Raw genomic sequence first — 48,548 nt, 5'->3', positions numbered from 1 at the left:
GCGAGTGGGATGCAGATAAGGGAGAATGGGTGGAACAGGAACTCATTGACCCTGCGTTTGAAAGTGGCGATCGCGTTCTTGCCTTTGTCAACAGTATGGGCGGCACTCCCCTTTCTGAGTTGTACATTGTCTATCGAAAATTAGCAGAAATCTGCGAAAAGAAAAAACTTCAAATTGTTCGTAATTTAATTGGCCCTTACATCACCTCTTTGGATATGCAAGGATGTTCCATCACTCTACTGAAGTTAGATGATGAGATGATTCAACTTTGGGATGCACCCGTGAAGACACCAGCTTTAAGGTGGGGAATATAAAAGAGTTTAGAGTTGTAGAGACGCAACAAATCGCGTCTGAGTTTAGAGTTTTGAATATGGTCAGTAAAGAACAAATCCTGCAATGGTTACAAGCCGTAGCAGTAGTTGTAGAACAAAATAAGGATTATCTAACCGAACTGGACGCGGCAATTGGAGATGCTGACCACGGCATCAATATGAACCGGGGTTTTCAAAAAGTGGCGACTCAGCTACCCAGTGTGGCAGATAAGGATATTGGCAACATCCTCAAAACTGTCAGCATGACGCTCATTTCCAGTGTTGGGGGTGCCAGCGGGCCGTTGTATGGCACGATGTTCCTACGAGCTAGTACGGCAGTCGCAGGCAAGTCAGAACTGACCGATGAGGAGATGGTGACGCTTTTCCAAGCGTTTGTGGAAGGTATTGTGCAACGGGGTAAGGCGAATTTGGGTGATAAGACCATGCTGGATTCTCTATCACCTGCTGCGGATACTTTTGAGCAAGCTGTCGTGGCTGGTGCAAGCACCCCAGAAGCTTTACAACAAGCCGTAGCTGCGGCTGAGGAAGGGATGAAACAGACGATTCCCTTGGTAGCGAAGAAAGGCAGGGCGAGTTATTTAGGCGATCGCAGTGTCGGTCATCAAGATCCGGGTGCCACCTCTACTTATCTGATTCTCAAGACGCTGTGGGAAACTGTCAATAGCCAGTCGTGATTTGTTAATCGTCATTTGTCATTCATTATTAATCGCCGCCAGTTTCTTAAAACCGTTGCGCTTTCCGCAATCGCAACTGAGTTCCCGCAGATTGCGATCGCAAATCCATTTTTAAAAACCGCCTTAAAACCACCCCGCCTCAAAGTCGGCGATACGGTGGGATTAATTAATCCCGCTAGTCCCATTGACGCGAAAGACATTGCACAGGTACAGCAAACCCTGGCAAGTTTGGGGTTAAAGGTTAAATTAGGGAAGCATCTTCTCGACCGTTACGGTTATTTGGCAGGAAGCGATCGCGATCGCGCATCTGATGTAAACGCTATGTTTGCCGATGCTTCTGTAAAAGCGATTGTTGCTGTGCGTGGCGGTTGGGGTTGCAATCGGATTTTGCCACTCTTGAATTATCCCCTCATCCAAGCTTCTCCCAAAATCCTCATTGGTTACAGCGATATTACTTCGCTGCTGTTAGCAATTTATGCCAAAAGTGGCGTTGTCACTTTTCATGGCCCCGTGGGCACATCCACTTGGAATCCGTTTACAGTAGATTATGTTAAACGCATTCTATTTAATGGGGAAGCTGTCACAATGCAAAATCCCCCGAATGCTAGCTTTAAAGCAGAGATAATTACGCCTGGAAAGGCTAGGGGAAAATTAGTCGGGGGCAATTTATCAGTGCTGGTGGCAATGGTGGGGTCATCTTATCTGCCAGATTGGAGACAAAGTATCTTATTTGTAGAAGAAATTGGGGAGGAAGCTTATCGGATAGACCGGATGCTGACTCAGCTAAAACTCGCCGGTATTCTAGAGCAAATTTCTGGGTTTATTTTTGGGCAATGTACCGATTGTCAACCCAAAGATAATCAACCTTCCCTAACTTTATCGCAAGTCTTGAGAGAACACATTCAACCTTTAGGAATTCCAGCTTGGTATGGTTCGCAGATTGGTCATATTAAAGATAAATTTACTTTGCCAGTTGGCGTGCCAGTAGAAATTGATGCCAATCAGAATACAATTCGGATGTTAGAGTCATCTGTTCAATGAGTCGGGTTAGGTTTCGCTTATCCGGCTTGCATCTTAAATAGGCTATAGCAATCCTAATTCATTCATAAAATATTGGAACTCTCTTCTTCCTCTTTCTGCGCGCTTTTTGCATCTTCGCGGTTCCTAAAAAAAATACAACTGCAAGACGACTGCTATAATCGCTCTATTCCACCTGAATGGGGTTGAATTTATAAATTTAACCTATCGTTTTACTTAGAGTAATTTTGTTGATACAAGATGTCGGTTAAAACTGAGTAAAAGCTTTAACATTAAATTCATTGAAACGAAAAACGGGTAATAAGACTTTTAACCCCTTAGCGGGATGCGGATTTAAAAATTATTAGTAATAATAGACAATCAAGCCCACAATAACACTTTTACTTAGTAGGTAAATTATGGCAAGTGCAGATGACCGCAAGAAGCGAATTATGGAACATTTATCCCGGAGTTCGGGGGATTTTATCAAGCCATCTCCTAGAAACTCAGAGGAACGCAAGCAGCGAATTTCCGATCATGTTCGCCGAACCAAAGGTTAAAGCAATCTGAAAGCGATGCCACAGGAGATCGCTTTACTGACCGCGCATTATCTTAGTGCGATTTTTGTATCGTTTTTGGTACTGTAAATGGTTTAAGAAATTTCTTTTTGACTATTTACAGTATCAAAGACAATATAATTATTTGACTAATCCTTTATATAATAATTAAATAAATTCATCTAATATTAGAGCAATCTGTAATGGTTTCCTCATCTCCTAAAACGACGCTTCCCGTTTTATCCGAAGTAATTGATGGATTGCCTAACATTTCCGGATGGGAAAAAGAAGTTAGTGCTGTCGTAAACCAGGATAACCCTGTATTTTTACCTACTACGAATATTCGGTTAGAAGATGTAACGGCTGGATTTGCGATCGCGCTCCATATGCACCAGCCTACCATCCCCGCTGGGACGAATGGCGAACTCCAGAGCAACCTGCAATATATGTTTGAGCATCCCTACGAAGGAGACAACCATAATGCAGGGCCATTTGCCTATTGTTATAGCCGTATGGCAGATTTTATTCCCGAATTGGTTGCGAATGGTTGCAATCCCCGCGTCATGCTAGATTTCTCCGGGAATCTATTCTGGGGACTGCGACAAATGGGACGAGGAGACATCTTAGAAAATCTCAAGCGCATCACCTGTAACCCCACTTACCAGCCTTATGTAGAATGGCTGGGGACAATGTGGAGTCATGCGGTTGTTCCTTCTACCCCGATTCCCGATATCAAATTACATATTCAAGCATGGCAACATCATTTTGCAGCCATTTTTGGATGGGATGCACTGGCGCGAGTGAAAGGATTTTCTCCTCCAGAAATGCACCTCCCCAACCACCCAGATACGCTGTATGAATTTGTAAAAGCCCTGAAAGAATGTGGATACCGTTGGTTAATGGTTCAAGAGCATTCTGTTGAAACCCTAACGGGTCAATCTTTGCCCTATAAGCATTTGCCTCACCGCTTGGTGGCGCGAAATTCTAATGGCGAAACGATTAGTATTACGGCACTGATTAAGACTCAAGGTTCCGATACAAAATTAGTGGCGCAAATGCAGCCTTACTACGAAGCTAAAACCCTATCTCGGCAGCAGTTAGGAAATGTTTCGGTACCGCCCATTGTTACCCAGATTGGAGATGGTGAAAATGGCGGCGTGATGATGAATGAATTTCCTAGCGCCTTCAACCAAGCCTGGTATCAAATGGCAAATGAAGGCGGAGGAAAAACAGGCGTTGTCGGAATGACAGGTACAGAATACTTGGAACTCATAGAAGCCGCAGGTTGCACGCCTGAAGATTATCCAACTTGTCAAGCAATTGGTCAACACCAAATTTGGGAGCGAGTACCCGCCGAAAATTGTACCCCCGAAGCAGTTGCTAATGCGATTGCAGAATTAAAGCAGATTAATCCAAACTTTCACATGGATGGCGCTTCTTGGACAAATCATCTGAGTTGGGTGAAGGGATATGAAAATGTCTTGACTCCGATGAATAAACTCAGTGCTTTATTTCACGATAAAATCGACCGATTGCTCCAAGGAGAAGCCGAATCAAGTCAGAGTTCTTCTGGGGAATCTGTTACCCAACAATCCAGCTATCGGGAGGCACTGATGAATAATCTTTTGCTTCAAACAAGCTGTTTTCGTTACTGGGGACAAGGAGCTTGGACTGACTATGCTCGTGAAATATATCGACGCGGTGAAACACTTCTTCAGAATACTTTCTAAGGCGAGTCAAAGGCGAGATTTTGTGCTGGCTGGTGCCAAGGTTGAGAGATACCTCAACTTACGCTGCCAGATTTAGAAGGTCAGTAAAAGTAAGTTAGTTGTACTTGCCCAATCACTTAAACCCTCATCTTTCAACTAATCTGAGTGAAAGAGTAGTGGGGAAAAATCGATGGAGAAGCCCAACGCACCCGTTGTAGAGACAAACAGAAGTTCTCTTGTCCGACATCATCCCCAACTTGCATTTCTCTATGCTGTACCTATTGGGGCACTGGGAGGACTAATTGGTTTAGGAGGTGCGGAGTTTCGATTACCTGTGTTGGCTGGTGTGCTGGGCTATTCAGTCCGTCAGGCTGTCCCGCTGAATTTGGTTGTTAGCTTAATTACAATTGCTGCATCCCTAGCAATTCGAGGTAAAACACTCTCGTTCGATTCAGCGATCCCTTTATTGCCTGTGGTGCTGTCCTTGATTGCTGGAGCGATCATCACGGCTTTTTTGGGCGTAGCTTTGGCAGGACGGCTGTCAAATAAACAGCTTGAGCGAACTATCTTAGTGCTGCTAGTCGGAGTTGGAATTGCTCTAATTGTTGAGAGCTTTTTACCTCAGCAGATAGCCGCCCTCTTACCTACTGCCTTGACTTGGCGTATTTTAGCCGGAATTCTGTTTGGTTTGGCGATTGGGCTGGTTAGCAGCCTATTAGGGGTAGCTGGGGGTGAAATTATCATCCCCACACTCGTTTTTGCCTTCGGTGTAGATATGAAGACGGCAGGAACAGCAAGTTTGCTCATCAGTTTTCCAACTGTGTTAGTCGGGTTGATTCAATACGCCAGCCGGGGAGCATTCCGCGATCGCTCTCCGCTGAAAAATACGATTACTCCCATGAGTATCGGGTCAGTCATTGGAGCAATTATCGGAGGAATGCTGGCTGGAATCGTTCCAGCGTCAGCTCTAAAGCTTACTCTAGGAGTGATCTTAAATATTTCAGCGTTTCGAGTGTTTCACAAATCTAGATAAAGTACCACTCCTCTAGAGAGCTTAAACCGTATTTTTCATTAGTAGAGACGCGATTAATCGCGTTTCTACAGGGGAGGCGGACTAGAAGCGCATAAGCTGCGCGATCGCCCTCGACAAAAGCCCTTGCCATAAGCCAGAGTTGTAACACTATTCAGCAGCCGTCAGAAATTAACGAATTGAGCAATAATCAATCTGCTGGGCGCTCAATGAATGAGACAGGAAAGCAAGATGAAACGATTTTTAACCGTGGTAGTTTCTCTAACTGGGCTGGTTTCCTACGCAGCCGTGGCGGGGGTGCCAGAGGCGGCTAAGGCTCAGGACGCGGCTTGCTTCATGGTAGCACCGGGGGGCAGAACGATAGACTTGGGGAGTCTCTGCGGCACCGATGAGGCGAACAAACGAGTCTTTCAAGCCAGAATCAAACGCCGCGCCGGTGGCACACCCGTCATTGATGTCATGTTTAATGGCGGGCAGACTTTTGAGATGATTGTAGACACCGGGGCTAGCGGCACGATGATTACCCGCCGGATGGCATCAGCATTGCGAGTGGTGCCGGTGAAGACTGTTAAAGCTGATACGGCGAGTGCGGTGGGAGTCGAGTTTCCCGTCGGCTATGTGCAATCGATTGCTGTGGATGGTGCTGTCGCTAACAAAGTGCTAGTTGCGATCGCTGGTCCCGAACAAGATATGGGATTGTTAGGACACGACTTCTTTGGTAATTACGATGTCACGATTAAACGCGATGTCGTCGAGTTCCACCGTCGCTAATATTGTACGGTGAGGCTGAATTTCAAGCGATCGCTCTTTCGGCACGGTGATAGTAGCGACATATTCCTCCTTCCCTAGCAGGGAAGGGGGTTAGGTTTTGTATTTGAGTCAACTTACATCTTGCACCAAGAAATGTTGATATGAATCCCCTGTTGTTGGAGTAGAGGTTGCAATCGGAGGAGCAGGACTTACGCAAGTCCGCTATAGGTAGGGTCTAGCTAATCCAAAGAATAACCAGTACAGTAGCTCCATTGCTGGCAGCGCTCGACCGTCTCATGACCTTTAGCAAACTGGATTATTGTCAATACTTGCTCAGTAGTCAGACGAACTTCACGCTGAGTTACTTAGCCGAGCATTTGCAACAGTTCAGCCATGACACGATTAATCGCTACATGAGTGGGGAAAAACTTACGCCTCGACTGTTGTGGGAGAATGTTGAACCTCTAGTGGTCAGGGACAAGGATGGATATCTGCTGTTTGATGACACGGTGTTAGACAAACGCTTTAGCCGGTCGATTGAACTGGTCAGACGGCAGTATAGTGGCAACGAGCATCGAGTAATTCGAGGCATTGGGTTGATTAGTTGTGTTTATGTCAAGCCCAAGAGTGGGCAGTTTTGGGTGATTGACTATCGGTTGTACAACCCGGATGGAGATGGCAATAGCAAGCTAGAGCATGTGGCCCAGATGCTGCAAGGGGCAGTGTATGCCAAGCAGTTACCATTTAGCACGGTTTTGATGGACAGTTGGTACGCGGTCAAGAAATTGATGGCACTCATTGAGGGGTTAGGCAAGGTTTACTATTGCCCGTTGAAGGTCAATCGCTTAGTGGACGATAGCGGTGGCAGCCAACCCTACCAACGGATTGACCAAGTTCATTGGAGTGCCACTGAAGCCAAGCAAGGCTTGCTCATCAAAATTCGTAGATTCCCGAAAGATAAGAAGGTGAAACTGTTGCGCGTCATGGTCTCTACCGACAAGACGGAGTATGTCGCCACCAACGACTTGACTCAAGATTCCACAGACGACACGCAACAGGTGTGTGCCGTGCGCTCTTCAGATTGAGCAGTTTCACCGAGAAGTGAAGCAAACAACGGGCATTGAGGCTTGTCAGTGTCGCAAGCAACGGATTCAAAGGAACCATATTGCTTGTGCCTTGCTGGTTTGGACACGGTTACGGCAGATTGCTCATGCAACAGGAACAACGATTTACCAACTCAAGACACGCTTATTATCCAACTATTTGATTGAGCAATTGAAGTCACCCACCCTGCCCATGCAATTGAATTGTTCCACTCCTCATATCTAGTGCCTTTGCGTAAGTCCTGAAGTATTGAAATTCAATATTCTCCCCTCGCCGTTTACGGAGAGGGTCTGGGGGTGAGGTTCCTATGTTGCAAGTGCGAACCGCTCTATATAGGCAGGAGATTTCTAAAGCCTGAAAATTTAGGCTTTAGTTCAGATTTTTCGGTATTTCCGGCGTTAAACCCCAAAAAAAACCGATTTTTAGGTGGCAGTGTAGAGGGGAATTAAGCAACAATAAATCCATCTATTGATAGATGAATCGCCCTATGAGAGAAGAACGTCTCGAAGCCTATCTCAATCTGATCCAAGTGCTACTCAGTTCCTCTAGTGGCGAGGAAATGGAGATTTTGCAGACGAATCAAGCGCTCATTGATGCCGGGTTAGTGCAGACAATGGAAGCCGTAGCCGCAATGCTGGCAGAACGGGGCGATGGAGAAGCAGCGGAGTGGTTGCGGAATGTTGCAGCGCCAATGGTTACAGAAATGGGTAACTCATCATCGACACCCACTGTCGTCAAGAGGATTCCCGAATCGCCTGTGCAATTCTTAACGGAGGTATTGCAAGCAACCGCAGATAGTAATGGCGATCGCAAAGTAGTGTATCCGCTGTTACAAGCAAATCTCGATCAACTGAATGAGAAACTGGCTGAGATACTGCACGATTGGGCAATGATAATTCTGCCGCAAGTTGAACCCCAAGAAGCAAAATTTATTGGGGCGACAATCGGCGGATTCAGCAACCTGATGGCGCAATTTCCCCTAGGAGACAAGGAGAAAAACTTAGAAATTGCCATCACCGGCTACGAGATCGTGGTTACAGTTTTTACCCGCGAAGCGAGTCCTGACGAGTGGGCGACGACGCAAAATAATCTCGGTAATGCCTACCGCAATCGGATACAGGACGATTTGGCTGACCAAGATAGATTGGCAGTCCGCGCCGATCGTCTAGAACGAGCGATCGCGTGTTACGAACAGGCATTGCAAATTTATACCCGCAAAGCCTTTCCCCAAGATTGGGCAATGACGCAAAATAATCTCGGAAATGCTTACCGCGACCGAATACGGGGCGATCGCGCTGATAATCTAGAACGAGCGATCGCGTGTTACAGGCAAGCATCGGAAATCTATACCCGCGAAGCAAGTCCAGACGAATGGGCGACCATCCAAAATAATTTGGCAGTTGCTTCGGAAAATTGCGAAGCATCTAATGTGCCAATTTAGACCGCAGGAAAAGGGTACACAAGAAAGTAGGAACGGGGAGTCTCCGCCCCTACTCTCCTCAGAATTTCTTCACCCAACGCCAAACTTTCACGAAGAAATTCTCTAGCCACAGCATCGCCTTATCCAGCCATTCGAGCAAATACTCTAAGGGGTGCTTGACGTATCCGGCTGGAGTCACCTCAGCCTCAATCCAGTCTGGCGAATGGGTGGCAAAGCTTGTCCGATTGCTTTGTGCGATCGCTGGCGATAGATTTGAAAGCGCCCTTTCGGCTTCCACTCTTGGCGTCTGGAAAGTAGGCGCTTTGGTAATTTTGCCGTCTTTTTTGCGAGATTTTTTGGTTGTAGAAGGAGTTGGTGTTGGACGCGCCGCCATTGGCTCAGGCGCAGCGGGTTTGCGGGGCGTCAAAATCGTTTGTTTGAAACTCAGGCGAAGCTTAATCGACCTCCAAACAGAATTCTCAGCAGGCATCTCCGGCTGGTTGGCTCCGGGGAGGGCAGTCCGGGTCTTCTTGCCCGGCAGATGAGCTGAGGGTCGTTCTTTGCCTGCCACCCTTGGTAATGGGCGCTTAGGGGCGGTTGGCGTTGCCTGCTTGCTGGTGGGTGCATCTGGCTTCCCGAATAAATCATTCATGGTCAGCCAGGGATCGGCAACGCCTGTTGCGGTTAGTTCTGGATGGTTGCGTTGAGCAGATGATAAGGAGGCAGAAGCGCCACCTGATAGCTGATGCGTTTGGCTGTAGGAATCAGAATCGATTTCTGGGGTAGATTCCCAAGGTAATTTTCCGTTGCGCCTGCCAAAAAAGTAGTCAATTGCTGCCTGAATCAGCGCTTGAATATTGTGTGCTTGGGGGTCTGTAACATCGGGAGACGCCGGTTGTCGCATCGGCTGGGTGAATACAGCTTGTATCCGTTGTAAAGGCGATCGCTCATTTGCCTCTATTTCCCCAGTATGGGGTGTCAGCTTTGCCAAAAAGTCTTTTTGCCGGACTTCGATTGCAACCATCGTCCGATCGAGGAAGATTAATGGCTGAAGCAGTAAGGAGGAGGAAGGATGAAGGGCTTTGTTTCCGAAGGGTGGAAGACTTCCGATTTCCTCTCTAGAGGCGCTCAATCGCGTTCCCATTTGCTCTTGTGTTGTTTCTTGCCACCGCACCAGCGTTGATTCTTGGAAGAGATTGGCAGCGATCGCAACCGGCCCTTTTTGCACCCAAGCGATGACTCCCCAGAACAGACGCACGGGTGGTAACAGATGGCGCTGATTGACAGGAGGGCGAAGTTGTGCTGCAATTCCTTTCGCCGACGCTTGCACTAACCGCCACTGACGCCAGTAGTTTGCCAATTCCCAACGAATTCGCTGTTGTAATTTTTGCTGTTGTTCAGGGGTAAGAATATCTAAAATTTGATTGTCGGCGGTGACGAGTACCACGGAACGGGTAGCGAGTTGTGTCGCAACTCCCCGAACGACAATTTGATTGCGTAATGCCGCTGCCAAAGATTTTCCGCTACTTGTTCCCGCCGCCGCTTTGGGCTGTAGCGTTTGCACGACAACAGTTTCCGGGAGATTGAGCGGGGGAAGGGTTAAATTTGGGGAGATTGAATGACTCGATCCGCCCGCAGCGCTACGATCGAAAAATTGGAATCCAAAATATGTCGTAGAGACACGATTAATCGCATCTGCAACTTGACTGAAAATTCCTGCTTTGTTACTAGAAGTAGCAACAGAATTTGCCGATGGATTTAAAGCGAATTCTGATTCTTCCTGACCCGCGATCGCTCGTAGCACTTCCTGAATTGGCGCGTCTGTCGGTGGCGGCGTTGGCGGCGAGTTAGGACGTTTTGTTCGGTCTTTTTTACCAGAATGTAATTGTGGGAATTTTTCTTGCGTCGCTTGTTGTAATTGACGCCCCGCTAATTGGGAAGTTTGAGCTAGCAGATACACCGGATAGAGGAGGATTTGCGCTCCCCAAACCGCTGCGACTTTCAGATTTCGCACAGCGCGATCGCTCTCATCCTTCAACTGGCGAGATTTTCGGGAGAGGAAATTAAATAATTTGCTTTTATACCGACCATTGGGAGGGGAGGACATTTTGCTAAATGCTAAATGTTAATTGCTAATTGCTAAAAATAGTAGATGCCCTGATTTTATCGAAAAGATGACCGATTCCAAGACACCTTTTGTAACGCCCTCATCCAGCCTCCTGAGCGAAGCGATTGAAAAACTCTCTGCGATGACTCAGGTTAACGTTCAGACTGGCTGGCGCTACTGTGCCGCAGACCTGACAGCAGATACCGTCCGCCAATCTGATTTCGGGAATGATTGGTTATCTGTGGAGTTGAATGCGAGGGGACATATTGCTTGGCAAGCAGGGCAAAAGGTGTTGTGGCTTAGTCAAAAATTGATGATTCCCCAAGATTTACAAGGTTATGCTTTATCGGGGTTGGCGTTGCGGCTGGTGCTAACTTGGTGGGCAGAAGACGCGCAAATTTTTGTCAATGGCGTCAAAGTGCAAGCAGGAGATTTATTTGATTGCTCAACGAGGGTACTGCTGAGTCCGTCTGTCACGCCGGGTGAGGAGATTACCGTTGCCTTGCGTCTGGTCAGTCCCGGACATGATGATGGGGCTTTAGTGCGATCGCTCTGCGTATACGAATTTACCACCGACGATCGGATTGAACCCGGTTTTGTCGCTGATGAGTTAGCTGTCTTACAGCAGTATTTAAAAACCTTTGAACCGGAAAAACTGGATATCTTGGCATCTGCTGTGGCTGAGATTGACTGGACAGCGCTGCCTAATGAACAAAAATTTGAGCGATCGCTTTCCGCCCTCCGTCAAAACCTGCTCGACACGCTAGGGTCAACAGAATCTAAAATCCAAAATCTCAAATCTCAAATCTGTTTGCTCGGTCATGCTCACTTAGACTTGGCTTGGCTATGGCCTGTCAGCGACACCTGGGAAGCGGCTCAACGCACTTTTAAATCGGTTCTGAAACTCCTACAAGAATTTCCCAACCTGACTTTCTGCCATTCTACACCCGCACTTTATGCTTGGATTGAGCAACATTGCCCGGATTTATTTGCCGCCATTCAACAACAAGTTGCGGCTGGACGCTGGGAAGTTGTCGGCGGAATGTGGGTGGAACCGGAACTAAATATTATTAATGGCGAATCGATTGTCCGCCAGTTGCTCTATGGTCAGCGTTACGTCTTAGAAAAATTTGGGCAATTGAGTACAGTTGCCTGGTTGCCAGATAGTTTTGGCTTTTGTGCCACGCTGCCCCAATTTCTGAAATCAGCTGGGATTGAATATTTTGTCACCCAAAAATTGCGCTGGAACGATACCACCAAGTTTCCCTATGAAGTATTTTGGTGGCGATCGCTTGATGGTTCCCAAATCTTCAGTCTCATGTCTGCTCCGATTGGTGAAGGCATTGACCCGATTAAAATGGCATCTTATGCCTGTGATTGGGAAACCCAAACCAGTTTAAAAGAAGCTCTCTGGCTTCCAGGTGTGGGCGATCATGGCGGTGGCCCTACCCGCGATATGTTGGAAGTGCAAGCGCGTTGGGAAAAATCCCCCTTCTTTCCTCGTTTAGAATTCACGACATCTGAGAGCTATTTACAGCAGATTAGCCGTGAGAATCCTAACTCAACACCGTTCCCAGTTTGGGACGATGAACTCTATCTAGAATTCCATCGGGGTTGCTACACTACCCATGCCGATCAAAAGCGCTTTCAACGTCGCAGTGAAGGCTTACTGTACCAAGCAGAACTTTTCGCTTCCTTGGCTAGTATCAGCATCGGTGCGGCTTATCCCAAGCAAAAGCTAGAATCTGCCTGGAAAAAGGTACTATTTAATCAATTTCACGATATTCTCCCCGGTTCCTCAATTCCCCAAGTCTTTGTAGATGCGAATCAGGTTTGGCAAGAGGTAGAACAGGTGGGTTCGGAAATAGTACAGCAAGCCTTAAGCGCGATCGCAACTTCTATTGCCCTTCCCCCACCGCCGCAACCAGACGCCCTCCCAGTTATCGTCTTCAACTCCCTGAACTGGCAACGCTCGGAAGTCGTTACCGTCCCCTTACCGGCATCTGCACATCACTGGCAAATTTACGACTTAGAAGGGAAACTACTACCATCCCAGCTTTCTGAAGGCACGACGCTGTTATTTCTTGCCGAAAATACCCCATCGGTGGGTTATCGCCTCTTCTGGCTATGTCCTCAAAACCTAGATCCTCAAGCCGAATTACCCTCAAAAAGGCAAGAACACGGGCAGCATAGCACTAGCTTTCCGGATTCTAATACACCTAATCGAGATAATATCAGATTTAGCGAAAAAAATTGCATTTTAGAAAATGACTTACTGCGGGTAATCGTTGATTCTCAAACAGGCAATTTAAGCAGTGTTTTTGACAAAATTAATCATCGAGAGATCCTCTCTCAAGTCGGAGGAAATCAACTCCAAGCCTTCCAAGATAGCGGTCAATATTGGGATGCTTGGAACATTGACCCCAACTATGCCCAACACCCCTTACCTCCCACCCAGCTAAAGTCAATTGAATGGGTAGAACAGGGGGCGGTGCAAACTCGTCTGCGCGTTGTGCGGCAGCTAGGCAAGTCGAAATTTTGCCAAGATTACATACTGCAAGCAGATTCGCCGCTACTGAAAATCGTCACGACTGTAGACTGGCAAGAACGCCACGTACTCGTAAAAGCCGCTTTCCCGCTTACCTTGACGGCGGATTCTGCTACTTACGAAATTCCTTGCGGCGCGATTGTGCGAAGCACACAAGACGCTAACGGGCGTCCTACTCAGCCTCAAACACCCGCAGAAACCGCCAAATGGGAAGTTCCTGCCTTGCACTGGGCAGATTTAGCTGACAATGACTATGGCGTTAGTTTGCTCAATGATTGTAAATACGGCTACGACGCCCAACCCTCACAATTACGCCTTACCCTATTACGAAGTTCGAGTTGGCCCGATCCAGAAGCAGACCGAGGTTGGCATCAATTCACCTATGCCCTCTATCCTCATCAAGGTAGCTGGCAGTCAGCGCATACTGTGCGCCGAGGCTATGAGCTAAATTTACCGCTCCAAGTGATGCTGCTGCCATCGGTAGGCGAACAGAATTCGTCCTTACCCCCCGTTGGTCAATTGTTAGACTTGCAAACTGAAAATCTGATTTTAATCGCGTTGAAGCAGTCAGAAGATAACTTGCAGCAGTGGATTTTGCGCTGTTATGAGTGTCACGGGGAAGAGGCACAGATGCAGTTGAATAGCGACTTGGATTTAGCGATCGCGCACCCGGTGGATCTGTTAGAACGCCCCATCGAGGCACCGGAAATGTTTGCTCCTGGAAAAATTGCTAGCATCCAGCCTTGGAAAATCGCTACTTTTGTAGTGAAACGAACAGACGGCTGAGAAAATAAGCGTATGAACAACCCAATACCACCAGTTCTCGATAAAATTTTGAGCCATGACAGTACACCCGATGCTGTCTTTTCTGCCTTAGTGCCAGCTTTGGGTGAAGTCTTGCAGTGCGATCGCGTTTTTCTCTACCTGCGCGATCCCCATACCTCCATCGGTAAAGTTCCTTACTGCTGGCGTCGCACTCAAGAATATCCCAACATTCTTGACGCTGACTGGAAGAAAGAACCAGAATCTTTGCCAAAAGAAGATCCGCTTTTTGCTGCGGCACTGCATACACAACCTTCTGTCTTTGTCGAAGATGTAGAGACAGCGAATCCGGAAGTCGTTAATAAAGCTTTCGAGCAAAAAGAATTTGGACATCGAGCATTAGTTCACGCTCACCTGTGCAAAGATAATTTGTTGTGGGGAATTCTGCAACCTTGTATCTTTGGTCAGCCTAGAGTATGGACGCCGGAAGACCGCTCTATTATGACCACAGTTACAGAGAAATTAACACCCCTTGCTGTTGCCTATATATTGGCAGCGAAGTCTTCCATACCTGCGAAGGGATAAATTCTCTAGCGACTAACACCGAAATGTAGAGACAAGGTTTATCGCGCCGCTACTAAATATTGCTTGTCTCCATAGCTGAATATAAATGAACCTGAATGTAGGGGTGTAGAATTATACGCCCCTACTCTTTACTTAGGTTCCTTACCTCGGTATATAATTGCCAAAATTGTTACACTTGCACAACTCATAAAACTAATTAAGTTTCCATACATCAAAACCAAATCGTTTCGATAATACCCATAGAGAACCCCATTAAGCTGAATAAAATTAAAACCGAGAAAAGTAATTAAAGACAAATTTTTAGAACTCTTAGTTTGAACAATCCTTAAGGCTTGTGGAATAAATAAGCTGGCGTTAAACACCATACCCAACCCAAAAAACAAGGTGACAATATCTTTCATAGTAGATACAAAGTAAAGGTGATAAAAAAATGCAAATTAAAAGTTTTTAAGATAATCTAGCAATACCAAATTACCAAACCGCTCCGTTACTCATTTTCTACTTGTTGTCTCTGCCATTGCTTCAAAACTTCAAAAGCATTAAAACCTCTATATTGCAAGTAATTTAATAGCTTGGCTTTGGTTTTTTGGTCGATACTTTGAAAATCATCAATTTTATACTTTCGCATGATCTTTGTTTTTAAACCATCCAGATCGTCTGTTTCCTCACTTCCCTCTGCTTCGATTTGTTCGTTCCAAACTTGCTCGAATACCTCGGAGGAAATCCCTTTTTCTATACATTTGCGCCTTACCATAGATTTCCCATATTTGCCTTGAGAGTAGGCAATCAAGTTGGCGACTAAGCGCGTGTCGGATTGATAGTCTCTCTCTTGCAAATAATTGATAGCCTCGGAGATTTCGTTTGGCTCAAACCCCTTTAATTGTCCTTTCTTTAAAAGTTCGTAAGCACTGTAATCTCGGCGGGAGATCAGGCGAAAAAAATAGTCACTGCAACTCATTTATCAAACAGTTATTATGTTTATTGATTTTAACACATACAAAAGTTTAATTGTTGTATGGCAGTCTAGAATAAGGTATGCTCAAAATATATTTTTAGGCGCAAATACCCAAGAAATAATTATTTAAAGAATGAAATAAATTGTTAAGATTTGCCTTAAAATAATCAATTCGAATCGCAAAAAGCCAGCTTTTATACTCAATTCGATTCAACTGGCTTCGAGAAAATTATTCCTTGGATAAATTGCTGCATTTGTTCATAATGCGTGCCTTTCCAATAAACACGATCGCATTCACGACAGCGGCTAAATTCATCAATAGATTGTTGGATATTGGGTGGCACTTGGTCAAGAATCGATTCCTTATCCACAGGTTCTAATAAACTATTGCAACGCAAACATCGTTGCAATGGTTTGACGAATTTAATTAGACCAAAGCGTCCCATTATCTCGCCCACCTGTCGCTCTGGATTAGTTTCTCTGACATAATATCCATGTGTTACCAAACTACGCATCAATAGACCCTTATCGCGAGTCAAGAGAATTCGTTCTTCAGATGCCGAAATTTGGGCTAACTCTAGATCGTCATAGTCATTTCGATACAGAGTATCAAAACCCAACATTCGTAAAGATGTTGCTAGTTTCCCTAAATGAATATCGAGAACGAAACGAGGAAATTTTAGCGGTTGAGGACGAACGAGAGAGACGCTAGATGTCTTTTCAGTCGCCGCAGAAATTGGATAAACATGGATGCGATCGCTATCAGTCACAATATAGGAAAAATCGACGGGTTTGCCGTTGACTTCGATATAATCCACTTCCGGATGAGGGACGCCAAAAGATTCGATCGTGTCCTTAATTGAGGCTCGTTCCTCAAAAACATGAGTAATGGTTACGCCCCTCTTTTTCCGTGGCAAGAAATCATTCAATTCTGCGTAAAAATTAAAATCTGCTTTAGCCATATTGAGAAATTAATACACCGTAGTTCAGAACCCCACCTCAACTCTCGTAAATAAAATTTATTCCTTGTCTTCCTCCACTTGCGAGGGAATAGAGGGGGTACGGGGAAGCCAAAATCTTGAAATTCTACTTCCCCATGAAAAAAAGTTTTTCTTTACCTTTCCCCTGCCTGCGGGGGGATAGTTGTAGGTCTTTGCAAATTTTCACAAGTGAGATGCTTGCGATCGCTGGTTGCCCTCTTGTGGCAACTCAATTTGTTGTAGTATATTTGTAGTATATCTAAACAAGTGGTCGAGTTCTTGAAGCCACTGGGGAATTCATCAAAGTAATCAGAGCGTTCCTAAACATCTGCGGGGATACGCTCCAGCTTTGTAATGCAAGGAGTCAAATTATGGATGCAACTCAACCAGCCATCTTGAATATTATTGTGCATCTGCGCTCTTGTAATGAGCCATTTCTCCTTCGTTATAACGGGCAACCCCCACGCTGGAGCGATGAATCTCTGCATCGGGAAGCTTACGAACAAAATCCAGAATTGTATGCGCTTTTAGCTCTCATCACTCATGTTACAACGGGGCAGCGCCTGCGGATTTTGTTTCAGTTGCTACAACGCTCTCGCGTGGGGATGTCGAAAGAAGTACGTCAAACAAGCGATCGCGTCATTAATTTCTTGTTGGCAATTTTGCACCCCGACCAAGTTTTGACCGTCTTTTTAGCACTGCGACGGGTACGAGCGAATCACAAACATACCGCGAGGGCGATTCTCCAGTACATCCTCAATCATCCCCAATTTGAGGATATGGCTTTGCGCCGTCGTCCTGCGGTTGTGGATGCGATTGAACACGCGCTGGGGAAGAATGTGGCGCGGGGTTCTGTGAAAAAGCTGTCGGATGCAACGGTTGATAAAAGCGATTTGCATCGCTATCTGTTGCGTTATGCCCATAATCCAGAATCAGTGAAAGCAATTCTACCTTTTCTGTATCATTCTCCTCTGGGAACAGGTTTAATGCCTGCGGAAGGCGAAGTTAAATATACTCTCGTTCATCAACAATATCGTCAATTTGAGGTACAAACAGAGCGTCCCAAGACAGTAACGGCAACCAATCGCGGTGATATTTCCGCAACCTTGGTGCATTTGTATCGGGGTGGAAAATCGCCGGAATTAATGTCAGCTTTGCAGCATTATGTCGAACAAGCTGTGGTAAACCTGCCGAAATTTTCAGGTCAAGTGGCATTGGTATTGGATGCGTCTGCTTCGACAAGAAGTTATGGCGATCGCGAATACTGTTCTCTAGCGCAGTCAGTCGCCCTGAAATTGGTACTCGAAAAATGCTGCGCGAACCTCAAAGTCCATACCCTTGGGGGAGTTGGCGAATTACCCATGCCAGAAGGTTACACCGACTTAGCAGGTGCTTTACTGGACGCTTTAGAAGACTCACCCGATTTAGTCGCCATTGTCTCTGATGGTTATGAAAATATGTATCCGGGAGACTTGGAAAGAGTCGTTGCCACCTTGCCGCAATTGGGTATTCATACCCCAATTGTCTTCTGTCATAGCAAGTTTACGGCGCTGGATGACTTGGAATTGAGACGACCTGCGCCTAATCTCCTCCAAAGAGAATTCTGGCATCAAGACGATTTTGAAGACTTACTAAATTCGCTATTTGCGATTGCGCTACCGCGCAGCCTTCGGATCGCGGGTGCAAAGCAAACCGAAGCTTCTTTGCAGGAATTCCTCCGCCAAAAACTCACATTCCAAGAAAAGGAGTTAGCCACATGGACTACCAGCCATTAGAGTTATTAATTCCCGACAAAGTCGATCTCTCTCCTTATCATTTTGGAATTCCTCAACAGTCTGGAGCCATGACTGTAGTCCCTATCTTCAGCCCAGATTGTCCGGGTCAATTTACCAGTCCCCTGTCTGGGTTGAAACTCAGTCGAGTTCACGGCTATGGAAATGTAGAACTTCATAACCCATCAACAGGTGTGGCAATCGTTCCCCTGCACATGGGTTATATCCAAGACCAAGCCCAAAATCATGCTTTGTGTCGGTCAGCATTTATTGCTGCGAGACAGAAACTCATGTTTAAAGATGCCTGCTGCGTGCAATCCGGTCAAGGCGGTTATTTGGAAGGTCGAGAACAATGGTTCTTCATTCTCCCCCTGCAATTGCGCTTTCAAGCATTGAAACTCCGGGGTCAGGAAGACTACAGCAAACTCTGGAAAGAAATTGAGCGTCTAAATCAGCGATTTGATTTACCGCAACGCGGTCACTTAGAGCAAATTCTCAGTAAAAAACGCACCTTTCTGACGCAATATCAAAGCCGATTTGAATTGCTTCCCCAGCAAACCGGGGCGTTGTTCTTGATTCGGAATCAGTTAGTTGGCGTGGAAATTGCTCCCACGGCGGCTTACTTCCGGGAAGTGTGGATGCCTCTGGTTTGCTTCTGCTATGGTGTGGCAGCAATGTATGCCCAAAAGCACGCAAAAGCAAGCGACAAACCCGTGCTACCTTTTGCAGCCAGCAATCTGCAAGAACTGCGCCAGCAGTTGCACAAAAGCCGTCAGGAAAAACAGTTGCAAGTCAGGAATTGGCTAAGTCAAACACCCGCAGAAAGATTTCAGCTCAAAGAAGAAGAACGCTTCTTGAGTCTGCGGCTGCATACCTGTAAAGGGAAAAACTTTGCGGGTCAGTTGGTCGAAGAGTCTGGACAACTCGTGTATGCTTCGTTGTTTGCTTTAGCAATTTAATCAAGTTAACGCTTGACAGGATAGAGAAGCACTGAGTTGTCAATTCGCTCAATTTGTACTACAATACATTACAGTTGGAACTGAGTTAGGCATTGGCGTTTACTTGATGATTCCAAGTCATGGTTAAGAAACGCTACCGCGCTAACCGCTTGTCCAACTGTTATTTTCCGCCCTATCTAAACTTTATACAGAAAATTTAACCCCCTTCCCGGACAGGGAAGGGGGTATTATTATGTCCTTTGCACCGCTCAAGACTCTTTGGGATTGGGTAGCCTGAGATATCCTTTCCGCCAAAGCCAGATCCCAGCACTGACTACTAAGGCGACAGTCACCACAGGCAACCAAATCGCCAGGATGGATAAAATAATCGCACCCCCTGCTTCCAGAGTGGAAACCACCCCATTACCGAATCCTCCGGTGAGTGCGGTTGAAGAAAAGCGAACCATACCCGTCAAGGCTTGCACGATACCCGCCGAACCTCCACCCGCAATCACGGCGATTGTCCACTGAACTAAAGGATCGTCGTGGGGAAAGATGGCAGCAGTCAAGAATGTGCCGACTGCGATCGCAGTTGGTGTAGAAACGATATCCAGCAAATTATCTATCCACGGAATGTAATAAGCGGCAATTTCAACACAAGTCGCTATAGCAAATGTCAGCAACGCTGGATAAGTTCCCATCCACTCAAAATTCGGTGCCAGTGGCAGATGTCCAAACAGTGCTGCCATGCTCATCACTAGCGGCGGGACAAAAATCCGAAAGCCACAAGCCGCACTCAAACCAATGCCAATTGCAATGCTTAATAATGTATCCATACTACTCAAATTCAATCATTCGATAGGGTTGCTCTCGCCAAATCTGCTTCAATCACCTTTGCCTCTTTCAAGTTGACCCCACTCAGGTTCGTTCCACTCAAATCTGCGCCTCTTAAGTCGGCAAGTTCTAAATTTGCTCCCCTTAAATCGGCTTCACTGAGGTTCGCTTCACTCAAGAAAGCTTTCCTCAAATTTGCCCCTCGTAAATCTGCCAGCCGCAAGTTAGCCTTCGCTAGATTGGTTCTCGTTAGGTTAGCTGCACTCAGATTTGCTTCGCTCAAATTCGCTTCACTCAAATCTGCCTCACTTAAGTCCGCTTTACTTAGGTTTGCTCTGCTTAAGTTCGCTAAATTCAGTTTTGCCCAACTCAGGTTAGCTTCGCTCAATAAGCACTCACAAAGCCAAGCATCTCTCAAGTTAGCATTGATAAAATACCTTTCTCCGGCTGCATAACGCCGCTTCAGATCATCAGCAGCAAATTTGATTAAAATGGCACTTTTGTCTTCACAATAGCACCATTGCGCTCCGACTAATTTAGCCGCCGTGTTAACCGCTAATTCGTCTTTTTTAGGCAATACCACCCCATTACAACCATCCCATTCACCGCCGAGAATAAAAGCAATTTCTTGGGCAGCATATAAGGAGTCGAATAAGAGCATATCTTGCGTTACCCGGCCTCCAGAACTACTAATCCGGTTGCTGGAGAATGATAATAAATTTCGGATTAAGTCTTTCATCCGGTGTTTTAAGCAATTTTATTCAAGGGGCATTCAAATCGATAAAACTTTTGTATATCCTTTAAATACCCTAGCTAACACACCCGGAGTGGACATCAATCAATAGACATATTCAGATTTAAGAATTTGAGATAGTTTCATTCCAGTTGTTCCCCCCGTTGTTATCCCAATTATTTCCATCGGTGAAAGCAAAATTTAAAGTAGTTCCTACCGGAGGAACAGAGAGTGTTGTCTCCCAGAATCCATCCTCTCGCTGGATCATCAGCCTGTCAGTAACTTGCTGCCAATTATTGTATCCCCAGTGCAGTTTGACTTGTTCAGAATTTGTCAATAACCCTTTGTAATAAATCGTTAGAGCTAACCCTTTTTTTGCATTAGCTTCGTTATAATCTACCGCTTTGCCTTGATGCGGTTTGGATGAATTGACGACATAGCGCTGATAAACAATCTCCGGCATATCCATTACTTTGCCAGTATAATTTGATGCCAGCAACGTGATGTATTCTCCCATCGACCAGGAAAGGGGAGTCATTGATTTAGTGGGAGTTCCGGGAGTATAACCAGAGGGTGCATTGAGATCCCAAACTTGCTCGGAAATCATGTAAGAAGGATTGGCAAAGGCACGCATTGTTGCCAGGTAAGAGTCTGCTTTGTTACCACGTGCGATCGCAAAGTGACCGCGTTCTCCGGTGAAAATAGGCCACAAACGCCCGATTCCCGCACCTGTATAATCTGCACCTGTTGATGTTTCTCCATAACCGTCGTGATTGTAGCGAAACCAACCCTCCCCTTTGCCAGGAATTGTTTGTTTGATGGTTGAATCAATCGCCGGAAGGGAGGAGAGAATATAGGGATTATTTGCCGCTTTCACTCCATGACGCACTAATTCTAAAAAGCTGCTGTCAACGATAGAACGTTCATCCCACTCGCCGCTACCGTTGCCAATATGTAAAATGTGTCCGTCGTTGGGATTTCCATTATCATCAATGCGTTCAAAATATTTGCCATTGCCAATCGAACCGCTAGTCGTAAACGTCCAGTTTTCTACCATGCCTTGCCAGTAGTCTGCTGTTGCCAAATAGCGTTTCTCGCTGGTTGTGTCACCGTTAACTTTGGCAATATCTGCGGCACAAACTAAACCCGCAATTTCCGCAGCAATGGTACTGGGAGAATAGCCTGCGTTTTCTTCCCAACGTTCTTGTCCCGTAACTGGGCCATTTTTCACAATATAATCAGCAGCTGGTTTGATGTGATTGATATAGGTGTCTGCATCAGTGCGACCGAGTTTCCACGCCAAGATAATTGGGAAGGCAGTCTCGTCCATTTGAATGCCATTCCAGTAAGGCGTACCGTCTGTCAGGGCATTCTGGAGAAAATGTCCATCTGGTTGTTGCAAAGTAGTTAGCAACCAATCCAGGGCTTTTTTGGGGGTAGCCGTGTCACCTGCAACCATTAAGGCGCTGGCAAATTTATACAAGTCACGAGGCCAAATGAGGTGGTAGCCGCCTGACATTTCGATGCCGGAGGGAGTGCAAATTGAGTAGTTAGAGTTCCCCCACGGATTCCCCAAACCTGCAACCATCGCACCCGATGCTTTGTCAGTCGCTGCCTTCAGTACCATTGCCGCAACATAATACTGAGTATCTGCGGTGCCGCCAAAGGTATTTAAATGATTGGTGTAGCTGTTCCATTGCGCGTTGTAACCGGACAGCATCGTAGAGAAATTATCTTTTAGGGTTCCTGCGGCTTCCGATTCAGCGTTTTTGTCACTATTGCCAAAGCTAAGTACCAGGTTAAAAGTGACCGATTTCTGGTTGGCATAAGGACTGAGATCGAACATTACCATCTGTGCAATGTTGCCATTGGTTGCCTTCTGATAAGTCCAGTTCATCGTATTATCAACTTCGCCGCCTTTGAGGTCTTGCCAGCCGTCGCTGCGTCCGACGAATCCAGAAGACATCATGCCTTTTTTAAAACCTAGAGAACTCGCCAATGCCGATGCTTGATTGCTGGTGGGATTTTTAGCAATCAGCATTTGAATATTCTTGTAAGTAGTGCTGTAACCTGTAGTGGCTTTTCCGTTATTGTCAATAGCTGGATGATACAAAGTATAAAGATTAAAATTATCCAGCGTTCCGCTGAGTGCGGTGAATGTTACCTGCTGAATTAAAGTATTGCGATTGGGGTCGGTGAAAATTGTCTTGTCGATTTGATACATGCCGTTTTTCGCCGTATTGGTAATCTTCCAAGAAAGCGATCGCGTATTATTCAAACTAACCTGGCTGATAGTATCCTGCTTCTCTTCATCAACCCAAGTTTTTGCCGTATCCCCTACTAAAAACTGCCAGTCTACTGTCGCTGCTTTGTCAGTCGAAGGATAAAATACCTGGCTAATGATGCCATTGAAACCTGTGAACCACACTTTTGAAGTCGGGTTTTGGGCAGTACCGAGAAAGGTGAGGGTTGAAGGCGACCAAGTTGGACAAGTGCCGGGATGACCAAAGGCTTCATCTTGGGTCATGGCAACAGGAAACAAAATTTTACTTCCTCCGATAAAAGCTATCAACAAAATGACAATAATGGCACTTGCAAACCAATAAATTCTTTTCAATTAATTCGCCTTGAGAACTGGGTGAAGTTGACTTGATTAGTCGAATATAGCAATCTTATTTGATTGTTTGGCGAACCGCCTTAGCGAAGCCATGCGCGTTAGCGCTTTAGGCGCAGAGGGCGCAGAGAGAAGAGGTATAGAGAGGATTTAGAAGTTAAACAAATATTGATAGGAAATAAATTAAAGGGTGCGGGTTTATTCGCATCGATAGTTTCTGGCGATCGCTCGGAAATCATACCAAGGCGGTAAGCATTCAAAAATGCCCGTCGATAGGATGAAATTGCAAAGAGCAAAAGTAGCAAAAAAACTTTATGTTAGTTCATATCATCGCTGATTACGGCTTTGGCGATCTCGCCTTTGCAGAAGTCGTGCAGCGTATCAGGTTCTATCTACCGGATGCTGAGCCAATCCTTACCCCCGTGCCTGCTTTCGCCACCCTGGCTGCTGGCTTCTGTATCGCCCAGTTAGGTTTGAATGAAGCCCCGGCGGGAACTATCATTTACCACAACGTTGCGCCCCGCGAAGACGATGAACAGGCGCGTGTCGGGAATGCCGGTGAACGTCTGGCTTTCGCACGTCTCCCGACGGGTGTGCGGGTAATCGGAGTCAATGCTGGCTATGCCTTCTCGTTTGTCCGCGATGTGGCGGAATTGCACTGGGCTGCTGTTGCTGCGGAAGGTTCCCAGTTTCGTTCTCGTGACTTGTTTCCGCAAGCAGCGGCGGCGATCGCGCTGGGACAACCAGACGCCCTAGCCGATGAGATTGAGGGTTCCGATATCCCCGATGTGCCGCCAAATTGTATCGCCTATATTGACGGTTATGGCAACATAAAAACAACAATTCCCTATGATGCCAGTAAGGGGAGCGATCGCACTACGATCCGTGTGCGGATCGGTGACATTGAGCAAGAAGCGACAATGAGCGATGGCAGCTTTGCCGTTGAACCCGGACAATTAGCCTTCGCACCCGGTAGCAGCGGTTGGAAAAATGCCCAAGGCGAAGAAACACGCTGGATCGAACTGTTCTTACGCGGTGGCAATGCTTGGGAGTCCTTCAAGCGTCCGTCAGTTGGCACGCAGATAGAGATTATCTGACAATTTTTCTGGGGTTGGGCAAATAATCCCATTGAAACCTCTCCCTAGCCCTCTCCTAAAAGGAGAAGGAATCGGAATAAATGTTTTTTATTTTTACGGGCAATAGGGGAGTTGATAGCCCCTCTCCGCTTGCGGGGAGGGGTTGGGGTGGGGTTCCGGATGCTGAGGAATTATGTCTAATTCGCCGGACATAATCTTAACCAAGAAGTTCTATTCAACCTCAACCCTCAGCCCTCAGTCCTCAGCCCTCACTCCTCCGCCCAATGTTTCGCTCTTTCAACTGCTTTTTGCCACATTGAAAAATTCGCCTGTGCCTGGGTGACTCCCGCACCGGGTTGAAAAGTTCGGTCGATTTGACGACTCGCGGTTAATGTAGTGTAATCTTGCCAAAAATTAACTGCCAAACCAGCAGCAAAAGCGGCACCTTGTGCAGAAGCATCAAGAACGGCTGGACGTTCTACGGGTATCCCTAAAACATCCGCTTGGAATTGCATTAAAAAGTCATTTTGACAAGCTCCGCCATCTACTTTTAGCAGGGAAATGTCGGTACCGCTATCTTGGTTGATTGCCTGTACAACTTCTTTGACTTGGAAGGCGATCGCTTCCAGCACCGCCCTAACCATGTGTTCTCGCTGGACTCCGCCTGTAATGCCGAAAAATGCCCCCCTCGCACTCATATCCCAGTGCGGCGCACCCAAACCACTCAACGCTGGAACGAAGTAAACACCCCCGTTATCCGCCACCTGCTGCGCCATTCGTTCTGTATCCGTAGCCGCAGTAATGAGTTTAATGCCATCTCGCAACCATTGGATGCAAGCTCCAGTGGTAAATATACTGCCTTCCATGCCATAACCGACTTGGATTTGTCCGTCATTGCCTGTCTGTGTCCAAGCGACAGTTGAAAGGAGTTGATTGCGCGATCGCTGTATTTTTTCTCCGGTATGCGTAACCAAGAAGCAGCCGGTGCCATAGGTGCATTTTAATAAGCCAGGGCGATCGCAACCATGAGCAAATAAAGAAGCTTGTTGATCGCCCAAAATTGCCATAATTGGCACTTCACTGCCTAATAATTCCGGCTGAGTATAACCAAATAAGCCTAAACTTGGCTGAATTTTTGGCATCAAATGAACCGGAATTTTAAATAACTTCAGTAACGTCTGATCCCACTCCCGCGAAGCCAAATTCATCAACATCGTGCGGCTGGCGTTACTATCATCCGTGGCGTGTACCTTACCACCTGTAAGGTTCCAGAGAATCCAGGTATCAATCGTGCCTGCGAAAACATTCTCTAAATCGATGGGCGAATATTCTCGTTGAATGTCCTCCAACAACCAAGCTAATTTAGTTGCAGAAAAGTAGGCATCTAATACTAACCCCGTGCGATCGTAAATATCTGCTGCGTGACCTTGACTTGCAAGTTGATTGCACAGGGGTGCCGTGCGTCGGTCTTGCCAGACAATTGCATTATGTAAAGGTCGTCCCGTGGTTTTGTCCCACAACAGACAAGTTTCTCGCTGCACGCTTAACCCAATTGCAGCAATATCTTTTGCAGTGATATCCGCCTTCTGCAATACAGTCTGCATCGCCCAACAAGTATCTTGCCAAATTTCTCTGGGGTCATGCTCTAACCAACCCGGTTGGGGATAATACTGCGTGAGTTCTTTGTAAGCAGAGCTAACAATCATCCCGTCAGCATTAAATAAGATCGCTCGGTTTCCAGTAGTACCGAGGTCTAGGGCGAGAACGTAGGCAGGAGTCGATGCAGTCATTGCAAGCTTTATTAGTAATAGATTGAGAGTTTTTCAACGTGCGAGTCAAGCCGAAGTCTCGATCGTAAACGTTGCCAAGAATGCCAAGAAAGCGATCGCTGCTACACGCATCAGACTTTGAGCGTGCAACGTCTACGTTTCTCGGCTTTTTTGTATTCCTCATAACAGACTAACTTCACTCAGAGCCTTTCCTGGGGTAGAAGTTAGCAGAAATCGTGGCAGTTAGTTTGGAGGTAGACTCTCCACGTTCTGAGACTTTGCACAAGTATTTTGCACAAGTATAAGAGTCTGCCAAGAACCAGTTCTCATCAGCAATGCGATCGCATAAATATTCACCCAGTAGCGATCGCTGTCCCAAGCAAATTTTTGAAAGGAGGGCGAAAGCGATGCCCGACGCGACTCAGACTAACGCGACTCAGACTAACGCGACTCAGACTAAGCTAACCGATACCGTGCGCCAGATTGCCCACCCGCTCACAGGTGCCACCTCGGACTACGACCCCTTGATGGAACTTGTTGGCGATGCCCGCTTTGTCTTGCTGGGTGAGGCATCCCACGGCACCCATGAATTTTATCAAGCGCGAGCCGAAATTACCAAGCGGCTGATTCAAGAAAAAGGCTTTACAGCGATCGCTGTCGAAGCCGATTGGCCCGATGCTTACCGCGTCAACCGCTACGTGACTGGTGTCAGCGACGATACCACCAGTAACGAAGCACTTTCTGGCTTTGGACGCTTCCCCGCGTGGATGTGGCGCAACGCGGATGTGGTCAACTTCATTGATTGGCTGCGCCAGTACAATAATGCTCTCCCTGAAAATGCGACGAAGACTGGCTTCTACGGTCTTGACCTCTACAGCCTACACCAATCAATCGCCGCCGTTCTCGACTACCTTGACAAAATTGACCCAGAGGCGGCAGAACAGGCGCGTCACCGCTACTCGTGCTTTGAAGACTTTGGTGAAGACGCTCAATCCTACGGGTATGTCGCCAACTTCGATGTTGAGGAATCCTGTGAGAGCCAAGTTGTCAACCAACTTTTGGAATTGCAACGTCGTGCTAGCGAGTACGCCGATCGAGATGGTCGCGTGACAGAGGACGAATTTTTCTATGCCGAACAGAATGCGCGACTGGTCAAGAACGCCGAAGAATACTATCGCTCAATGTTTCGCGGTCGGATATCGTCGTGGAATTTGCGCGATCGCCACATGGCGGAAACGCTGCAACACCTTGTCGCTCATTTGGACAAACAAAGCGATCGCACCAAGGTCGTTCTCTGGGCACACAACTCCCATCTTGGTGACGCCCGCGCAACCGACATGGGCACCCAGGGCGAACTGAACGTCGGTCAACTGGTGCGCGAACAGTACGGTCGCGACGCGGTACTCGTCGGCTTCAGCACCTACACGGGAACCGTCACCGCCGCCTCAAATTGGGACGCACCCGCCGAACGCAAGCGCATCCGTCCGGCAGTCCCAGACAGTTATGAAGGGCTGTTTCACGATACGGGTTTGCCGCGCTTCCTGCTCGCCTTACGCGACAGTGGCTCATCAATCAAAGGATTGCGGGAGCCTCGATTGGAACGGGCGATCGGTGTCATCTATCGACCCGAAACCGAGCGGAGCAGCCATTACTTCCACGCACGGCTAGCCGACCAATTTGACGCCATCATCCACTTCGACGAAACCCAAGCAGTGCAGCCACTAGAGCGTGCCGGATGGGAGACAGACGAAGTGCCAGAGACTTTTCCCTCTGGTTTTTAACTCGCCTCGCAGGAAGTCCCATGCTCTACCGGATCGAGGGGGAGCGGGATGAAACCCCGGCTGTTGACAATACTCCTGTGACCCATGCCGTTCGTGTAGAGTCTCCAAGAGAAGGCGAGGAAAGAGGAGATGGAGGAAACAGCCAGTTATTAGGCCCCACCGTAGATTTATGAATCGGCTTCTTCCCGCGAACAGGGACGGCTTCTCCCTGAGACTTTGGTACCGCATTCTAAGCGTGGAATTCTCCTCCAGCACGGCGACTTAGCTAAAACGTAATATATTTAGTTAGGTTTTTTGGAAAAAATTGCGGCATGGGGATTGAGGTACTGTGGAGTGCTGAGTCGATTATTGGGGTTCAGCGCTTTTTTGGGGCTAGCTGGAGTTGGTTCTTTAAGACCCTTACCATACTAGGGACAGTTCCGGCGATCGCCGTGGTCTTTGCTGTGGTGTTGTGGATCTGGGGGCGAGAGCTTGCCTACGGCTTGCTGGGTATTATCCTCTGGGCAACCTTTACAAACGTCCTGATTTGGACACTCTTCCCGGTGCCGCGTCCGCACGACCCGCAGATCGAGATCCGCGAAAAACAAACAGTACCGTCCTTTCCCAGCGGACACACCGTTACTGCAACTACCCTGTGGGGAACGTTAGCTGCGTTCAATCGTATCCCGATCGTGGTTGCGGTGGGTATTGTTGCGGGGGTGATGCTGAGTCGCCTATATCTCGGCGTACACTATCCGGTAGACTTACTCGGTGGCGTGTCGATCGGGCTGATCCTGGTGCTGACTTATCAGCGTTTGTGGTTCGTGCTTTTGCATTGGTTCTCCGGACGCCCCTTTCGATTTTTCTTAATCCTCGGTCTTTCCGCACCCGTTGCAGTGTTTCCTTTCACCGGCTTTTTGCCCCAAGCTTGGGAAATTTTTGGTGCTGCACTGGGTATGGGAATTGGAATGCCCCTGGAATATTGGTACGTTCATTACTCTCCAGATATACTTCCCCTCCAAAAGCAAATGTTGAAGCTGGCGGTCGGTTTGGGAGGACTTGCCTTGCTCGTACTGGTGCCTCGCCTCATCGGCATTTACGGGGTGGCGCTTGAGGTGGTGACGTTTGCGATCGCGGCACTGTGGATCGTTTTCCTGGCACCGGCACTGTTTGTACGCATGAAACTATCATCGACAGGACTGACGTAGCCATTCTCCAATCAAGCTGAAAACAGGCAATTGGGATTAAAAAAACGCTCCTTTCAAACGAATTTGCTGGAAGCGATGGATGCTACCGCCTCCCGCTGCGCTAACGCATTCCACACGATTCCCCTGACAAGTCACTTCTGCCCCATCGATCCAAGCTTGCTGCACTTCCATCCCGTGAAGTTGCACTTGGACACTGGCGTAAGGGAAAGCATAATCCCCGTGTTGTTCTTCCCAGGTCAGTTCTAAACCGTTCTCGTCCCGCACCATCCGGAATCGATCGAGCCGCGATTCTCCATATCCATCTCCGGCGTCGCTGTAAAGATGAGCTTCGCCGGTTCCTTGCACGGGTGGATAGAGGTGGAGAATCAGTTGCCGCTCTTCCTCCATTGGGAGAATACTCCCCGCCCTCACCAGCACCGGAATCTGCTCTAGCGGTGCATCCAGATTCACCAGCTGCGAACCTTCCAGTACGGCATCATCCCAGAAACGATACCAACGACCCTTGGGTAACAGGACTTCACGCGATCGCGCTTTATCCTCGACAATTGGACAAATCAGCAGTGCATCGCCCAACAAGAAAGCATCCTCTACATCCCAAAGTGCAGATTCATCGCTGTCAGCCCAGAAAAGCGGACGAACTGGAGAATAACCCTTCTGGCTTGCTTCCCAAGCCAATGTATAAAAGTAGGGCAGCAGTCGGTAGCGTAATTGCAAGAATTGCCGAATAATACTCAGGTAAGGTTCGCCATACGTCCACGGCGTGCGGTGTTCAACGTTATTAGAAGAGTGGGTGCGGCAAAAAGTCAGAAAACTTGCCATCTGGAACCAGCGCAGGTAAAGTTCAGCACTCGGATTTCCCTGAAAACCGCCGATATCCGGGCCACTATAAGGAACTCCCGATAGTCCTAACCCCACCACCGTTGCCATCGTCTGGCGCAACGCCGCCCAAGTACACTCAATATCGCCCGTCCAAGTCCAAGCATAACGTTGAAGTCCCGCCCAACCCGAACGCGAAACAATGAACGGGCGTTGATGGGGTCTATGTTCCCGCAGACTTTCGTATCCCGCCTCCGCTTGCAGCAACCCGTAGATGTTATGCGCCTCGCGGTGGTCGCCACCTCTCCCTTCCAAGAAATGCCGTGTCGGTTTGGGAAGAGAGCGATCGCCCCAAAGAATAAATGCAGCGGGTTCGTTCATGTCGTGCCAAAATCCCGCCACGCCGACATCGAGCAAGTATGCATACTGCCGACTCCACCACTTGCGTACCGTTGGATTCGTGTAATCGGGGAAAACTGACCAACCAGGCCAAACTGGGGCAACAACAAGCTTGCCGTTGGGGTGTTTGCAAAACGCATCGAGAATCTGACCCTCTAAGAACAAGTTGCTCTGGCGGCTGTACTTAATTCCTGGGTTGAGAATGGCAATAAACTGTACCCCTAGCTCAGCCAGTTCTTGCGTAAAACTTCCTAAGTTGGGAAAGCGCTCCGGGTCAATCGTAAAGGCTCGGTATCCCACCTGACAGTCAATATCTAGGTGAATCGCACTCAACGGCAAGTTATGAGCCTGAAATGTCTTGGCTTCTTTTCGGACTGCTTCTTCGGTACCATATCCCCACTTCGACTGATGATAGCCCAAAGCCCAGCGGGGAGGCAGGGGAGAACGTCCCGTCAACTCCGTGTAACGCTCTAGTAGTTCCGCTGGGGAGCCGGAAGTAAAGTAGTAACGCAGCGATCCTCCGTCGAAGTCAGCGGTGGCGACATCCGCAAACGTAAAATTGGCATTAAAAGAATTTTCATAGAAAACCAAGTAACTGCCAGCGGAGTGAAGACCCCAATAAACCGGAATGCAGATATACATCGGATCTGAACCGGGGGCATACATCCCAGCCGCGTCATAGTTCCACATCCGATAGGTTTTCGGTTGCTCGGTAACTTCTCCTTTCTCCGTCACCTGCCTCGCTGCACGCAGGTTGAGGGAAGAAGCGCGTTCTCCCAAGCCATAAATGCGTTCTTCTTCTCGCAGTTGGGCTTTGTGAATCCATCCCCCGTCTTTTCGTTGCGGCGGGAGTTCTTCCCGTAAGGGTTGCCCAGAGGCGTCGCAGAATTTCAGGCTGCCATCGATTCCGACGATAACGGTGAGATTGTGGCTCGAAACCGTCCAACCCTCCGCCGTTTCTTCCAGCGTCGTCTCGACTTCCGACCAATCCTGACGAGCGATCGCATACGGAATCGGCGGTATCCCCGGCTTCCAATCCACTCGGACTAAATCGCTAGTCAGAAAACAAATTTCTAACTCTGCTTGCTCGAAGTAAAAATTAGCACCTCGATTGCTTGGCTCGCCCCGCAGTAATTTTCCGGGGTTGTCAAAAGCCTCATCGGCTGGCGGATTGAGAAACTCTTGTTCAATGCGATCGCGTTGGCGAGAATAGACCCATGCCTGCGGCATATAACTCACATAGAGCAGCGATCCTAGAACAAAACGTATCTTTAGCGATATTTCTTTGAAGAGACTCATCGTATTTATGCCAGAACAGAGCTAATCTTTTTAACCGATTTAACAAATCTTTTAATCGAGCAACTCTTCAAGAGAAAAGCAAATTTATCTTAGTAAGCTCATCAATCCTAAGTATGATCTCTTGAATTAAAATCTCAATATGCTAAAAAATATTCTGGTAATTAAAAAGACACGGGTGACAAATTCTGGCAGAGCCGGGTTGAAAGCCGTTGAAAGCGAGTTTCGTCTAGATAGCCAGTATAAAAAAGGGGTGCCGCGTCTCCATCTATACTTTTTGAGTATAAATAGACAGAAATGAATAAACAGAAACTAATCAGAAATGTTGGTTTTTTTAGCCAAATTTAAGCCCCAAGATAGGGTATTTCTCTAAACCGACGAGTCTAAGCTGAAAGAGATAAATTCATTTAAATTGAGGAAAAAATTATGCCAGGTGGTCATGCCAGTCATAAAAGCACTTCACCAAAACCCAACACGAATGCGAATGGTCGGATTGATACTGCTGCCGACCTCTCAGTAGAGCCAGCCGATCTTCTGGATGAAGGTGTTGATGCCAGAAGAGCCGAAGAAGAAAGTCCGGAGAATGCCGCTGCGACTCAACGACCGAATCAAGGCGGATCGGGGCAAGAACAGCAGTAATCGGCATTTATAGACCATTGCCAATCAAGATGAAGGGTGCCCAATAATAAGGGTGGCTAAGGCGATCGCTAACATTACCGGGTATATCGCGAATCCGTTCGACGACAAAAATGCCCCGTTCTTGACCCAAAGCTGTATAGTCGCCGGTAATCAAGGCGATTTGTGCTTGGCGGAGGGATTCAGCTTTTGGGGTATTGCCATTTTCTAGGGCGGTATAGAAAGCATTCATCAGTGCTTGGGTACCGCCATCATCGACCATCCACAAAGACGCGATCGCCGCCCTCGCACCCGCCTTTTGCATCAGGTACCCAAAGCCTAAAATCTCTTTCCCATCACCTAATTGACCGCCGACTCCGGTTTCACAGGCAGAAAGTACGACCAGATCGGTGTTTTTCAGAGGCCAAGTTTCGACATCGCGGAAATTTGCGCGATCGCCATTGCCAAATAAAATAAACGAATCTTCTGGTTTACCCGTGACAAAAGCGGCATGAGTCGCGAAGTGAAGGATAGAATAATCGCTAATCCGGGCTAATATCTCCTTTTCGCTAAAGTCCCGATTGAGTAAACCTGTCGTGCTGGGAAGCATCGCCACCAAGTTTTCGACTTCCTTCCCTGCAAAGCGCAATCCTCCAAAGTTGAAGTTGCGATCGCCGACTTGAAAGCTGTAATTTCCCTGACTGAACGCACCCGCTAAAATCTTAGGCGCTTGGGGTTTCTTGTCCCACTCGATCAGACTCAAGGCAGTGATATTATTGACGCGGTACTTCTGCACCAACCACTGATTGCCGTCATACAAAGCCGCCAGGGGAATGTAACGCAGTTGCCCGTCTGGGGCATAGATAATCGTCTGGGCGTTCGCTTCTTTAAGGGCAGCTTCTATCGGTTGAATGAGCCAATTGTAGAGTTTTTGGGCAGGTTCTTTCGCATTCGCGTTCGGATTTTTCAAAGCTGAGCGAAAATCGACAATGGTGCGGTTGAGTTCTTCTCGTTTGACGGGGACAGTCTGATGAATCGGAGGCGCGTAGGGGGTAATGAGTACCAGTTCCAGGCGGTCTTCGAGAATCAGCGGATAGAGAAGAACGGCATCTTGTGCCAGTTTCTTGAGGTTGTCCTGTAAACCTACAAGCATTTGCGGGCTGAGGTTTTCGCTGCCTGTAGTTTGGTTCAGTTGCCCGACAAGAGTGACAATTTGGGGAGAACCGATGAAATCGAGAAATTTTCGAGTTGATTCCCGCTGAGCGGTTTCAATCTGCCGTCGGCGCTGTTCTTGCTCAGGGGTGCGATCGCTTGCGGGAATTTTCTGGAGTTTCTGTAGTTCTTTACCGATTTGGACAACGGAAGCGAGTTCAGTATTGTACTCACTCAAAAGTCGCTCTTCTAAGGGTAGATATTCCACCCCCGGTTTTGTATTTTCGTTCCCTTGTACGGTGCGGAGGTAATCGTCGAGTTCTTGAACTTTGAGCAAGTCGAGGACTCGTTGCGCTTCGAGTACCCTGTTTTCTTTGAGCAAAAGGTCAGCGAGACGACGATAGGTGGCTGCAACGGTTTCGGTGTAAGACTGCTGTTGCTCTTTTGGCAGGCTTCTTAAATCTTTGCGAATGGCTTCCGTGACATTGACGGATTGTTTCAAGAAAGCGATCGCTAATTCTGGCTGTTTCTGTTCTTCTAAAAGCAAACCAATATTATTGAGGGTTAAACCTTCCCCTGGCTTGTCGCCAATTTCTTTAACAATCGATAAAGCTTGTTGATAAAATTCCAAGGCTTTTGGGTACTGTTTCTGGTCGTAGTAAACTGCCCCAATATTATTGAGGGTTGTCCCTTCCCCTGCCTTGTCGCCAACGTCTCTGCGAATCGCTAAAGCTTGTTGATAAAACTCCAAGGCTTTTTCGTACTGTCCCAGGTTGTAGTAAACTCCCCCAATGTTATTGAGAGTTGTCCCTTCCCCCGTCTTATCGCCAATTTTTGTGCGAATTGCTAAAGCTTGTTGATAAAACTCCAAGGCTTTCGGGTACTGATTTAATTTTCGGTGAACTAACCCGATGTTGCTGAGAGTATTTGCTTCCCCTGCTTTGCTGCCAACTTCGATGAGAACCGCTAAAGCTTGTTGATAGAATTCCAAAGCTTTCGGATACTGTCCCAGATCCGAGTAAACTAACCCAATATTGTTGAAGAGCAACCCTTTCCATGCCTTGCCACCAATTTCTTTACCAATCGCTAAAGCTTGTTGATAAAACTCCAACGCTTTTGGGTACTGTCCCAGATCGGCGTAAACTAACCCAATATTATTGAGAGTCATCCCTTTCCCCGCCTTGTCGCCAACTTCGGTAAGAATCGCTAAAGCTTGTTGATAGAACTCCAACGCTTTTGCGTACTGCCCCAGTTCGCCGTAAACTTCCCCAATATTGTTAAGGGTGCTTCCTTCACCCGCCTTATCGCCAATTTCTTTACCAATGGCTAAAGCTTGTTGATAAAACTCCAAGGCTTTCGGGTACTGCCCCAGATCGCTGTAAACTCCCCCAATATTGTTGAGAGTGCCTCCTTCACCCGCCTTATCGCCAATTTGTTTACGAATGGCTAAAGCTTGTTGATAAAACTCCAAGGCTTTCGGGTACTGCCCCAGGTTGTTGTAAATTAACCCAATATTGTTGAGGATGTTTCCTTCCCACGCCTTAGCACCAATTTTCGTGAAAATGGCTAAAGCTTGTTGATAAAACTCTAAAGCTTTCGGGTACTCTCCAAGGCTGTTGTAAACTGCCCCAATATTGCCGAGGTTTGCCCCTTCTCCCGCTTCATTCCTAACTTCTCTAGCAATGGCTAAAGCTTGCTGATAAAACTCTAAGGCTTTCGGGTACTCTCCAAGGCTGTTGTAAACTGTCCCAATGTTGCCGAGGGTTGTCCCTTCCCCCCTCTTATCGCCAATTTCTCTGCGAATGGCTAAGGCTTGGTTAAAGAACTCTAGCGCTTTGGGATACTCTCCAAGGCTGTTGTAAACTGCTCCAATATTGTTGAGGGTTGTCCCTATCCCTGCCTTGTCATCAATTTCTCTGCGAATGGCTAAGGCTTGCTGATAGAACTCTAGGGCTTTAGGGTACTGACTCAGTTTGCGGTAAACTAACCCGATGTTACTGCGAGTGTTTCCTTCCTCCGCCTTGTCCCGACTTTCTACAAAAATCGCTAAAGCTTGTTGATAAAACTCTAAAGCTTTGGGATATCGATCCAAGTTGTCGTAAGCTAGCCCAATGTTGTTGAGGCTGACTCCCTCGCCTTCGCGATCGCCAATTTCTCGATTAATCGCTAAAGCCTGCTGGAATTTCTCTAAGCCTTCTCGAAATTGACCCCTATCTAATTGCTGAAGTCCCTCTGCGTTCAGCCGCTTCGCCTCCGCTTTTCTATCTTGGGTCGTTTGTGCTTGAACTACCAGCGGCTCAAAGTTTGAGGTAAGCGGTAAAAGGGGAAATGTTACCGAAAGTAGTAGAGTCGCAGTAGTAAAGCTGAGGTATCTAAGACGGTAGTGCATTGGGAAGTCCTCTTGCCGCTTGGTAGATGGCTTGCTCCCTTATCTATATCTTTATCTGAGCCACAGTTATGTAAAAATTTGCTCAATTATCAAGCACTCCGGTTAGTGGCAAAGCTCATAGCTTGCACCATTGCTAAGTCGAAGGGCATTTGTAGAGACGCGAAATTGCATACAACTTAATTCAGCGAAATTCTTCTTAAGTCGGCTCACTTAACAGCAACAAGGCGAAATGATAACAAGTTTTAGGGCAATTAAAATTCTTAAACTGCGATTCGCTCTTAACTGAACTGAATTGAGAAATCAAGACTTACAGTTTGGATGGTAAAAGCTTCCTCCTCCCTGTAAGATTCCTCAAAACGATTAGCGATTAATGGGTGCTACGCAATTTAGATTGACTGCGGACGTGACCATTTTGCGAAAAGCGCTCTGCCAAGATTTGTTGATAAACTGCTTCGTAACCGTCCGTCATCCGTTGTGCGCTGAAGTGGCTTAGCACGTGTTCTCGACAAGCGTAGCGGTTCAATTGGGCAGCTTTATCAATTGCAGCGATCGCTTCTTCAACGTTGTGGGTCAAAAAGCCTGTCTTCCCGTGAGCAATCACTTCTGGCGTAGAACCCATCTTCATTGCAATCACTGGTGTTCCCGATGCCATCGATTCAATCATGACTAACCCAAACGGTTCGCGCCAGGTAATTGGGAATAAAGTTGCAACAGCCCCTCCCATCAATGCATTCTTTTGAACATGGTTTGCTTCACCTAAATATTCAATCTGCTTACCATCAATGTGAGGCTTGATTTGCTGCTCAAAATATTCCACATCAACGACATCCACTTTCCCTGCCATCTTTAAGTGCCAGCCAGAACGCTTAGCAATTTCTATTGCCAAATGCGGCCCTTTTTCCGGTGAGATTCGACCTAGAAAAGCCAAGTAAGGGGGGTTATCCGGCTGGGGGTAAAACTCATAAATCGTTGGATTGATGCCGTTATAAACTGTAGCGACGCAGTTCAGATTTAGTCTGGGTTCCCGCTGATCATTGGAGATACTAATGAAAGGTTGACGACGGGCGTGCATAAACAGCTTTTCATTGTCTGGGGTAAAAATGCCATGCAGGGTGTGAACAGTAGGCGTTTTTACCAGATTCGCATAAGGCAAGACAGCGCAGCCCATGTGAGAGTGAATGATATCAAACTTATCTGCTTGCTCGTAGACTCGACTCAATTGCAGCATTTCGTAAATGCTATATTCCTTCACTGAGGAGTCTAAACGGAGTGCTTGTGGATGAACAGATTCTAATTTAGCGAGACTGATGGAATCACCAGATGCAAACAAAGTGACCTCATGACCGCGCCGGACTAATTCATCGCAAAGTAACCCGACAACCAATTCAATGCCGCCATAGGCTGGAGGTGGAACACGCTCCCATAAAGGAGCCACCTGTGCAATTCTCATCACTAACCTCTTAATTGTAGTAAGGTCTAATTTAGATTAGAAGAGGCTCTGTTCTATAGATGTTTTGTTCCTTGTGAAGGATTTTCTAAACAGAGGAAATTACTTCACAAAATTTTAATAAAGACTATTTTGTTTTGCAAATGCTACTTTAGGCGGAAACCTGGAATTAAGAAGGTAGAGATATCCGAACCCAAAAAATATAAAATTTGAGATATTATTTTGAGAATTAAAATACTTGTATTATGAGAATTTTGCGCGTAATAATCTCTTTTTATCTGGCGCTATAACAACCCTATTGGAATTGTGAATCAGCAGAACAGATGACCGACTTCCTTAAAGAAGTCGGTCATCTCGCTCTCACGCATCATTTAGGACTGCTATACCTTTCCGGGAGCAATCGGGCAAAACATAACTAACATGTGAGGTGCGTTCCAGTTACCTCCCACTCAGCTCAGTATTGAAGTAACCGATTAGCTTCCCACAACAGGTTTCGTTGAGGCAGCACAATAACTATCACTCACGACTGTAGAGGTAGAAGACATCTTTACAACTTGTCTGCCAGATTCTCCGGAGTGCAACTGTTTCTCCGGATGCATCACAATCTTCTTACAAACAACTTGATGGCTGCCTACATCTGCAAAGCTCCAGATGTAATTTTCAAAGTCACTGCTAGTCGCGTTAGCTGGAGATAGCGCTAACGCAGACAATAACACTATCTCCAAAGTTAATAGAGCTACGATCGCAATTCTCAGCATAGTATTTCTACCGAACTAAAAATTTTCCTCATCTGTATTTCTCTAATTATTCCCTGAATTTTCGTCTTCGTAAAGAACCAGGCTTAACCTGGATTCCAGGGAGATGCAACCGTACCACGCTTCAATCTCCAGCTGCAACACTACTGGAGATTGAAGGCTGCTGTGGGTGTGTATTTTAAAATCTCAGTTCAAGCCACTGATGCGGCGATTGAAGCAGCACTTAACAGACAAATTGGAATAATCCTTTAACTTGTGGGAATGCACAAAGCTGTTATGTGAACAAATTAACCGCGATCGCACTTGCAGTGATTGCGATCGCGTTTAGTTGTCGTTTCAGCAACAGACGGAATTGCTCCCGTCTGCTGCCATGTTTCTCAGGAGGAATGGAGGATGCGAAGCGCGTTAATTAGGAAGCGATCGCTGATTCAGCTTGAGCCTGGTCATTATGACCGTTACCTTGTTCGCTATTCGCTTCTACCGTCGTGGAAGCATTTGTGGAAGCATTTGCCCCAGCGATTTCCTTTGGCATCGCTATAGCGCTATCGCGCATGGCTACGCTAACGCTGCCCACGCCTTGGCTTTCACCCAAGTTGAGTCTGACAACTCGGCGTTGCGCTTCTTCCACCTTAGGTAGAGTCAGCGTTAAGACGCCATTCTGGAAGTCAGCTTGTACCCGCTCGTTTTGGATATGAACCGGCAAAGGAATCATCCGTTGGAATTTACCGTAACGAAACTCCGAGCGGAAATATCCTTTCTCTTCAACCTTGTTTTCAGAGCGGTGTTCCCCCGAAATTGAAACTGCATCACGAGTCACTTGGACATCGAGATCCTTAGCTTCTAAACCGGGGAGTTGTGCCCTAAGAATGAGGTTGTCCTCCATATCTTGAAGTTCAACCAAAGGCGTCCAAGTCATCTCAGACTCGCGGTTGCCTCTTGCAAGTTCCTCAAACAGTTCGTCAAATTGACGGCGTAAGGTTTCTATTTCGCGGAATGGTTGCCAACGTATTAGTGCCATACGTTCAGTTACCTCCGTTATAGACTTAACTCACTCAACGTTATCGTTTGATAGGCTCGCGCACAGCTTCTTTGATTGCGATTATTTAATATGGAGAAGCTGCTTTACCTGAGGCAAGAAAATAGTCTTTTTCAGTAACTGGATACACTGCTAATTACTTTGAGAAAGCAGCTTTCAGTCACAAGACTTATTTACTTGTTTTAATCTAATATTGTTCTATCCAAAAACTTTTGTCATTAGGGAAAACCCTACCTAGTAAGTAATGCTTTCCACCCATATTGTAGGGCCGCACAACCGCGAACCTTTCCTGCTCGTGTACGGCAATAACCAATGATTAAGGTGGTCAACACCGTCTTACTGGATTTTCTCTAACTTTATACAATAGCGACAGCGTGAAGGACTCAAACCAGGAATCCTTCCCTCAGATGTTTATGATTTATCTTCCAGTTTCACTACTTCTATTTATCCTGTTCCTGCTGCTACTACCTTTTCTTTGGTTTGCTTTAGCGGTGGATGTGGTGCAAATTGCGGTAGCCAAGCTAGGATTTTCTCCCGGTATGGCTGTTTTATTACTAACAGCAGTTATTCTGGGCAGCACTATCAATATCCCCCTCTATCGAGTGGAATCCCAAGCTGACTTGATCGATGACTTTACCTCCTTCTGGTTAAGGCAATTCTGGGGGATTCCTCTGAGGAAAGTGCGGCGTTCAACTGTCGTAGCTTTAAATGTGGGAGGCGGATTAATTCCGCTAGTTGTGGCGCTGTACCAATTTACCCGTGCAGATCCGCTCTTCATTGTCCTAGTGACTGCAATTGTCTCGCTTGTTAGCTACTACGGGGCGAAAGTGGTGCCGGGAATTGGTATTCAAATGAGTCCATTATTGGCTCCCCTAACCGCTGCGCTGTCTGCCATTGTGATTGCAGGGGTTCATGCTGCTCCTGTCGCGTTTGCTGGGGGCGTATTGGGAACGTTGATTGGTGCGGATTTGCTGCATCTGAAGGAAATTCAAGCAATGACACCAGGAGTGCTGAGTATCGGCGGAGCCGGAGTCTTTGATGGCATTGCTTTATGCGGTCTTTTTGCCTTGCTATTGACTTAAATTGACACTCCTAGGACGGAAGCCTCTGGGAGTCTCGATTCAGCACAAACGTAAAGCTTTCGCCAGGAAGCCATAAAGTGACCCAGATCGTACTCGTGCTGCGATTGAGTTCGCCATTTCTTGTGATTTGAATCACAAGAGGCGGCTAAAAGAATCACTTTTTGCTATCCCATCGCATCACCAATGACAACCGGAAATTCACCGATATTATAGATATCGAGTTCAAGTCCCAAACGATGCCTTCTATCCAACTTCTCCCCACCGCCCTCTCTGAGTTATTCGCTCAAGTTACTTATTCTGGTTCCCTGACGCTTGCTGACCGCTACGGACTTATGGCAGCGCTACTTGATGATTCGTTGGGTGAAGAAGAGAGAGATGTCATCGACCGTCTGCTTCGCGCCGCGTGTAAAGGACGGCTTTCGTTAGTGGAGCAAATTTCGGCTGTAATGTAGAGAACAAAGCGGACGGGACTCTAGATAAAAAATAATCGGACTCGAAAGAACTCACTCCTCAGTACACTCCAGATGGGTACTGGGGTTTTTTGTTTTTAATCGCTTTGATTTGGCGAATGTTGGAGTTTAAATTAATCTGAGTTTGGGATAAGAAAAGGAGGAGACATGTAAGCTGAAATGAGTTAAATCTATAATTCAGCCAGTTCCTTCCATATCTAGTGCCAGAAGAACTTTTATGGCACATCGACGATTTGTGCTGCCACTCTGAACTCCAGTGGCGAAAGTCCCGGCTTCAGCAGCCAAAACCCGGAATTTAAGCTGTACAACGGTCGTGCTCAGCGGCAGCAGATCGCCTTTGCATCTATACCAAGATATCTAAACTGTCCGCTGCAACAGAGTGGTTGTACTGCGCCACAGCGGTGGTTGATTTACAGCGTTTCAAGCAGGATAGATGACTTGACCCCGAACCGGGAGGAAGATGGAAAACTCAGTGCCTTGCCCCAACTCCGACTGGACTTCCAGCCGACCATCATGTTTCTCTAGCACAATCTGACGGGCGATCGCTAAGCCTAACCCCGTTCCCTTGCCAACCTCTTTGGTGGTAAACAAATGATCGAAAATCTTAGTTTTAACTTCCTCATTCATGCCTTTACCATTATCATTAATGCGAATTTCAACCGTATTTTGTTCTGGTAATAATGCAGTTTGAATCGCGATCTGTTGGGGATGATGTTCTAATTTTTCAAAGGTTGTTTGCTGTGCCATTTCATCGAACATATCAATCGCATTAGCCAAAATGTTCATAAACACCTGGTTAAGCTGACCGGGGAAGCAATCAATTTCAGGGATTTCACCGTAGTTTCGGATAACTTTAATGGCAGGCCGATTTTCATTCGCGTTGAGTCGATACTTGAGAATTAACAGCGTACTATCTAACCCTTCGTGCAGCTTGGCGCTAACTTTGTGTTCCGTATCGGCACGAGAGAAGGTACGCAGACTGGTGCTGATGCCTTTGATGCGATCGGTCGCTCCTTGCATTGAGTCAATTAACTTAGGTAAATCCTCCAATAGAAACTCTAGGTCAATTTCTTGGGCCAATTTGGCTACTGAACCAGTAGGCGGCTGGTGCTGCTGGTAGGTGTCTAAATACTCACGCAGGTCTTTTACATAATCTTTGGCATTATTAATACTGCCGTTGAGGAAGCCGACTGGGTTATTAATTTCGTGAGCAACTCCTGCCACCAAGTTACCCAAAGTCGCCATTTTTTCATTTTGCACAATCTGAAGCTGAGATTCTTCTAGCTTTTGAGCATAGGCTTGGGCTTGCCGATAGAGGCGAGCATTCTCCAGTGAAATCGCAGCTTGGGCACAGAGCAGATTCAGCAACTTAACGCGATCGCGGGTAAAGGCTCCTGTTGCCAGGTTATTTTCCAGATAGACCATGCCCAGCAACTTGCCTTGTTGCAGAATGGGGCTGCACAGCAGACTCTTGGGCTGTTGGTTTTGGATATACACATCACCGATCAATAGCGGCTCTTGCACAGCGTTGCTAATCACCGCAGACTGCAAGTTGCGTTTAACTTTTGTTACCAAACTGATGGGCACTATACCACTATCGACAAGCGACTGCGCCGGATGCAGAATCTGCGTTTCGATTTGACCCGATTCCGTAAGCTCTGCCTTAGCCTGAACCGTGAGATTTTGTTCCTCACTCAACATCAAAGCGCACTGCGTCGCCCCTGAGGTTTGGATTACCGTAAGTAAGAGAGTGCCAATTAACTGCTCAAGCTCAATTTCACTAGAAAGAGTTTGGGAAGCTTTGAGGATGGCAAACAGATCCAGGGAATCAGAAATACTGGTGGAGGAAGTATTAGTAGCGGTGACAGTTCCAGTGGCAAATACGGTTTCGTCAACAGAGAATGGTGTCTGCGTTGGTTGGAGGATGGGAGCCAGTAGTTGAGGATAGCGAGTTTCTAAGTCGGCGAGTTTGGCTTTCGCCCCCCAGCGAGCATAGCCATAATAGGCTTCAATTATATAAGCTTGGGCGATCCGCTCTTTTTTCCAAGCCAGGTAGAATTTTGCCGCCAGTTCATTGGCAAGGGCTGCTTCCTGAGGGTAGCCATTCGCTTTGGCACCGGCGATCGCTAGGTCATACAGTTCTATCGCTTCCGTTTTGCGATCGAGAACGCGATGTTTTTCAGCTTCTACTAGATGATATTTGTGCAAGTAATTCATGGGGCCATAATCTGCCCACTCTTTTAGCTTGGCTTGATTTTCTTGCATTCGCTGCCATCTAGGTCCTGACTCCAACATCGATTCCGGGGGAGTCGCCAGCACGGTTAGGGAATCATAGAAATATAAGATCGGTTCAACGGTACTTCCCATCCCTCCGGCTAAATACTGTCGGGTTTGAGTGGCATCGTATTCCGCCTTGGCAAAGTCTTCCAGCCAGTAATTCAATGTGAATCGATACAGGTAAAAGAAAGATAGTCGGTAAAAATCGACTTTTGCCTCATCCAGAACTTGTTCTTCATAGGCATCCTGGCGTAGGAGAATCTCTTCCTCTGACTCACCCAAAAGAATTTGAGCCACTTGCCAGTAAGCCAAAACACAGTTTGCTGCCGTGACTTGGTGGAGGTCGCACAACTGTTGGTAATAGGCACGAATTTGGGGTTCGAGTTCAGCGAGCGGTTGACCGCACCAATAAGCATTGAAGCAGTACAACTGGGCATCGTAGCCCATAAATTCTAGATTGCCAGTTTCCAATCCAGCTTGATAGCCTTCCAGCAGAATAGCCAACGTTTCTCGCAGATGGATCGTCCAGTGACCCACATATCCCCCCATTAACAGGGCTGTTGCGGCTCGAATATTTTTGGCATCTGGCTCTGAGGCGAGTTGGTATCCTAATTGCCCAAACTGAGGCACCTTGGTCATGTCTCCCCACAATATCCTCAGTTGAAAGGCGTAACCCGCGTAGCAGTAAGGCGAAACCGGACTATTGCCAAACTGAATTGATAATTTAACCTGGAGGGCTACGACCAGAAAATAAAGCTTTGTGCCGGACATATAGCAGACGGGGGTCAGTCGCGCTGCATTTTGCATAATCGCGAGCTGCTGAGGATCGCTCATGGGGGGCAGATGAAGAAATGACTCAATGGCGCGATCGCCAATTAAGGCATCAATTTCCTGCTTCAGGAGCCGAATATCCTCTAGCGTTGTTTCGTCTGGCAGGTTCACGCCCAACATTCGGAAGACCGATTGACCGATCGCGATCGCTTCAACAAATTGATTGCGGGCGACTAACGCCTGAATTCGGACTTGATAGACTTGCACCTGTTCTAGTGGTGTTTTCGCACGAGCAATCACCGCTTCAATCCACCGATCCATCTGCTCAAAAGCACCCGCCAAAAAAGCCACCTCGGCAGCTAAGTCGTGCAAGGATAGGGTCATTTCATACTGCCGGTGCCAAGCATCTGTTCCTAGCAGTTGCAGCCCTACGGTGGCATATTCGCGGGCGGCTTGATAGGCGGTTGCCAGTCTGGCTTTGCGGCAAGCCATGAGGTTGAGTTGGGCGAGTTCGTCCCGTTCCTGTTGTGCCTCAACCAGCGTCGTTCCATAGTTCAACTGATTGACGATTTCAAAAATGCGTTCTTCTCTGGCGGCTGGGGACACTTGTTGCAGCAACAGTTGTCCGATTTGGTAATGGGTCGTCTGTTTTTGCTCGTTAGGGATGAGAGAATAGGCGGCTTGCTGAACGCGGTCGTGGAGAAAGCGATAGGAACAGTTAAAGGTTTCTGCCTGGTTGACTTCTGCCACCTGAAGTGGTGACGGCTGATAAAACTTATAGACCTCGGCAATCGGTAAAATCACGCCTTCTTGCAAGGCTTTCCAGAGGTCGATGGCGGTATCTTCGGGCGATCGCTCATTGACAATCGCCAGGGTCGCCAAATCGAACTGAGCGCCAATGCAAGCTGCCAGCTTCAAAGCAGTCTGGGTTGCAGCAGGTAATTTTTGCAACTGAAGTGCCATGAACTCAACGACATCATCCGTGAGCGCGAGTAACTTCACCGTTGCTAAGTCGCACTGCCAATGTCCTGCCTGGGAATCAAACGAAATATAGCCGTCCTCATGCAGGGCTTTGAGAAATTGGGTGAGGAAGAAGGGATTCCCCTTGGTTTTTTGATAGATCAACTCTGTCAATGGCTGAGCCAATTCAATCGAGCAACTCAGCGTATCTGCCGTTAACTGATTCACATCCGCTTGGCTCAGGGGTTCCAGGGTGAGGGTATGGATCGGGGTTTCAGCTTTTTTGACCTCATCGAGCATCAGCATCAAGGGGTGAGTCGGGAACACTTCGTTATCCCGATAGGCTCCGATGATGAACAGATAACCGCGCTCGCGCTCTGTCAGCAGTAGCTTCAGCAAGTTCAAAGAAGCGGAATCAGCCCACTGCAAGTCATCCAGGAAAATGACCAGTGGATGCTCTGGGGTGGTGAACACCGTGATGAACTTCTGGAACAGCAGATTGAAACGGTTCTGAGCGGCGCTACCAGAGAGTTCGGGTACAGGGGGTTGCGAGCCAAGTACCTGTTCGAGTTCAGGAATTACCTCGATCAGCACCTGACCATTGTCACCCACTGCTGCCAGGATCTTCGCTTTCGACTCTTGCAACTGCACGTCATCATTGCTCAGCAGTTGACCCATCAGGTCGCGGAAGGCTTGGACAAAGGCGCTAAAGGGAAGATTGCGGTTGAACTGGTCGTATTTACCTTTGATGAAATAGCCATGCCAACGCACAATCGGCTTATGCACTTCATTGACGACGGCGGTTTTGCCAATGCCGGAAAAACCGGCTACCAGCATCAGTTCGGAGGCTCCGTTGGCAACTCGACCGAATGCATCGAGCAAGGTTTGAACTTCTTGTTCTCGTCCGTAAAGTTTTTCGGGGATCAAAAAGCGATCGCTGATATCCCGTTCACCTAAGTTAAACCAGGCGTGTTTGTTCGCAACACCATACTCTTGCTGGCATCTCATTAGATCGTGCTTAAGACCGAGGGCACTTTGATAGCGCTCTTCCGCATTCTTAGCCATCAGTTTGCGAAGGATTTCACCGAGCAGGATGGGCAAATCTGGGTTGAGATCGCAGACAGAGAGGGGTTGCTTCGCTATATGGGCATGAACCATTTCCATTGGCTCGTCAGCTGGGAACGGTAACTGTCCTGTGAGCAGTTCAAAAAAGGTAATTCCCAAAGAATAGAAATCGCTGCGATAGTCAATCCCCCGGTTCATCCGCCCGGTTTGTTCTGGTGAGATATAGGCTAGGGTGCCTTCTAGAATGTTGGGATTTTGAATTTCTTGGGTTTCGCGGGGTAACAGGGAAGCAATGCTAAAGTCAATCAGCTTAATCTGCCCAGTTTCGGGTTGAATCAGAATGTTGGCGGGTTTAATGTCTTTGTGAATAATTCGTTGCTGATAGAGCTGGTGGAGGACATCCACAATTTGCAGAGCAATTGGCCAGAATTGTTCAACCGTCAGCGGGGAAGTCTGGATGTAATGACGTAGAGAGATGCCACCAATGTCTTCCATCACCAAGGCATAGCCATGAGCATAGGGTTCTAGACTCATCGGTTGGACAATGCCTGGAATGTCGAGATTTTTTGCGATCGCATACTGATTGCGAAACTGCACCAATTCGCTGAAGCTAGGATATTCGTGCCGCAGTGTCTTAATCACCACCGGACATTGCTGTAACCTTTGCACTCCTCGATAGACAGCTGTCCTAGAACCTAGATACAGTTGCTCAACCAAGGTATAGCCAGAAAGTTTTGGGAATTGCTGTACTAGAGGAGTCATTAGGTTTAAAAAGCGAGCTTTAACTTTATTCCTAGGATTCCCTAAAATGTTACGTATGTAACAAATAAGCTAAAAGTACAACTTACTTAATTATTCAGAAACTTTCTATATATACCTATCGGCAGGAGTATTAGCACACAGCATCCCTAAGAACAGACTCGCTCGAGTGTCGGAGGGAACTGGAGTGAGAGAAGCATTGGCGAATGCGAGTTTTGAGCCAAGCCCAACACTTTTCAATTCGATTGAGGTCAGGAGAATAGGGGGGCAGATTACAACAGCCTCAATCCAGCCTAATCAAGTAGTGGTGCAATGCGTCCGCCATGATGGAACGTCGCGTTATCAACAATTACCACCTGTCCCTCAGGGTGAACCAGATGTGTGGTTTGATTGCAAGAATGCCATCAGCCTAAGAAACCGTCGGATCTGGACTTTGCTTTGCCCCAAGTTGCTTAACCCGAACTCAGGTTAAATAACCCTCCCCGGTAAAACTTCGGTTCCGGTCTTTTTGGGAGTAGGATGCAAAAAAACCTTTGGAAGGAGAAATCTCTGTGTCCTTCAGAAACCCCTTACCCAACTACATTAACGGCGAGTGGTGTGCTTCCCGCGCCACTGAATACCTGGATGTGGTAAATCCCGCTACTGCCGAAGTTTTAACTCAGGTTCCCTTATCACCTGCAAGCGATGTAGAGGCGGCTGCTGTTGCGGCGGCTGCTGCCTATCCGAACTGGCGACGCATCCCACCAACGGAACGAGTGCAATATTTATTTAAATTGAAATTTCTGTTAGAAGAACATTTAGATGAGTTATCTCGCATCGTGACGCTGGAATGCGGGAAGACCTTTGCTGAGTCAAAAGCAGAGTTACAACGGGCAATTGAGAATGTAGAAGTCGCTTGTGGGATTCCCATGTTGATGCAGGGTTACAACCTGGAGGATGTTGCCCGTGGGATTGACGAAATGATGATTCGTCAACCCGTGGGAGTGACCGCAATCATCGCGCCGTTTAATTTTCCTGGGATGATTCCCTTCTGGTTTTTGCCCTATGCGATCGCTTGTGGCAATACAACCATTCTTAAGCCTTCTGAAAAAGTCCCTTTGACGATGCAGAAGGTCTTTGAATTACTAGAAAAAACTGGATTGCCTAAAGGCGTCGTCAATTTGGTCAATGGTGCCAAAGAAGTGGTCGATGCAATCTTAGAACACTCTACAATCCGCGCCATTAGTTTTGTCGGTTCTTCACCCGTTGCCCAATATGTCTACAGTAAAGCCGCCGCCTTTGGGAAACGAGTGCAATGTCAGGGAGGCGCGAAAAATCCCATCATTGTCCTGCCAGATGCGGATATGGAAATGACGACTCGAATTACCGCCGATAGTGCTTTTGGCTGTGCTGGACAGCGCTGTTTAGCGGCTTCTGTGGCTGTGACGGTGGGAGAAGCACGGCACACTTTTACCGAAGCGATCGCAAATGCGGCACAAACACGAGTCGTTGGCTATGGCTTGGATGAGAATGTCCAAATGGGTCCGGTAATTACCCGTCAAAGTCAAGCACGAATTGAGCAATTAATTCAACAAGGAGCCGACGAAGGTGCGACGGTATTAGTAGACGGACGCAGCGCCAAAATTCCCGGTTACGAACAGGGAAACTTTGTCCGACCGACAATCTTGCAAAATGTCAACCCAAAAAGCGAATTAGCTCGTACAGAAATCTTTGGTCCGGTGTTAGGAGTGATGCATCTAGAGACGATTGAGGATGCGATCGCACTAGTCAATAGCGGTCAGTGGGGAAATATGGCTTGTTTATTTACTAGCAGTGGTGCGGCGGCGCGGCAGTTTCGGTATGAAGCAGAAGCTGGCAATATTGGCATCAATATAGGAGTCGCTGCACCGATGGCGTTCTTTCCGTTTAGTGGTTGGAAAGACAGCTTCTACGGCGATTTACACGGTCAAGGGAAAGACGCTGTGCAGTTCTTTACCCAAACAAAAGTTGTAGTAGAACGCTGGCCTAAAACGTGGTCGCGTCAGT

Annotated in this window: 35 protein-coding genes and 2 pseudogenes; 21 read left to right on the top strand and 16 right to left on the bottom strand. The window is 47.2% G+C overall.

What is annotated here, in order from left to right; translation table 11 throughout:
* The 6 genes from NDA06_RS16120 to NDA06_RS16095 form a co-directional block, all read left to right on the top strand.
* The coding region (locus NDA06_RS16120; protein WP_348251778.1) for a dihydroxyacetone kinase subunit DhaK at positions 1–314 on the top strand (314 nt) is incomplete at its 5' end.
* 56 nt (positions 315–370) lie between these two features.
* Positions 371–1,006, top strand: a complete 636-nt coding sequence (gene dhaL / locus NDA06_RS16115; RefSeq protein WP_190985764.1) for a dihydroxyacetone kinase subunit DhaL — start codon at positions 371–373, stop codon at positions 1,004–1,006.
* Between the two features lie 15 nt (positions 1,007–1,021).
* Complete coding sequence (locus tag NDA06_RS16110) at positions 1,022–2,047, top strand: LD-carboxypeptidase (protein WP_190985765.1); 1,026 nt, start codon at positions 1,022–1,024, stop codon at positions 2,045–2,047.
* A 395-nt stretch (positions 2,048–2,442) separates the two neighbouring features.
* Entirely contained in the window at positions 2,443–2,583 is a 141-nt protein-coding gene (locus tag NDA06_RS16105) for a hypothetical protein (protein WP_190415779.1), read from the top strand.
* A gap of 200 nt (positions 2,584–2,783) precedes the next feature.
* Entirely contained in the window at positions 2,784–4,310 is a 1,527-nt protein-coding gene (locus NDA06_RS16100) for a glycosyl hydrolase family 57 (protein WP_190985766.1), read from the top strand.
* Between the two features lie 169 nt (positions 4,311–4,479).
* Positions 4,480–5,322 carry a sulfite exporter TauE/SafE family protein gene (locus NDA06_RS16095; protein WP_190985767.1) on the top strand — a complete coding sequence of 281 codons (843 nt, stop codon included), beginning with the start codon at positions 4,480–4,482 and terminating at the stop codon, positions 5,320–5,322.
* Here the strand turns inward: NDA06_RS16095 and NDA06_RS16090 are convergent.
* Positions 5,315–5,452: a hypothetical protein gene (locus tag NDA06_RS16090; RefSeq protein WP_190985768.1), complete on the bottom strand. Its 138-nt coding sequence runs from the start codon at positions 5,450–5,452 to the stop codon at positions 5,315–5,317. The genes NDA06_RS16095 and NDA06_RS16090 overlap by 8 nt on opposite strands.
* A gap of 98 nt (positions 5,453–5,550) precedes the next feature.
* Between NDA06_RS16090 and NDA06_RS16085 the strand changes: the two genes are divergently transcribed.
* The 3 genes and pseudogenes from NDA06_RS16085 to NDA06_RS16075 all read left to right on the top strand — a co-directional run bounded on the left by NDA06_RS16085 (position 5,551) and on the right by NDA06_RS16075 (position 8,614).
* Positions 5,551–6,090, top strand: a complete 540-nt coding sequence (locus NDA06_RS16085) for a retropepsin-like aspartic protease (protein WP_190531317.1) — start codon at positions 5,551–5,553, stop codon at positions 6,088–6,090.
* Between the two features lie 275 nt (positions 6,091–6,365).
* Positions 6,366–7,398, top strand: a pseudogene (locus NDA06_RS16080) (transposase).
* Positions 7,399–7,660: 262 nt separating this feature from the next.
* A complete protein-coding gene (locus NDA06_RS16075) occupies positions 7,661–8,614 on the top strand; it encodes a tetratricopeptide repeat protein (RefSeq protein ID WP_190529617.1) in 954 nt (317 codons plus the stop codon).
* A 58-nt stretch (positions 8,615–8,672) separates the two neighbouring features.
* On the opposite strand, the gene NDA06_RS16070 is transcribed toward NDA06_RS16075, so the two are convergent.
* Entirely contained in the window at positions 8,673–10,700 is a 2,028-nt protein-coding gene (locus NDA06_RS16070; protein WP_190985770.1) for a hypothetical protein, read from the bottom strand.
* Positions 10,701–10,767: 67 nt separating this feature from the next.
* Between NDA06_RS16070 and NDA06_RS16065 the strand changes: the two genes are divergently transcribed.
* Both NDA06_RS16065 and NDA06_RS16060 read left to right on the top strand, forming a co-directional pair.
* Positions 10,768–14,034 (top strand): alpha-mannosidase, encoded by a 3,267-nt coding sequence (locus NDA06_RS16065; RefSeq protein ID WP_190985771.1) that lies wholly within the window; start codon positions 10,768–10,770, stop codon positions 14,032–14,034.
* Between the two features lie 12 nt (positions 14,035–14,046).
* Complete coding sequence (locus tag NDA06_RS16060; RefSeq protein ID WP_190412228.1) at positions 14,047–14,595, top strand: GAF domain-containing protein; 549 nt, start codon at positions 14,047–14,049, stop codon at positions 14,593–14,595.
* 128 nt (positions 14,596–14,723) lie between these two features.
* On the opposite strand, the gene NDA06_RS16055 is transcribed toward NDA06_RS16060, so the two are convergent.
* The 3 genes from NDA06_RS16055 to NDA06_RS16045 form a co-directional block, all read right to left on the bottom strand.
* Entirely contained in the window at positions 14,724–14,996 is a 273-nt protein-coding gene (locus tag NDA06_RS16055) for a PQ-loop domain-containing transporter (RefSeq protein WP_190412229.1), read from the bottom strand.
* A gap of 86 nt (positions 14,997–15,082) precedes the next feature.
* The gene (locus NDA06_RS16050) at positions 15,083–15,553 is read right to left on the bottom strand and encodes a regulatory protein RecX (RefSeq protein ID WP_190985772.1); all 471 of its coding nucleotides are present in this window, start codon (positions 15,551–15,553) and stop codon (positions 15,083–15,085) included.
* A 197-nt stretch (positions 15,554–15,750) separates the two neighbouring features.
* On the bottom strand, positions 15,751–16,512 hold the full coding sequence (locus NDA06_RS16045) for a Mut7-C RNAse domain-containing protein (RefSeq protein ID WP_190985773.1): 762 nt from the start codon (positions 16,510–16,512) through the stop codon (positions 15,751–15,753).
* 389 nt (positions 16,513–16,901) lie between these two features.
* Here NDA06_RS16045 and NDA06_RS16040 point away from each other — a divergent pair, with 389 nt between their 5' ends.
* Positions 16,902–18,305, top strand: a complete 1,404-nt coding sequence (locus tag NDA06_RS16040) for a VWA domain-containing protein (protein ID WP_190985774.1) — start codon at positions 16,902–16,904, stop codon at positions 18,303–18,305.
* On the top strand, positions 18,287–19,261 hold the full coding sequence (locus tag NDA06_RS16035) for a DUF6569 family protein (RefSeq protein ID WP_190985775.1): 975 nt from the start codon (positions 18,287–18,289) through the stop codon (positions 19,259–19,261). The genes NDA06_RS16040 and NDA06_RS16035 overlap by 19 nt, the downstream gene beginning before the upstream one ends.
* Positions 19,262–19,509: 248 nt before the next feature.
* Here NDA06_RS16035 and NDA06_RS16030 read toward each other — a convergent pair whose 3' ends face one another.
* The 3 genes from NDA06_RS16030 to NDA06_RS16020 all read right to left on the bottom strand — a co-directional run bounded on the left by NDA06_RS16030 (position 19,510) and on the right by NDA06_RS16020 (position 23,349).
* The gene (locus NDA06_RS16030) at positions 19,510–20,076 is read right to left on the bottom strand and encodes a DUF4126 domain-containing protein (protein WP_190985776.1); all 567 of its coding nucleotides are present in this window, start codon (positions 20,074–20,076) and stop codon (positions 19,510–19,512) included.
* A gap of 11 nt (positions 20,077–20,087) precedes the next feature.
* Entirely contained in the window at positions 20,088–20,813 is a 726-nt protein-coding gene (locus tag NDA06_RS16025; RefSeq protein ID WP_190677998.1) for a pentapeptide repeat-containing protein, read from the bottom strand.
* A gap of 118 nt (positions 20,814–20,931) precedes the next feature.
* The gene (locus NDA06_RS16020) at positions 20,932–23,349 is read right to left on the bottom strand and encodes a glycoside hydrolase family 15 protein (RefSeq protein ID WP_190985777.1); all 2,418 of its coding nucleotides are present in this window, start codon (positions 23,347–23,349) and stop codon (positions 20,932–20,934) included.
* Positions 23,350–23,735: 386 nt separating this feature from the next.
* On the opposite strand from NDA06_RS16020, the gene NDA06_RS16015 reads away from it, so the two are divergent.
* Positions 23,736–24,518: an SAM-dependent chlorinase/fluorinase gene (locus NDA06_RS16015; RefSeq protein WP_190985778.1), complete on the top strand. Its 783-nt coding sequence runs from the start codon at positions 23,736–23,738 to the stop codon at positions 24,516–24,518.
* A gap of 248 nt (positions 24,519–24,766) precedes the next feature.
* Here NDA06_RS16015 and glpK read toward each other — a convergent pair whose 3' ends face one another.
* Positions 24,767–26,287, bottom strand: coding sequence for a glycerol kinase GlpK (glpK, locus tag NDA06_RS16010; protein ID WP_190985779.1), 1,521 nt, complete (start codon positions 26,285–26,287; stop codon positions 24,767–24,769).
* 386 nt (positions 26,288–26,673) lie between these two features.
* Between glpK and NDA06_RS16005 the strand changes: the two genes are divergently transcribed.
* The 3 genes from NDA06_RS16005 (at position 26,674) to NDA06_RS15995 (ending at position 29,234) form a co-directional block, all read left to right on the top strand.
* Positions 26,674–28,047: an erythromycin esterase family protein gene (locus NDA06_RS16005; protein ID WP_190985790.1), complete on the top strand. Its 1,374-nt coding sequence runs from the start codon at positions 26,674–26,676 to the stop codon at positions 28,045–28,047.
* A gap of 20 nt (positions 28,048–28,067) precedes the next feature.
* Positions 28,068–28,220: a hypothetical protein gene (locus NDA06_RS16000; RefSeq protein WP_190412239.1), complete on the top strand. Its 153-nt coding sequence runs from the start codon at positions 28,068–28,070 to the stop codon at positions 28,218–28,220.
* A gap of 138 nt (positions 28,221–28,358) precedes the next feature.
* A complete protein-coding gene (locus tag NDA06_RS15995; RefSeq protein WP_190985780.1) occupies positions 28,359–29,234 on the top strand; it encodes a phosphatase PAP2 family protein in 876 nt (291 codons plus the stop codon).
* 36 nt (positions 29,235–29,270) lie between these two features.
* Here NDA06_RS15995 and NDA06_RS15990 read toward each other — a convergent pair whose 3' ends face one another.
* Positions 29,271–31,748, bottom strand: a complete 2,478-nt coding sequence (locus NDA06_RS15990) for a glycoside hydrolase family 31 protein (RefSeq protein WP_190985781.1) — start codon at positions 31,746–31,748, stop codon at positions 29,271–29,273.
* Positions 31,749–32,171: 423 nt separating this feature from the next.
* On the opposite strand from NDA06_RS15990, the gene NDA06_RS15985 reads away from it, so the two are divergent.
* Positions 32,172–32,384 carry a hypothetical protein gene (locus NDA06_RS15985; RefSeq protein ID WP_190412242.1) on the top strand — a complete coding sequence of 71 codons (213 nt, stop codon included), beginning with the start codon at positions 32,172–32,174 and terminating at the stop codon, positions 32,382–32,384.
* A 7-nt stretch (positions 32,385–32,391) separates the two neighbouring features.
* Here the strand turns inward: NDA06_RS15985 and NDA06_RS15980 are convergent, their stop codons facing one another.
* From NDA06_RS15980 to NDA06_RS15965, 4 genes are all read right to left on the bottom strand, one after another.
* Positions 32,392–35,901, bottom strand: coding sequence for a tetratricopeptide repeat protein (locus tag NDA06_RS15980; RefSeq protein WP_190985782.1), 3,510 nt, complete (start codon positions 35,899–35,901; stop codon positions 32,392–32,394).
* A 367-nt stretch (positions 35,902–36,268) separates the two neighbouring features.
* On the bottom strand, positions 36,269–37,351 hold the full coding sequence (locus NDA06_RS15975) for a glycosyltransferase family 4 protein (RefSeq protein ID WP_190412244.1): 1,083 nt from the start codon (positions 37,349–37,351) through the stop codon (positions 36,269–36,271).
* 470 nt (positions 37,352–37,821) lie between these two features.
* A complete protein-coding gene (locus NDA06_RS15970) occupies positions 37,822–38,106 on the bottom strand; it encodes a hypothetical protein (protein ID WP_190412245.1) in 285 nt (94 codons plus the stop codon).
* Positions 38,107–38,512: 406 nt separating this feature from the next.
* Entirely contained in the window at positions 38,513–39,121 is a 609-nt protein-coding gene (locus tag NDA06_RS15965) for an Hsp20/alpha crystallin family protein (protein WP_190985783.1), read from the bottom strand.
* 431 nt (positions 39,122–39,552) lie between these two features.
* On the opposite strand from NDA06_RS15965, the gene NDA06_RS15960 reads away from it, so the two are divergent.
* Together NDA06_RS15960 and NDA06_RS15955 are read left to right on the top strand one after the other, a co-directional pair.
* Complete coding sequence (locus NDA06_RS15960) at positions 39,553–40,221, top strand: DUF1614 domain-containing protein (protein WP_190985791.1); 669 nt, start codon at positions 39,553–39,555, stop codon at positions 40,219–40,221.
* Between the two features lie 161 nt (positions 40,222–40,382).
* Positions 40,383–40,673 (top strand): hypothetical protein, encoded by a 291-nt coding sequence (locus NDA06_RS15955; protein WP_339380513.1) that lies wholly within the window; start codon positions 40,383–40,385, stop codon positions 40,671–40,673.
* Positions 40,674–41,111: 438 nt separating this feature from the next.
* Here the strand turns inward: NDA06_RS15955 and NDA06_RS15950 are convergent, their stop codons facing one another.
* Together NDA06_RS15950 and NDA06_RS15945 are read right to left on the bottom strand one after the other, a co-directional pair.
* Positions 41,112–46,526, bottom strand: a complete 5,415-nt coding sequence (locus NDA06_RS15950; protein WP_190985784.1) for an ATP-binding sensor histidine kinase — start codon at positions 46,524–46,526, stop codon at positions 41,112–41,114.
* A gap of 130 nt (positions 46,527–46,656) precedes the next feature.
* Positions 46,657–46,885 (bottom strand): annotated as a pseudogene (locus NDA06_RS15945) (transposase); the annotation flags it as partial.
* Between the two features lie 189 nt (positions 46,886–47,074).
* Between NDA06_RS15945 and NDA06_RS15940 the strand changes: the two are divergent.
* On the top strand, positions 47,075–48,548 hold a 1,474-nt coding region (locus NDA06_RS15940), incomplete at its 3' end, for a CoA-acylating methylmalonate-semialdehyde dehydrogenase (protein WP_348251777.1).

Origin of the sequence: Trichocoleus sp. ST-U1 (genome assembly GCF_039961835.1) — a bacterium.
In the GTDB taxonomy this organism is placed as follows: Bacteria; Cyanobacteriota; Cyanobacteriia; order Cyanobacteriales; family FACHB-T130; genus FACHB-T130.
This window is presented reverse-complemented; position numbering and strand designations above follow the sequence as displayed.

What these genes read in the sequence shown, in the direction of transcription:
- dhaL (WP_190985764.1), top strand. Translation starts at nt 371, where the DNA reads ATGGTCAGTAAAGAACAAATCCTGCAATGGTTACAAGCCGTAGCAGTA.
- NDA06_RS16105 (WP_190415779.1), top strand. Translation starts at nt 2,443, where the DNA reads ATGGCAAGTGCAGATGACCGCAAGAAGCGAATTATGGAACATTTATCC.
- NDA06_RS16100 (WP_190985766.1), top strand. Translation starts at nt 2,784, where the DNA reads ATGGTTTCCTCATCTCCTAAAACGACGCTTCCCGTTTTATCCGAAGTA.
- NDA06_RS16095 (WP_190985767.1), top strand. Translation starts at nt 4,480, where the DNA reads ATGGAGAAGCCCAACGCACCCGTTGTAGAGACAAACAGAAGTTCTCTT.
- NDA06_RS16090 (WP_190985768.1), bottom strand. Translation starts at nt 5,452, where the DNA reads ATGGCAAGGGCTTTTGTCGAGGGCGATCGCGCAGCTTATGCGCTTCTA.
- NDA06_RS16085 (WP_190531317.1), top strand. Translation starts at nt 5,551, where the DNA reads ATGAAACGATTTTTAACCGTGGTAGTTTCTCTAACTGGGCTGGTTTCC.
- NDA06_RS16075 (WP_190529617.1), top strand. Translation starts at nt 7,661, where the DNA reads ATGAGAGAAGAACGTCTCGAAGCCTATCTCAATCTGATCCAAGTGCTA.
- NDA06_RS16070 (WP_190985770.1), bottom strand. Translation starts at nt 10,700, where the DNA reads ATGTCCTCCCCTCCCAATGGTCGGTATAAAAGCAAATTATTTAATTTC.
- NDA06_RS16065 (WP_190985771.1), top strand. Translation starts at nt 10,768, where the DNA reads ATGACCGATTCCAAGACACCTTTTGTAACGCCCTCATCCAGCCTCCTG.
- NDA06_RS16060 (WP_190412228.1), top strand. Translation starts at nt 14,047, where the DNA reads ATGAACAACCCAATACCACCAGTTCTCGATAAAATTTTGAGCCATGAC.
- NDA06_RS16055 (WP_190412229.1), bottom strand. Translation starts at nt 14,996, where the DNA reads ATGAAAGATATTGTCACCTTGTTTTTTGGGTTGGGTATGGTGTTTAAC.
- NDA06_RS16050 (WP_190985772.1), bottom strand. Translation starts at nt 15,553, where the DNA reads ATGAGTTGCAGTGACTATTTTTTTCGCCTGATCTCCCGCCGAGATTAC.
- NDA06_RS16045 (WP_190985773.1), bottom strand. Translation starts at nt 16,512, where the DNA reads ATGGCTAAAGCAGATTTTAATTTTTACGCAGAATTGAATGATTTCTTG.
- NDA06_RS16040 (WP_190985774.1), top strand. Translation starts at nt 16,902, where the DNA reads ATGGATGCAACTCAACCAGCCATCTTGAATATTATTGTGCATCTGCGC.
- NDA06_RS16035 (WP_190985775.1), top strand. Translation starts at nt 18,287, where the DNA reads ATGGACTACCAGCCATTAGAGTTATTAATTCCCGACAAAGTCGATCTC.
- NDA06_RS16030 (WP_190985776.1), bottom strand. Translation starts at nt 20,076, where the DNA reads ATGGATACATTATTAAGCATTGCAATTGGCATTGGTTTGAGTGCGGCT.
- NDA06_RS16025 (WP_190677998.1), bottom strand. Translation starts at nt 20,813, where the DNA reads ATGAAAGACTTAATCCGAAATTTATTATCATTCTCCAGCAACCGGATT.
- NDA06_RS16015 (WP_190985778.1), top strand. Translation starts at nt 23,736, where the DNA reads ATGTTAGTTCATATCATCGCTGATTACGGCTTTGGCGATCTCGCCTTT.
- glpK (WP_190985779.1), bottom strand. Translation starts at nt 26,287, where the DNA reads ATGACTGCATCGACTCCTGCCTACGTTCTCGCCCTAGACCTCGGTACT.
- NDA06_RS16005 (WP_190985790.1), top strand. Translation starts at nt 26,674, where the DNA reads ATGCCCGACGCGACTCAGACTAACGCGACTCAGACTAACGCGACTCAG.
- NDA06_RS16000 (WP_190412239.1), top strand. Translation starts at nt 28,068, where the DNA reads ATGCTCTACCGGATCGAGGGGGAGCGGGATGAAACCCCGGCTGTTGAC.
- NDA06_RS15995 (WP_190985780.1), top strand. Translation starts at nt 28,359, where the DNA reads ATGGGGATTGAGGTACTGTGGAGTGCTGAGTCGATTATTGGGGTTCAG.
- NDA06_RS15990 (WP_190985781.1), bottom strand. Translation starts at nt 31,748, where the DNA reads ATGAGTCTCTTCAAAGAAATATCGCTAAAGATACGTTTTGTTCTAGGA.
- NDA06_RS15985 (WP_190412242.1), top strand. Translation starts at nt 32,172, where the DNA reads ATGCCAGGTGGTCATGCCAGTCATAAAAGCACTTCACCAAAACCCAAC.
- NDA06_RS15980 (WP_190985782.1), bottom strand. Translation starts at nt 35,901, where the DNA reads ATGCACTACCGTCTTAGATACCTCAGCTTTACTACTGCGACTCTACTA.
- NDA06_RS15975 (WP_190412244.1), bottom strand. Translation starts at nt 37,351, where the DNA reads ATGAGAATTGCACAGGTGGCTCCTTTATGGGAGCGTGTTCCACCTCCA.
- NDA06_RS15970 (WP_190412245.1), bottom strand. Translation starts at nt 38,106, where the DNA reads ATGCTGAGAATTGCGATCGTAGCTCTATTAACTTTGGAGATAGTGTTA.
- NDA06_RS15965 (WP_190985783.1), bottom strand. Translation starts at nt 39,121, where the DNA reads ATGGCACTAATACGTTGGCAACCATTCCGCGAAATAGAAACCTTACGC.
- NDA06_RS15960 (WP_190985791.1), top strand. Translation starts at nt 39,553, where the DNA reads ATGATTTATCTTCCAGTTTCACTACTTCTATTTATCCTGTTCCTGCTG.
- NDA06_RS15950 (WP_190985784.1), bottom strand. Translation starts at nt 46,526, where the DNA reads ATGACTCCTCTAGTACAGCAATTCCCAAAACTTTCTGGCTATACCTTG.